Source organism: Metabacillus sp. 22489, from assembly GCF_052044855.1.
Classification (GTDB): domain Bacteria; phylum Bacillota; class Bacilli; order Bacillales; family Bacillaceae; genus Metabacillus; species Metabacillus niabensis.
Genome location: NZ_JBQENT010000018.1, coordinates 1 through 57,671, shown reverse-complemented (window position 1 = coordinate 57,671; position 57,671 = coordinate 1). Strand labels below are relative to the sequence as shown.

Here is a 57,671-nt window from a genome sequence, read left to right as displayed (position 1 = left end):
GATAATCAGCTTTTGTTTGGAAGTATAAGCTTTGACTGCATTTAACACATCCTCATTCACAAATGGAGATTGTAAAATCAGCTTTCCGAATGTATTTGGATACAGCATGCCTGTTAAGAGTGAAATCGTCGCCCCAAGTGAATCGCCAATAAGCGCGCGTCCATAACCAATTTGATGTGTCGGAAATTCCCGATCAAGAAATGGGACTAGCTCCTGAGCGAGAAAGTGGATATATTGTTTATGCTTGCTACCTTCTGGATGGTATTTAGCACGTCTATCTTGGACATCACGGTAAGGGATCCCAACAACAATAAGAGGTTCAATCTCCTCGTTAGTTAATAAAGCATCAATCTGTCTGCCGATTCTACCTAAGCGGAAATAATCCTGTCCGTCCTGTGCAATTAATAAACTGTATGTATATAAAGGTGAAAAATTAGCAGGTAAATAGATAAGCAAAGTTAATTCTTCCTGTAAAGCATCTGAAAAAAATAAATGCTCTTGTATCCTACCTGTCATTTTGCTCATAAATATCCCTCCGTATGTTAACCGTTTTATGTACTCCTAATAATCTATTCTACATTTTAACTACTCATAACAAAACCCTTGTTAATTGATTACCTTCATATAAATTGAATAATTTAGTAATAAAGTCTTAGCTTTTTGTAGTTGTTTGATGTTTTAGACCCATTTATTTCGTATGAAACCATTTGATACCATTGACGTATATGTATGTCAATAATGCTTTTACTATAAATATGCCTTGATGGAGAGGAGCGAAAAACATTGTCCTATTTATCATATTTACAAACAGAGCTTGCTGAAAAAAAGGAACAGCTTGAACGGTTGAAAAATTGTGAATCAGAGCTTGATGGGTATCAGGTGGAATTTAGTCAGAATAACTATCTTGTTAAGGACCCCGATCTTTCAGCAACTACGTGGAAAGGCAACTTAGCTGAAAAATTCACAGATATTCGTGAGGATATGGACGCTGCTTATAAAGATATCTCGGGAACTCAATTAGATACAGCGATCACCGCGATAGAAAATAAAATTGCCAATATTAAAGCAGAAATTCAATCTTTACAAAGTGCTATATCTGCTGAAATTGCACGAATTGAACGAGAAGAGAGAGAGGAAAGAGAAAGAGAAAAAGAACGTCAAAAAGAAAGGATGAAATAATGTGAGCCAGGAGATAAAAGTTCGATATGGTGATGTCGAAGAGGCAATTTCTAAAATTGATGGCGCTGCCGATTCCTTTGAAACAACTTTAGAAGAAATAACAGGCAGTAACGAGCTAAATGTGGTCGATAAGCTGAACGAATTGAGTCAATTGTTAGTGGAAGTTAGCGAGGCCTACAAGCAAGTTCTAAAAGAAAACAACCAAACAGTCCGGACAACTTTAGAAGATATGAAACAAGTTGACGAAAATCTTTCGACATCTATAAAAGCTATATAGGAGGCAAAGCAATTCATGAAGACACTTGATGCCAAAGCCTTACATACTGGAATTGATGGGATAGTAAAAAAACTTCAATCGCAAATGCAGCAAGTAAAGCAATTGGAAAATGCCGTCAGTGACTTTTCAAGCATGAGAAATTCCTTTCAAGGACAAGGTGGAACGGCAATTCGAAATTTCTATGATGAATGGCATACAACCATTTTATCTTTTTATCAGCAATTGCTAAAAGAATTTGAACGAGTGCTAGGAAATGTAAAAAAAGCATGCTCTGACTTCGAATCAGATGAAGCAGGATTCATCCGGCAAAGTTTTCTTGAAGCAGACTTAACAAATGGAGTAAACAAAGCAAAAACCTTTACAACAGACTTAGTTGACGATGTAAATTCATCATTAGACAATGTATCAGATATCATCTATGTTTCTAGACTTGATGACACACGCTTCCATACTTTTGTCCAACAAGCTACGAAAAAAATCACAGAAACGGTTGAAGATTTAGGAACCTTCGACTCATCACAAACAAGTGAATTAACCTCTGTGGAACAAGATATTCAAACATTAAAAAAATCAATAGATGAAATAAAAAGTATGTTCAAAAGTGGGGATCTCGCAATTGCTAGCTTCAATAAGTCGATCCTTAAAGGGGATACTGAGTTTTCTAATTTGAAAAAGGCGCTTGCTGGGAAAAGATTAATGGCGCTTGGTGATGCGTTGACATCTCCGTTTGACTTCGTTAACGGAAAACTTAGTACTGGCGATACTATAATAGCTGGGTATCAAGCCATAGTCTCAATGGGAACATTGAAAGCTGCAAAAAAATTAAAGATTAACTATTTAGGGGGCAAACCGACACTATGGCAAAAGCTAAAAGGTAATTATAGATTTAGTGTAGGAATGGATCCAAGTTGGACGAGTAAAAGTAAGCATAGCAACAAACTTGCAAAAAGGATTCTTAACTTTTCTAGAGCACCACAGCCTTCGAATCCTGTTATGAAGGCATTGCATTCTTTTGTAAAGTCCTATGAAAGTCCTTCGCATTTATATAAGAATGTGGTAGGCTTTCCGAAAAATGCGAATGTATTGAGTGGTAAAGACCTTATGAAATTAAATCAAGAGAGAATGTCTGCTGGGGTTAAGGAAGTAGTGGGGAAGACTGTTTCCAAAGGTGGCCTTGTAAAAGTTGGTAGACGGATTCCTGTAATAGGTACGGGTATATCAGTTGTTGCAAATAGTGCAGAAGTTTTCTCAGAAAAAAATAAGGATAAATCGCTTGCAGAAAAATTTGGGAGAGTAGCAGGCGGAATTGCAGCTGATATGGGTTCAATAGCAATTGGTGCTAAAATCGGTGCAACTATTGGTAGTGCAGGTGGGCCAGTCGGAATAGTTGTAGGTGGTGCAATAGGAGCACTTGCAGGTGGGCTAGTAAGTTCAAAAGTTGGGAATGTTGCTAAAGATATCGGAGGAAAAATAGGTAAGGGAATTAATGACTTTACCAAGAGTGTGGGTAGTAAATTAAAGAAATCTATAGGTAGTTGGTTTAATTAGTTACGAGAAAAATCTATTATGTTAATAAGGATGTTTCCTATGATTGTTGATTTTGTTTATATTTTGAATATTATTATTGGGATATTTTTAGTCACACAATGGGTATCGGTATTATTATTCTTTGTTATCGAGTGGGCAATTGTAGATTTCTATAGAATAGGTACATTTGATAATCCCGAGTCAATATTTGATAAAATAACAAATTTCTTTATGGTACTATTTTTAGGCTCAGGCTATTATTTATACAAAAAATTTAGTAAACAAAAATGGGTAGTAAGAAAAATAAATATGTTTGTTGCACTATGTTTACATGGGATTATTTCTATGATTATTTTCTATTTAATTACAATCCCATTAAATTTGCTTGTTGAAAAATTCTTTTTGTAATTTCTGGAGTAAAGAATGATAGAAGAACTAGTACATGTTTTTAAAATGTTATTTGCCTACTATCTTTCCATACAATGGGGATCAGTTCTACTATTTCTAGTTATTGAATGGGCAATGGTAGATTTTTTTGAACTAGGAACATATAAGAAGGCAAATTCAATTTTTCAAAAAATAACAAACTTTTTCATGTATGGTTTTATAGGATCTGGTTATATCCTATATAAAAAGTTCGAAAAGAATAAATGGCTAGTAAGAAAGATTTATATGTTGATAGCATTGGTTTTACATGGAATTCTCGCGATAATTATTTATTTTGTTATCACATTTCCCTTAGAATTCATTGTAGGTTTCTTTTGATTGAAAGTATAGTCTTATGTAATAGATATTATCGGTATTTGGTATAGTTTGGTCAGTATTTGATTATATTTCGCTGCTTGTAATATAGCTACTCTTTCGATTGTAATTCAACTTTCTAGGTCGGTATTTGCTATTGGTGCCGTGAAGGCCCAAGAAGTGCCGCTTCACTTTTTATTTTATAAGGACGTGACAAAATGAATCATTTACTCACTTGTACAACAGAAGAGCTTGCATTGATGGTTAGTGTTGCAGGATTTCCTAGTGTTGCAAACGGAATAGCTGAGACAGCAATTGGTAGCAGGACTGAGAATGAATGGGTTGCAATTATGGAAGCAACTTCACATCAACTTATTATGAAAAGAATGTGGGACCCCGCTCTTGAGGAGAAGGGAGAGCTGCCATTAACTCATGAAACATTAAAATTCATTGAGAAATACGTAAATTCTGGACGTATGATACGTTGTTCAAATGCGCCACAGCAATCTGTTTTAATGCTCCACCATTACGAGGATGATGAGTGGTTAATGCATCTTATTGATCGCGATATTATTCATGAATTTGCATTGATTTCTTCTTCGCAAATTCATGAGATTATCCGTGACTATTATGGCATTGAATTTCCCCAATTTGCAGGAGAACACCACTTTGCTTTAACAGATGAAGCATTTGATTTGCTAAGTAAACCTAATGAGGTTGAATCAGTGCGTAATACTTCTGGCCTTACTGAAAATGAGGATGTTGCATTTTCAATGTTTGTCGAGGACTTACAAACATTCAATTGGACGTTATTTAATATTTCAAATTTTAGTATGAGTTTGAATGAAGATGAAATGTATTTAGAAAATATCCTCTTCTTTTTACCATCAAGCCGCGGTATTTGGATTTCAGAGTATACTGAGGATGAACAGAAACCGATCCATATCCATTTAGCTGATCAACAAGAATGGCAGGAGATTCTTTCTGGAATCGGAAGCATGGTAACATTGCAAGTATAATTAAGTTGGTTTGTGTTAAGGAGTAGTACCCTCCCTAACACAGACCATGCATGTCAATCCTTTACCACCTATGAGCCTTTGCATTACTTCTCAGAATAATGGTGTTCTGGGATACTTCTGTATGCCCATTTACTTGAGATTTCGAACGCTTAGGTCTTGTCCAATTATGGTGAAACTTTTGAGAATGTGGATCTAAATGATCTCTATAGCTCACTACGTATCACCTCATAGTTAGGATTGTTTTTTTGATACGATGTGTATATTACATGGTATCTTTTTTAGTATTTGAAAAGATTAGGAAAACCATTCAGTTTTTCTTGAAATACGATGGACTAGAAATATTCTGCTTCAGCATTTTATTCCTTCTAAAAGAATAAAGTCTAAAGGGAGCTACTTTATTCATATGAGGAGGAATGGAAGTGGGGGATTATGTAAAGGTTGAGAGGGATGTTCAACTTTATGTTGAGGATCTTAACAGGAAGAGTAAAAAGCCAATATTGTTTATCCACGGGTGGCCTGCAAATCATAAGATGTTTGAATATCAGTTTAATCAGTTGCCTCGGTATGGCTATCGTTGCATTGGCATTGATTGCAGGGGCTTCGGATATTCTGATAAGCCATGGAAAGGCTACACATATAATCGTTTAGCGGATGATATTCGCATTGTAATAGATACACTTAAGCTGGAGAATGTCACACTTGTTGGCCATTCTACTGGGGGAGCAATCGCAATCCGTTATATGTCTCGCTATTATGGTGATAAGGTATCAAAGCTAGTTCTTCTTGCATCAGCAGCTCCAAGCTTAATACAACGCCCATATTTTCCATATGGTTTAAAAAAGGAAGATGTTACGGACATAATTGAAAAGACGTATAAGGATCGCCCAAAAATGCTTAGTGATTTTAAGGATATGTTTTTCTACCAAAAAATTTCTGAGCCATTTGCTGATTGGTTTTTTCAATTAGGAATTCAGGCTGCAAGCTGGTCGACTGCTGCTGTGGCCGAGACCTGGCTGAAAGAGGAGCAATTGTTTTTTGACCTTGGAACAATTGCTGTTCCGACTTTAATTTTGCATGGGATTCATGATCAGGTTTGTCACTTCCAGTTAGCAGAAGCACAAAAACAAGGAATAAAAAACTCGGTACTAATTCCGTTTGAAAATAGTGGACACGGATTGTTTTGGGAAGAACGTAATAAAGTAAATCAAGAACTAGTCCGATTTATTGGCTAGGTGTGTACTAAAGCAAACGATCATTGGAGGATGAAGAAAGTCCTTCAATGATTGAGATGATTTTTACAATTCCTTTGCTAAGATTTCCCCTGGTAACCCGTCTATTTCGCAAAGTTTTTCTGGAAAAAAAACATTATTACTCAATATTTTCTTTGATGCAGCATTGTTTGGAGCGATTATAGCAACAACACGTTCTAATCCTAATTGTTCACACCTTTCCAATAACTCCTTAGAGATTTGTCTGCAGTTCCCCTTTCCAAAATGTTCAGGCAAATGTAAATAGCCGAGTTCTGCCTCGCCTTGCTTACTAGGATTAAAATCTACTTTTCTAAGTTCTAAAAATAACTTTTCCTCTTTATAAAATCCTTCAAACTGTCAAAATCGTTTGAACGTTCATTTCTATCATGTCACTTTCGGAAATTTCACTGTGCCTCTTCAATTAGGAAAGCTCGTTCTGTCACCATTTTCATTACCTCTTATTACAATAATAGCTGAAAATAATAGGAGAAACTCTCCTCTTCAATCTTTTTAAATATAAGGAGATCTGCCATTCGTTTTCTGGATTTTGAAAAGTGTTTATTTTCATTATCAATAAATTACAGGAAAATTTAAGGAGTCCTCTCTTTATGTTTAAACGACTGAAAAATATAAACCACTTGACATTCACCCTCTATTGCATATAATAATCATATTAATCCGATGGTTTAGATGAGAATTGGAAAAGCAGGTGAGAAGATTGTTTTTAACGATAAACGAAGTTTCAAAGCAATTTAATAACCGTGAAAATAACATTGAAACTGTTTTAAATGATATAAATTTGCAGGTCAAAGAAGGCGAATTTGTTTCCATTTTAGGGCCTTCTGGTTGTGGGAAATCAACGTTGCTTTCAATTGTTGCCGGTCTTACAAAGCAGACATCAGGAGAACTTATTTTACAAGGAAAAAAAATTAATGGGCCTGGCAAGGAAAGAGGAATGGTATTCCAGCAAGCAGCTTTATTTCCATGGTTAACTGTTGAAGAAAATGTGATGTTTCCCCTCAGGAAAGAAATGTCTAAAAAAGAGGCAAAAGAAAAGGCACATAAATATTTATCATTGGTACAACTAAGCCCATATACAAAGCATTCACCTCACGAGCTTTCAGGTGGTATGCAGCAGCGTGTTTCGATTGCGAGAGCACTTGCGATGGATCCAGCGCTTTTACTAATGGATGAACCTTTCGGGGCGTTGGATGAACAAACACGTTCTAGATTACATGAAGTTCTTGAAAAGGTCTTTTTAGAAACAAAGAAAACGATTTTGTTTGTAACACATAGTATCCATGAAGCGCTTAAATTGTCTGACCGAATTGTTGTGATGGGAACTCAGCCTGGACGAATTTTAGATATTATTGAGCTTGATTTTCCGAGACCTCGCGAACAAGCACGTGAAGAGCTTTTACCATATGAAGAAAGAATCCAACAGTTATTAAAGTCGGAGATTGATAAAGTAATAGAAAAGGAGCAGCAATATGAAAACAGTCATTAAGCGAATACTGTTCTTCGGTATTCTGTTCATAGTATGGCAAGTTGCGGTAACAGTTTTAAATATTTCAGAATCATTGCTGCCTGCACCAACTGATGTGTTTACATCTCTTTATACGGGTTTTGCTGATATGACGCTAGTGTATGATTTGGCAGCAAGCTTTAAACGGTTAGCGATCGGACTAGTGATTGCCTTAACACTTGGACTTATTTTAGGTGTATTCTTAGCAAAATCAAAAACAGCGGATGAAACACTTGGTTCGTTAATTATTGCCCTTCAATCGGTACCTAGTATTGTTTGGCTGCCACTAGCAATTATGTGGTTCGGACTAAATGAAGCAGCTGTCACATTTATTATCGTCCTAGGTGCTACTCTTGTCATGACCTTAAATATGAGAACAGGCTTAAAAAATGTCCCACCTCTATATATTAAGGCAGCACAAACAATGAATTATAAAGGGTTTAGCCTTTTTTGGAAGGTTATGTTTCCAGCATCTATACCTTATGCAGTTACTGGTACAAGGCTTGCGTGGGCGTTTGCTTGGAGAGCATTGATGGCTGGTGAACTTCTAAGTACTGGACCAGGTCTAGGATATAAGCTAAAATTTGCTTCAGATTTTGGTGATATGAGCTTAGTTATTGCAATAATGCTTATGATTATGGTTATAGGGGTTATTGTTGATTTATTATTTTTCCAACGAGTTGAAAAAAGCGTCATGAAAAAGTGGGGCTTGGAACAGAATTAATTTATGGAGGGTAACATCATGAAAAAAGGATTATTACTTGCACTTATTTCGATTTTATTTATCGGTGTTTTAGCTGCATGTGGCTCTTCCTCAAGCTCAAATGGAGCAGGTGGAAGCAAGAAGGAGGTTGTGATTGGATATTTTCCAAACATTGACCACGTACCAGCAATGATTGCGAAGGAAAAGAAATATTTTGAGGAAGCTCTTGGAGATGATGTGAAAGTAACATACAAAACATTTCCAGATGGAGCTGCATTTATGACGGCATTAAAAACTGGCGATATTACAGCTGGTTTAGTTGGACCAGGACCCGTTATGAATAACTATGCTAACGGTGCTGATGTTAAGATTGTTGCAGGTGCATCTTCTGGTGGTACAGTTGTTGTTGCATCTAAGCAAAGCGGCATCCAATCTATTGATGACTTATCAGGAAAAACATTTATTACTCCTGGTGTAGGATGTACACATGATGTTCAAATGGAAACATTTTTAAAGGATTATGGAATTACATCAGCTCGTATTGGTGGAACTCTAAAACATGTTACAGGAAATCCAGCACAATATAGCGCTATGTTTGAATCAGGTAAAGTGGATGTTGCGGCTGTTCCAGAGCCATGGGCGTCACAACTAGTGAATGACGGAGCAAAGGTTATCGTTGATACAAAGGATATTGCTTATGGAACGACTCTACCAAATACCGTATTAGTCACATCAGGCAAATTAATTAAAGAAGACAAAGAGCTTGTTCAAAAGATTGTTAGTGCTCATGAAAAAGGTGTTCAATTTATTAATGACAATCCGGAAGAAGCACGTGATATTGCGATAAAAGCAATTAAAGAAATTACAGATCAAGAGCTTGACCCAGCAATAGTTGATAGTGCATGGAAACGTGTAACATATACAACAGAAGTGAATGCAGATGTCGTTCAAGATTTTGCTAATTCATCTTTTGAATTGAAATTCTTAAAAGAAAAACCTGAATTTAGTGAATTAATTGATACGCAATTTTTAACAAAGTAGGCGTTCTATATGAGAAAAATAGTATCGGTTTTTATTCTTGCTGTTCTTGGTATGGTAGGCTGCTCGCAGTCTATCAACCTTGAAGAGCATTTTTCATTAAATGGCACTGTTGGGTCACTTACTGCAATGAATCAAAATAATGAAAAGGTTGATATTCCGAAAGATTATAAGGATAAAATTTGGTTAGCAGCGTTTATCTTTACGAATTGTGATACGGTTTGTCCGCCGATGACGATGAACATGGCAACATTACAGAAACAGGCGAAGCAGGAGCATCTTGATATTGAATTTGTCTCATTTACAATTGACCCGGAAAATGATAAACCTGACGTTCTCAAAAACTTTGCGAAATCCTTTGGGGCAGATGAAAGGAATTGGAATTTCCTCACAGGGTATGACCAAGAGGTAATTGAATCATTTGCAAATACAAGCTATATTGCACCTGCTGCAAAGTTAGATGGATCTAATCAATTTGTTCATAGCTCTGCAATTTACCTTATGAAAGGTACAACGATATTAGAGCAATATGAAGTTTCAGCAGATGTACCTTATGAAAAAATTATCGAAGATATCAAACTATTACAATAATTGTATTGCAATCTATACTCGAATCATGTAAAGTTATAGAAAATAATAATTCTAAAATTTCATACATTTCTTATCAAGAGAGGCAGAGGGACTGGCCCTACGAAGCCTCAGCAACCGGTACAAAAACAAAGTAAAAGCTTATTGTGTCATGTTTGCTAAGTCTATTTATTCAGTTAGTAGTCTAAATGCAACATATCAATAAAGCTCTTTACGAGTACCAAGGTGCTAAATCCAGCAAGCCACACCAGCATTATGCTTGAGAGATAAGAAGGAGCGATCATCGTATATAAAGTCTTCTTCTTAATGAGGAAGACTTTTTTTGATCAATGAAAGTTTTTTGAATAGATAATGGGGAAAATCCTCTTAAATAATATCTAGTTTAAATGAATCACTCCAGCAAGGCTCTCCCGTTTTTTCGTAACCAAGGAGAAACAGACATAACTTATAACATTAGGATGGTGACTAGCAATGACACAACGTATTGAAACAAAATTAGCCCAAATTGGAAACCGTAGTGAAAATGTGACAGGGACGGTAAATCCTCCTGTTTATTTTTCGACTGCATATCGGCATGAGGGGATCGGGCAATCAACAGGATTTGATTATATTCGTACCGGAAATCCTACAAGAGGATTAGTAGAAAAGGCTATTGCTGATTTAGAGCACGGTGACCGTGGCTTTGCATTTAGCTCGGGTATGGCTGCGATTCAAACAATTATGGCTCTATTCCAAAGCGGTGATGAATTAATCGTATCAAGTGATTTATATGGTGGTACATATCGTTTATTTGAAAGAGAATGGCGAAAATATGGTTTGTCATTTAAATATGATGATTTTACAAACCCACAAGAAACAGAAAAACTGATTTCTGAAAAAACAAAAGCATTATTTATCGAAACACCTACAAATCCATTGATGCAGGAAACAGATATAAAAGAGCTTGCTGCGATAGCGAAAAAGCATGGCATTTTAGTTATCGTCGATAATACGTTTTATACACCTGTTATCCAAACACCAATTTTATTAGGGGCTGACATCGTTATCCATAGTGCAACAAAATATCTAGGAGGACATAATGATGTACTAGCAGGCTTAGTTGTTACGAAAGGGCAGGAGCTAAGTGATGAGTTCTTTCAACATCAAAATGCAATTGGCGCTGTTTTATCACCATTCGATTCATGGCTATTAATGCGTGGAATGAAAACATTATCTTTACGTGTGAGACAGCATGAACAAAACGCGCAAAAGGTTGCGCAATTTTTGGAGTCACATCCTGATGTACTTGATGTGTTATACCCTGGAAGAGGTGGGATGTTATCGTTCCGTCTGCAGGATGAAACATGGGTAAATCCGTTTTTAAAAGGCCTTAAAGTTATTTCTTTTGCTGAAAGCTTAGGTGGAATTGAAAGCTTCATTACGTATCCTGCAACACAGACACATATGGATATTCCTGAGGAAGTTAGAATTGCAAATGGTGTATGTAATCGATTGTTACGCTTCTCAGTAGGGGTAGAGCATGTAGAGGATATAATTGCTGACTTAGAACAAAGCTTTAAACAAATGAAGGGAGCTGAAGCATAATGAGCGAACATAATTGGACATTTCAAACGAAGCTCCTTCATAATGGGGCAAAGGTTGATCAAGGAACAGGTGCGGTAAGTGTACCAATACAACATGCATCAACCTTTCATCAATTTGATTTTGATGAATATGGAAAGTATGACTATTCCCGTTCTGGGAATCCAACCCGCGAAGCATTAGAGCAGGCAATCGCGGAATTAGAAGGTGGAACGAGAGGAATGGCGTTTGCCTCAGGAATGGCGGCAATTTCCACAGCATTCTTGCTATTATCCCAGGGAGATCACGTTGTAGTTACTGAGGATGTCTATGGGGGCACATTTAGAATTATTACTGATGTACTCACTAGATTTGGTATTGAACATACATTTGTTGATATGACTGACCTACATCAGGTCGCTTCAGCTATTCGACCAAATACGAAAGTTATTTATATGGAAACACCATCAAATCCATTATTAAAGGTTACAGATATTCGGGGCATCGTGAATCTTGCGAAGGCAAATAATTGTTTAACATTTTTAGATAACACATTCCTAACACCTGAATTGCAAAGACCGTTAGAGCTTGGTGTCGATGTCGTATTACATAGTGCGACAAAGTTTCTAGCAGGACATAGTGATGTGCTCGCAGGACTTGCTGTTGTTAAGGATGAGGAATTAGGAAATCGTTTATATAAGCTACAAAATGCATTTGGAGCAGTCCTTGGTGTACAAGATGCTTGGCTTGTTCTAAGAGGATTAAAAACATTGCATGTTCGATTAAAGCAATCTCAAGCCTCTGCACAAAAAATAGCAGAATATTTAAGCAAGCATGAAAAGGTCGAGCAAGTATACTATCCAGGATTAAGCTTCCATCCAGGATATGAAACACAGAAGTATCAAGCAGATGGACCAGGAGCAGTTCTCTCATTCAGACTGGCGGATGCAGAGGCCGTTAAAACACTTGTAAACAATGTGAAGCTCCCAGTATTTGCTGTAAGTCTTGGTGCAGTGGAATCAATTTTATCGTATCCAGCGAGAATGTCACATGCGGCAATGCCAGCAGAGGAACGAGAAAAGCGTGGTATTACAGACGGTTTATTACGACTTAGCGTTGGCTTAGAAAATGCAGATGACATTATAAAAGACTTTGAGGAAGCATTAGAGAAATTACCTGTAAAGCAAAGTACAAAATAATTAATATAATAAGAGATGACAAAATTGTTTTAGCGAAGACTTATTTTGTCATCTCTTTTTTCTGTAAAACTAAAAGGAGACATATCAAATTATTGTTACGTTTCATGCTAAACAGAGGTAGTTTGATGTATTAATATCATTTTATAATTCTTCGATAAAAAGGATAAAGCGAAAATATGCTTTTTGTCTATTTAAATTTCATTATTTTTACTCAGTACGTTTATACTTATCTATTAATGGTAGTTTTAATCAGTATATTGAAAAACCGCTTTTATTTGAGCAGTTATCGTGATTTCACCGGATTGGATTGGTGGGGCAAACGCTTCGGTGCTTACAGCGATTTGGTAAGTATCTCTACTTAATGGTTGAATTTGTTGTATAGTTTGTTCTGTTAATTTTATTGGTGTTTTTAGATAAGTTACACCTATCGTTCTAGAAATTTCCCTTGCCTTTTCCTTTGCATTTTGGATAGCCATTTTTAAAGCTTCTTGATAATGAAAGTCGGGATTAGATAGTCGAAATTGTAAATTACTAGTTCGGTTTGCCCCATTTTCAATAACAACTCGATAAATAGTGGCAATTTTTGAAAGGTCTCTTACTTTGATTTGGAATAAATGCTCCACTACATAGCCCCTAAATATCGACTGTCCCTCTACAAAATCGTATTTTGGATTAATTGAATAGACAATCGAAGTTATATCGTTTTCTTCTATTCCAATCTCTTTTAATGCTTCAAGTAGCTGATTCGATTTTTGTGTATTCTCCTCCTGTGCTGTTTGAATTTGCATATTTTCAGTTACAACTCCAACATTTAATAGTGCTTCGTCAGGCTTAACTGACACAGTTCCACTTCCGTTAACCGTCATTGTAAAATGCCCCTTATGACGGTACGAATTGGTAGCTGAACGATAATGATGACGAAAGGAAGCCGGATCCATCGTGTAAAACATTCATTTTCACGCTCCTTTTTTTAATAATGGATTTTAAAAGGGACGAACATTTTGCAGCTGCATGATTTTTACAACCATTTCCCCTATTTGTCTCCCTAACCGTAGCCCTTCATCATTATCTGCTTTAAAATGGACACCAGCATAGAGACGTGATTGAGCACTTTCCTTCATTAATGCTGATAATCTGACAGACTCTGAAGGAAAGAAGTATCCTAATAATACTTCTGAACAGCCTGCGATCGTTGCATGTGCAGAGGGGTAAGCAGGAAATCGAGGGGTGAAAACAACTGTAGCTAAGCTTTGAACAAATTGGATTGGACGGGCAACATCCCAAAGATATTTGAAATACCATGACATTACACAAGTATCATTTATCGCTGCATGATAATATCCGAGCATTCTTGCACAGCTTGGAGTGCCTAATTGGTATTTTTCTGCTAATTCGTATAAAAGTGAAGAAATTTTTGCTGTAAGCTCGCCTGTAGCCCAATATTCGGCAGATTTCCTTTGCTCAGCTGTTAATGAAAGAAGTGTTTGTTTTACGATAAATAATTCATGGTCCCAATCAATTTGATTTGGCTGCTTAATAGTCCATTTAATTGGTTGCTTCAAAACATCTAAAAATTGATGATTTGCACCTCTATATATAAAAAACATTGGCCAAAATGCAGGCTCAGAATGTCCTCTAGGTGGAGTTGCCTCGTTAGGATAAGGATGTTCTGACCATCTTCGGTACTGTGTTGGCATAATGCACTCAGCCCTTATGAAAAACGATAATTTAAAAGAAAAGTTCCTTCTATCTTATTAGAAAAGACAGAAATTATAGAACGAATAATTTAACATCTGCCGTAAAAAAGTTTTAATAAGGCAATCGAAAAGCTTTTTCTTTTTGTCATCTCATTTCTTAATTTTATGCATGTACCGAAAAGTTTCCTCATATATAAAAAAGTAAGCTATTGCTTTTTGCACAATTTAGAAAAGGGGGAGCAAAATGAAAAAATTGAAGAATAGCTTGTTATTTCCTATATTGCTTTTATGTATGATGGTGATCGCTGCATGTGGTGGAGGAACTGAATCAGGAGGTTCTGCCAATGATGAGAATGCTGATACAGATACAAAATCAGGTGAAAGCCAGGATTTAAGCTTATTAACAGGTGGTACAGGTGGTACATACTATCCACTTGGTGGACAAATTGGGAAAATCATTTCTGATAATACAAATGCAAAAATTACTCCACAAACATCTGGCGCATCAGCTGAAAATATGGAAACATTGCGAGCTGGTGAAGCGGAGCTAGCATTCTCGCAAACAGATATTACTGCATATGCCCTTGAAGGAAAAGAGATGTTTGAAGGTGATCCAATTGACAACATTCAAGCGATAGCTTCATTATATCCAGAAACAATTCAGCTAGTCACAACTAAGAAGAGTGGGATTGAGTCTGTTGAGGATTTAAAAGGAAAGGCAGTTTCGATTGGAGCTCCCGGATCAGGTGTCTATATTAATGCAGTACAAATATTAGAAATCCATGGAATGACAGTTGATGATATTAAAGCGCAAAACCTTTCGTTTGATGAATCAACAGATGGCATTCAATCAGGAACAATTGATGCAGCTTTTGTGACTGCCGGTACACCAACTGGAGCTGTTGAAGCTTTAGCTGCTCAGGAGGATGTTGTCATTGTTCCGATTGCAGATGATAAAATCAAAAGTTTAATGGAGAAATATCCTTATTATGCAGAGGATACAATTACAAGCGGAACATATAATATTGAATCTGATGTAAAAACTGTCGCAATTAAAGCAATGTTAGTAGCAACTAAAGATCTTGATGAAACACTCGTCTATGACATGACAAAAGCATTATTTGAAAATACCGATAAAATCACACATGCAAAAGGTGAATTAATCAAAGCAGAGACTGCTCTTGAAGGTTTAGGGGATTTAGAATTACACCCAGGAGCTGCTAAATATTTTGAAGAAAAAGGAATAACTAAGTAAGCGAATGTCGATAGGTTTTTCTAACCTATCGGCTTTACTATAATTTTTGTTTTTTTAAAAGGGGAGTATGATGAAGAAAACGATCATAAAAACAATAATAATTATCCTTATCCCCCTCATACTTTTCGTAATTGGTTTACTGTTTTACTATCCATCTTTTAAAGTGATTGCATTCTCATATGAGGACAGTGAACAGCTTCTAGCATATTTACCATTAAAAGAGGAAAAAACCTTTCAACTAAAATATACACATTCAATCCATTTGTCAGATGTTATTGAGACTTATGAAGCAACATCCAAGAATATTAAGTTAACAACCTTAGAATATGAGGACTTTGCAGTTGGAATGCCTTCTAATGCAGAAGGTGATGAAATATTTAAAGTCACGAATGGGAAATATCAGATAACAAATATGAAGCGAATATTCCCATATATTGATTTAAGAATCGGACAAGTGAGAGCAAATCATCAATTAATCTATTTGAATAAAACATACACTCTTTCAGATTATATAAAACCTGGAACATGGGTAAGAATTTCACTAAAACGGATTTCGCTTTGGCAACAATTGAAGGGAGTGAATCTATAATGGCTGAAATAGAAAAACAATTAACTGAAGAAGAACAACAAGAGTTAATCGCAAAATATGATCCAGAAGCGGGGACAAGGAAATTAACAGGTATCCTTGGATATATTGCATTTTTTGGTCTGCTTGCCTTTTCACTATTTCAATTATATACGGCCATCTTTGGTGTATTTACCGCACAAATTCAACGGACCGTACACTTAGGGTTTGCTTTGTCGCTAATCTTTTTGCTTTTTCCAGCCAATCGTAAAAAACAAAAAACAGGTAGATTCCAAATTACATGGTATGACGGCATATTAGCAGTTTTTAGTATAGGTGTCGGTGCTTACTGGCCATTATTTTTTGACGATCTTGTAATGAGTGTAGGCCGCTTAAGTACATTAGATTTCATTGTTGGTGCAATAGCGATTTTATTAGTTTTGGAGGCAACAAGACGAGCGGTAGGCTTACCGATTATGATTATTGCTGTTATTTTTGTTTTATACGGTTTGTTTGGTCAATACATGCCCGGCTTTCTTTCTCATCGCGGATTAACTTTAGAACGTTTGGTGCAAACGATGTTTTTTACAACTGATGGGATATTAGGAACACCATTAGCTGTTTCATCAACCTTTATATTCTTATTCCTCTTGTTTGGAGCATTTCTTATAAGAACTGGAGTTGGGCAATATTTTAATGACTTATCAATAGCAGTTGCAGGCCGCAGAATTGGTGGTCCTGCAAAGGTTGCGATATTTTCAAGCGCCCTGCAAGGAACAATTAGTGGCAGTTCAGTTGCAAATGTTGTTACATCAGGAGCATTTACAATTCCGATGATGAAAAACCTTGGCTACAAAAAGGAATTTGCTGGTGCTGTCGAGGCAGCATCGTCTACAGGCGGGCAACTTATGCCACCTATAATGGGAGCTGCAGCGTTCCTCATGGTTGAGTTTATTGGAAACGGCATTACTTATTGGGATATTGCTAAGGCAGCTGCAATTCCGGCAATTCTATACTTTGCAGGAATATGGATTATGACTCATTTTGAAGCAAAGCGAATTGGACTTAGAGGGTTAACGAAAGAAGAAATGCCTAGTCGGAAAGAAATATTTAGTAAAATCTATCTTCTTCTTCCTATACTAACAATCGTTGTTTTATTAATGGCAGGCGTAATCGTCACACATGCTGCTTTATACTCTATCTTAGTCGCAATCCTTGTAAGTTTAATTAATAAGGAAACGAGAATGGGTCCAAAGGAGTTTGTTTTTGCATTAGTAGAAGGTGCACGAACAGCTCTTGGGGTAGCAGCGGCAACAGCAGCAGCTGGTATAATTGTAGGAATTGTTACAAAAACCGGATTGGGATTAAAGCTAGCAAATGGTCTAGTTGATTTAGCAGGAGGATATTTAATTCCAACACTTATATTAACAATGATCGCTGCACTTATACTTGGAATGGGCTCACCAACAACGGCTAATTATGTTATCACATCAACGATCGCAGCACCAGCTATTATCCTATTAGGTGTACCTGATTTATCTGCACATCTATTTGTCTTCTATTTTGGAATTATTGCAGATATTACACCACCGGTTGCTCTAGCGGCCTTTGCAGCAGCAGGTGTAGCAGGAGCAGAGCCATTTAAAACAGGAGTCGATTCAGCGAAATTAGCAATCGCTGCCTTTATTATCCCATACGTCTTCGTTCTCTCACCTGAATTACTCATGATTGATACAACCTGGTATGAATTAGTGTGGGTAATCCTTACATCTGTTTTAGGAATGATCGCAATAGGAGCTGCAATTATCGGATATTGGATGAGAAAGATGCACTGGCTAGAACGAATCGTTAATATCATTTCTGGATTATTGCTCATATATCCAGAAAGAATTTCAGATATTACAGGCTTAATCCTATTTGTTGCAATGTTTGCGTTACAATATATTTGGAAACGGAACAATGATCAAAAAAATAAGCCTAACATGGCCGTGGAAAGTTAAGAATGCTAGATAACATGATGTAGTAATCTCCACTTACCTATAGGAGATTACTACATTCTACTTAATTTAGAGGTGCTTATATTTTCCGGGAAATAAGTCGAATTGTGAAATTAGATTGATATGTTAGAAAAGTATTGACTATATACCCTATAATAAATATAATAGAAAATGTAACTTATAAATACGACTTGTTAGCTCAGTGGGAGAGCACTTCCTTGACAGGGAAGGGGTCGGGGGTTCAAGTCCCTCACAGGTCATTACTTGAATAACGTTGGATAAAAGGGTTTCTCTTAATTGAGAAACCCTTTTATTTTTTATCTTATTTTTGATAAGTAAAGGAAAAGGATTTTGATACCTGGTTACCTCGCCAAAATATAGCACTTAAAAATGAAATATATGTCAGTCTCTTTTACTTATAAGACTATGTGAATTTATTATTGACTTCTTCTTTTAACTAATATAGTTTTATATGGTGATTATTAACAAAGGGGGTATATAGTATGAGTGCAGAAGTAGTAATAAATAATGATATAACTTCTCAAAGAAATGAAAAATCATACTTTGATGGAGGTTTACTTCAGTACATAGGTTGGTCTATCTTAGGAGTTCTCGTTACGGTATGTACGCTTGGAATTTGCTATCCTTGGTCTTTTACTATGATTTTTAGTTGGAAAGCTAAGCATACGGTAATTAATGGTAGACGTTTAAAATTTACTGGAACAGCGATTGGACTATTCGGTAACTGGATTAAATGGTGGTTCCTCTGTATTATTACTTTAGGAATCTATAGTTTTTGGTTATTTATTGCTCTAGAAAAATGGAAAACAAAACATACTGTATTTCAAAATTAATAAAGAAGTCCTCTGCTTATGCAGAGGTCTTTTTACTTGTTAAAATAAGCAAACTGCTTTACTTTATTCTCTTTGCTCTTAATAGAAGTAAGGTAAGTGATGTAGTTTTTGTTACGAGTAGGAAATTTTTCGCAAGTACCTTTAAAAATAAAAGAATAGAGAAGGGTTATCAATGAGGGCTAATTAAAGGCGAATAACAAAAGGCCAAAATTGCAGATTTTCATCTGTGAACGACTTTTTACTAAATGGGAATAAGACAAGAGAAGATTATCTAAACATTTTTAACGAGACAGTCGGGAATATAGATGAAGGTTTATTTATTTTAAACCAACACCAATATTCCTTTACTTAAATATTGGTAATAAGCCAAATAATGTGACACAAAAATAGTATGATAAGTTGGTCATACGAATCAGTTGTTCCCTTAAAATGTGAATTAAATAATAGATTTATTAGGATCAATAATATCACTTAAAACTAATATTTCATCATGAATTTGTTTTTTTAAGTTTGTATCGTCACATCTTTTGTAATCTTGTATTAATGAATAAAGTTCTTCAATAAATATAGTCATTTCTTCACTAGAGATCATAATTAAACTCCTTTACATAAACTAATTTAATTATGGGTATTTAGTTCTATTAATTCAATTATTTTCATTGAACTTACATTGGATAAATTTCGACATTAGAAAGGTAGAGCACCGAGGTACGCACCTTGTGTAAATTGAATAGTCCCTGTTTGCATGGACTATTTAAAACATGATTCAACTAGAGAACCATTTAATGCAATTATAAAATTTTTAAATCACAGTTGACTTATCGGAAATATCCGATTAATATATTGTTAGCTTAATAAATAATTAGTTGATTGGACCACCAAAGACTACAATTTCTCTTTTTTTCAAAGGAGATGATTGTAGTCTTTCTTTTTTAGGAGGAAAGTACATGAATAGTTATAGTTATATCTCACATTTGGAGTGCCCGAAATGCGGTGAATTATATAAGGGCAATCATATTTATCAATTATGCAAATGTGGTTCACCGTTATTAGTACGATATGACTTAGAGAAAGTGAAGGGGAATGTGTCACCTGAGGAGATTGCAAATCGCACTAATAGTTTATGGCGTTATCATGAGTTACTACCGATACAACAACAGAAAAATGTAGTAACACTTGGTGAAGGGATGACTCCTTTTGAAAAACTACCATCTCTCGGTGCTGAGTTTGGATTAAATAATTTGTACATAAAGGATGAAGGGGTCATTCCAACCGGTTCTTTTAAAACTAGGGGGGCAAGTGTAGGGATTTCAAAGGCGAAAGAACTAGGTGTTAATCATTTAGCGATGCCAACGAATGGTAATGCAGGTGCTGCTTGGGCATTATATGCCGCAAAAGCTGATATAAAAGCGACCATTGTTATGCCTTTAGATGCGCCACAAATTACGCGTAAGGAGGTTTACATTGCAGGTGGGAACTTGCACCTTATTGACGGGTTAATTAGTGATGCAGGTAAAGTAGTGAGTAGTTTAGTTCAAAACTATGGAGTATATGATGCTTCTACGCTTAAAGAGCCATATCGAATTGAGGGCAAAAAGACAATGGGATATGAGATTGTTGAACAATTTGGTTGGAAGGTCCCGGATGTTATATTGTACCCAACTGGAGGTGGAGTAGGGATCATTGGAATTTATAAAGCACTTCTTGAATTACAGCAATTAGGATGGATTGAGGATAAGAAGCTTCCACGTTTAGTAGCTGTTCAAGCTGAGGGGTGTGCTCCAATTGTTGAAGCTTGGAATAAAGGGGAAATGGAATCAAAGTTCTTTGAAAATTCAATTACATGTGCTTTTGGAATCAACGTCCCTAAAGCTATAGGAGATTTCTTAGTTCTTAAGGGAATTTATGATACAGAAGGCTGTGCGATTGCTATTTCTGAAGAGGAAATTTTGCGAACACAAAAGCTGATCGCATCGTTAGAAGGGAATTTCGTTTGTCCAGAAGGAGCAGCAACCTTTGCAGCAGCTAGGATTCTACATGAAAAGGGGTGGCTCGATGCAAATGAGCATGTCGTCTGCCTCAATACAGGTTCGGGTTTAAAATATCCTGAAACTGTTGTAATCGAAGGTGTAGAAACGATTAAACCAGGGCAGGAAATTTTGTTGAATATTTAATTGATAGTTGGTGAGGAAATTGACATTTGATTGGGAGTATATTGTGAATGTACTACCATATTATCAAACTGCACTGTGGATAACGGTGAAGCTTGCTAGTATTGGTATATTATTTGCGGTATTAGTTGGTTTGATTTGCAGTGTTATTCAGTATTTTAAGATAAAGATACTTACTAATATTGTAAAAGTATATTTAGAAATTGCACGGAACACACCACTATTAATTCAATTATTCTTTTTATACTATGGGTTACCAAAAGTAGGGATTACGTTAAGTGAGGAACTGTGTGGAATTATTGGCCTAACATTTTTAGGTGGAGGTTATATGGCTGAAGTATTCAGAGCAGGATTTGAGGCTGTCTCAAAAACTCAAATTGAAACTGGTAAAGCAATTGGTCTCAGTAACTTACAATTAATGAGGTATGTTATTATTCCGCAAGCTTTTTCTTATAGTGTTCCTGGATTTGGTGCAAATTGTATTTTTCTTATTAAAGAAACATCTATTTTTAGTGGAATAGCAATCTTAGAACTTACGAATACAACGAAAAATCTCATGGGAATATTTTATAAAACAAATGAGGCATTATTTATGCTAGTCATTGGGTATTTAATTATTCTACTTCCATTAATATTGTTTTTAACATGGCTAGAAAGGAGAGTTAGACATGCTGAATTCGGGAATTAATGTTCTTTTTGAAGGCCTAAATATGCAGCGTTTATTTGAAGGACTTCTCGTGACATTACGTGTCGCTCTCATAGCAGTCGTTATTACAATTGTAATGGGGTTCATGATCGGAATTATTCGAACATCGAAAAATAAACTAATTCAAGTTATCTTTAAAATTTATTTGGAGCTGTTTCGGATCATTCCTATTCTTGTCTGGCTGTTTGTAATCTATTATATTATTCCTGCTAATTTTAACTTTAATTTAAGTTCAGAAGCAGTAGCGCTTATTGTCTTTAGTTTATGGGGAGTAGCAGAGATGAGCGATATAGTACGGGGGGCAATTATTTCATTGCCAAGACACCAAATTGAGTCGAGTAAAGCGATTGGTTTAAGTGTTGTTCAAATGTACAGATTTGTTCTTATACCACAAGCTATAAAGCGAACAATTCCCCCGATGATAAATTTAGCAACGCGAATGATAAAAACTACTGCTCTATTAACTATGATTGGGGTTATTGAAGTAATTAAAGTTGGTCAACAAATCATCGAAGTAAATAATATTACCTATCCAATGGTTGCGTTTTGGATATACGGGTTTATCTTTTTCTTATATTTTTGTATTTGTTTCCCATTATCGTACTTTTCGAGAAAGCTAGAACAAAAATGGGCAGCATAAGGAGTTGTATACAACGTGGTTAAGCAAGTTCCTATTTTACAAGTAAAAGGTCTTATTAAAAAGTATGGTGATAAAGTTGTTTTAAATGGCATTGATTTTGAGGTTGAAAAAGGAAAGGTTATTGCGATTTTAGGACCCTCTGGTTGTGGGAAAAGTACACTTCTTCGCTGTCTTAACGGATTAGAGGAGGTACATGGAGGAGATATATTACTCGAGAATGAGAGTCTAATTAACGAATCAACGAAATGGCAAGAGGTAAGACAACGGATTGGAATGGTTTTTCAAAGCTATGATTTATTTCCTAACTTAAGTGTAATGGAAAATATCTTGTTGTCCCCATTGAAGGTTCAAAAACGCAAACGCCAAGAAGCAGAGAGACAAGCTATCGAATTACTTGAGCGTGTCGGCTTAGTGGAACGGGCAAATGATTATCCAAGGCAGTTATCCGGAGGGCAAAAGCAACGTATTGCAATTGTCAGAGCATTATGTATTAATCCGGAGATAATGTTATTTGATGAGGTGACTGCATCCCTTGATCCGGAAATGGTTCGTGAAGTATTGGAAGTGATTGCACAATTAGCAGAACAAGGGATGACAATGCTAATTGTGACACATGAAATGAATTTTGCGAAACTAGTTGCAGATGAAGTGATTTTTATGGATAAAGGAAACATAATTGAGCATGCATCTTCAGAGCAATTTTTCTTAAAACCACAAACAGAGCGCGCTCAACAGTTCCTTAATATATTACAATTTTAGGAGGAATAAAAAATGAGAAAGAAGTTTTGGGTTGTATTATTGTCAGTCATAACAATAGTTGTGATAACAGCATGTGGAAATAGTAAAACAAGTACTGGAAATACCGAAAATGGAACAGATTCATCAGGGAAAGTTACGTCAGTAATTGATGCTATTAAAGAGCGTGGCAAATTACGAGTTGCTGTATTTAGCGATAAACCCCCATTTGGTTATGTCGATGAAAAAGGGGAATATCAAGGCTATGATATTGTGTTGGCAAAACGTCTTGCCAAAGATTTATTAGGTGATGAGTCAAAGATTGAGTATGTATTAACAGAACCACAAGCAAGGGTAGACTTATTAAAATCTGATAAAGTTGATATTGTGTTAGCGAATTTTACTGTTACCCCTGAACGTCAAGAACAAGTTGATTTTGCTAATCCTTATATGAAGGTGGCAATTGGTGTCGTTTCACCAAATTCAGCAAAAATTGAATCTGTTGAACAATTAAAAGGGAAAAAATTAATCGTTCCAAAAGGTACTACTGCAGAAACATATTTTATGAAAAACCACCCAGATATTGAACTTGTAAAATATGATCAAATAACGGAAGCGTTTGAAGCATTAAAGGATGGACGTGGAGCTGCAATGGCACAAGATAATGCATTATTATTTGGCTGGGCAAATGAAAATTCTAATTTCACAGTTGGCTTACCATCTCTAGGGGAATTGGATTATATTGCACCAGCTGTGAAAAAGGGAAATACAGAGCTATTAGATTGGTTAAATAAAGAGCTTGAAACTTTAGGAAAAGAACAGTTTTTCCACAAAGCATATGATGAAACATTAAAGCCAGCTTTCGGTGATGATATTAGTGCAGATGATGTAGTTGTTGAAGGAAAAGTTGAGGAGTAATATTCTAATAGCTGGTGGAGATTATATAGGTAAAAGTAAAGGGAAAATCACTACGAAAAGATTCTGATCTAATTAAAAAAGTACAGGGTGTGGGATTAATTTTATATAAATTTGAGTTGACAGGTAGGAATAATAGGGAATATAATATCCATAAGTAATTAACCTAGCTGATCGGAACACCGAAGGCATAATCAATCATAAAATTGGTTATGCCTTTTTTGTTTAGCTAAGAGTTAGAAGCATAGGTAATAAGAAAAATAATTATGTAAGCCGACTGGAAAACTAGAGGCTCTCAAAAGAGTAATGTCTGTTACTTTTTTGAGGGCCTTTTCTCATTCAGTAATTTATGCAAAGGAAATACATCTATTTTATCACTTGAATAACAGGGGGGTTTTAGGATGAACTTGCGGATTTTATTATTCTTGACACTTAGCATCTTCTTAACGTTTGTTGCAGGATGCAGCTCACCATCTAGTGGTGAAGAGAAGGGGGGGTCAACAGAAAAAGAAGAAAAAACAATTCATATTGGTTATCAAAAATTTGGAACATTAAACATTTTAAAGGCTGATAAAAGCTTGGATGAAGCATTAGAGAAAGAGGGCTTCACAGTAAAATGGACAGAATTTCCTGCAGGTCCTCAATTACTCGAGGCGTTAAATGTAGGCAGTATTGATTTTGGTCACACTGGTGAAGCACCGCCAATTTTTGCTCAGGCTGCGGATGCGCCGCTAATCTACTTTGCTAATGAACCACCTAATCCAAAAGGAGAAGCCATTATTGTTCCAGAGGATTCTTCGATAAAAACGATTAAGGATTTAAAAGGGAAGAAAATTGGATTGAATAAAGGTTCAAATGTCCATTATTTGCTCGTAAAAGCCCTTGAAAAAGAGGGAATTAAATATGAAGAAATTGAAACTGCATTTCTTCCACCAGCTGATGCACGAGCCGCATACGAAAAAGGGGAAATTGATGCTTGGGTTATATGGGACCCGTTTTTAGCAGATACAGAGCTTTCAACTAAAAGTCGAATTATTGCCGATGCAACGGGATTGGCTGCGAATAGAGAGTTCTTTCTTGCATCACGAACATTTGCAGAGAAAAATCAAAAGGTTTTAGATATCATCTACGAGGAACTTGAAAAAACTGAAGAGTGGGTATCTAAAAATCCAAAAGAAGCTGCAGAGTATTTATCACCTCAAATTGGGATGGATGTCGAAACGTTAGAACGTACTCTAACGAGAAGAACATTTGGTTTAGAAAAGATTACGAAGGAAGTAATCGAAGACCAGCAAGGGATAGCGAACCAATTTTACGAACTAGAGTTAATACCGAAACAAATTAAAGTTGAAGAAGCTACAACAAATGAAAAATAGGAAAGGATGAGTTTGATGAATATATTCTGGTTTATTCCAACACATGGGGATTCAAGATATTTAGGAGTTACTACGGGTGGTAGAGAAGTTAATTTGTCATACCTTAGACAAGTGGCACAGGCTGTTGACTCGTTAGGATATAAGGGAGCGTTACTTCCAACAGGGCGTTCTTGTGAAGATGCATGGGTCGTAGCTTCTTCCTTAATCTCTGTTACATCACAAATGAAATTTCTTGTTGCAGTTCGACCTGGTTTAACATCCCCTTCACAAGCTGCAAGAATGGCATCGACGTTTGACCGCTTATCTAATGGGAGATTGTTGATTAATGTAGTTACAGGTGGAGATCCCGTTGAGCTAGCTGGTGACGGATTAAACCTAAATCATAGAGAAAGATATGAATTGACTGACGAATTTCTAACGATATGGCGCAAATTATTATCAAATGAAGAAGCGAATTTTGAAGGAAACTATTTAAATGTTAGCGGCGGAAAATTGCTATATCCACCCGTACAATCTCCTTATCCACCCTTATATTTTGGGGGATCTTCACAAATAGGCCATGAAGTAGCTGCTAAGCATATTGATGTATATCTAACTTGGGGTGAACCACCTGAAAAGGTTAAAGAAAAAATTTCACATGTAAGCAAGCTAGCTAAGCAGCAAGGAAGAACCGTACGTTTTGGAATTAGACTCCATGTTATTGTTAGGGAAACAGAAGAAGAAGCATGGAGGGCAGCAAATGAATTAATCAAATATGTAGACGATGATTTAATTGCTGAGTCTCAGAAAATCTTTTCTCGCTTTGATTCTGAAGGTCAAAGAAGAATGTCCCAATTACATTCTGGAAGTAAGAATAACTTAGAAGTAAGTCCGAATCTATGGGCAGGTGTAGGTTTGGTTAGAGGTGGAGCAGGTACTGCGCTAGTTGGAGATCCTAAAACAGTTGCTCAGAGAATGAGAGAATATGAGGAAATAGGAATTGAGACTTTTATTCTCTCAGGTTATCCACATTTAGAAGAGTCGTATCGTGTAGCGGAGTTGCTGTTTCCATATTTAGAAATAGAAAAACCATCTAATCATGGCAATCCAAGTATTGTTAGTCCCTTTGGGGAAATCGTAGCGAACGATCTTTACCCGAAAAAACTAAATGCAAATGGGTGATAGATATGAAGAAAGGTGTTAAACAATTTGTGCAGTGGTTGGTTCCATTGCTGTTACTTATTACATGGCAGGTACTATCTTCAGTTGGCTTTATCTCTTCTAGAATTTTACCAAATCCATTAGATATTTTTAAGGCAGCAATTGAACTTACGAAATCTGGACAATTATTTAGTGACATTAGTATTAGTACGAAGAGGGCTTTTTTCGGATTTATTATTGGAGGTGGGATAGGGTTTTTACTCGGTCTTTGGAATGGTTTGTCTAAAGTAGCGGAAACGCTATTCGACACTTCTATCCAAATGATACGGAATATACCACATCTTGCTTTAATTCCCCTCGTCATTTTATGGTTTGGAATTGAAGAGGAAGCAAAGTTATTTTTAGTAGCACTTGGAACATTTTTCCCAATCTACTTAAATACATTTCACGGTATTCGCTCAGTTGATCCTTCGTTAATTGAAATGGGAAAGGTTTATGGTCTAAGCGGATTTAGTTTATTTCGACATATCATTTTTCCAAGCGCTCTTTCCTCTATTTTAGTAGGTGTTCGTTTTGCACTAGGAATTACATGGGTGACATTGATTGTTGCTGAAACAATTGCAGCAAACTCTGGAATTGGCTATTTGGCAATGAATGCGAGAGAATTTATGCAATTAGATGTCGTCGTCTTAAGTATCATTTTATATGCAATTCTAGGAAAGCTTTCTGATTTTATCGCTAAAATCGCAGAGAGACGTTTTCTAAAATGGAATCCGAATTTTCAAAAATAGGAGGAGCATCGTGAATAGTAGAAGAGAAACCATGTTAGAGCTTGAAAGTGTTCAAAAGTCATTTGGGCGGCAAGATGTTTTAACCGGAATTGACCTTAAAGTAAATAAAGGTGAATTTATAGCGATTGTTGGGAAAAGCGGCTGTGGAAAAAGTACTTTACTGCGATTGATAGCTGGCTTGGAGCATCCAACAGGAGGAGAATTATTACTAAATGGAAAGTCAATAAATGAACAGAATTCTCCTGCTAAAATTATGTTTCAAGATGGTAGACTTCTTCCGTGGAAAACCGTAGAACAAAATGTTGGTTTAGGTTTAAAAAAGGAAAATCAAGAGAAAATTACAAAAATGCTGGAACAGGTAGGATTATCAGAGCGGGCTAAAGATTGGCCAGCTGTTTTATCTGGTGGGCAAAAACAAAGAGTCGCATTAGCAAGAGCGTTAGTACATGAACCTGAACTTCTGTTATTGGATGAACCACTAGGAGCACTTGATGCGTTAACTCGAATAGAGATGCACCAGCTAATAGAGGATTTATGGAAGCAAAAACAATTTACAGCTATTCTTGTTACACATGATGTGGAAGAAGCAGTCGCGTTAGCAAATCGAGTTATTGTCATTGATAGAGGTGTAATTACTATGGAGCAAACGGTAAATCTCTCTTACCCAAGACAGAGAGAACATCCTGTTTTTAATAAAACAGTTAGTAAGATATTAAATGTTATATTAGGGAAAGAAAACGTTATTGAGAAGAATATTCCTTTACTTACTACGTATCAGTAGAAGTTTTGCAATCATAGAAAGGTCAAAAATTAATATATTCTGATTGTATTGCCGATCGAAAAAAGAAGGCTAACCGTAATTAAGGTTAGCCTTTTAATTATAGCTAGATCATCTTTTAAAAAATTGAGAAACATAAAGGAGGTAATATGTTATGCAAAGGAGTGTTTCTAATAGGCAGGAGCAACATATAAAAACAGCCTTGCATATAACACCTTCGCTCAATCTACCTGACCTTAGTTTCTATAATATATGTAATCAACAGTATAGGATTAATCGTGGTGTTTATAATACGATTGATGATTGGTTCTTTAAGTATGGAATCATCGATGTCGTTTACAGACGTATTTATATTCTTGCCTTTTTGGATTTTGTCTCAACTAAATATAAGGATAAAGCTGGATCTAGTAAATATATAAGATTTGGGCATGGGGGACTAACGAAAGCGTTAAATACCTTTATTTCTTCTTATATAAATGAAGAAGAGGCAGTGGAAAATAATGATTTTAGGGGGAAGAGTCATGAAGGAAAAATTTCCAGTGATTGCAGGAGCGGAATCCTTTTTTCTTAAAGGAAATGATATAGGCTTGCTGCTTTCCCACGGATTTATGGGGACTCCTCAAAGCGTACAATATATAGGAGAAAAATTATTTCATTTAGGATATACGGTCTGTGCACCAAGGCTAAAGGGGCACGGTACTCATTATAAGGATTTAGAAAAATCATCCTATCAGGATTGGTTACTAGATCTTGAAATCAATTATAAATTATTAAAAGAAACATGTTCCTCTATTTTCGTTATTTGTCAATCAATGGGTGGAACATTAGCACTTTGGATGGCAAAAAAATATAAGGATATTAATGGATTAGTCCTTATTAATGCAGCATTAAATGTTCCGAATTATGAAAAATGGATTGGAAAAACAATTCCAAAGTATATTCATGAATCAGAACCAGATATTAAGCAAGAGAATGTCTATGAGATAACATATAACAAGGTTCCGATTAAATCAATAAACCAACTGCAATTGCTTATGGAAAAAACGCCAGAATTTCTACAAGCAATAACTAATCCCACAGTATGCTTTAAATCAGCTGAAGACCATGTTGTACCACCTGAAAATACGGATTTTATCTACCAACACATTAGTTCTATTCATAAAAAGGTTATTACACTCCATAATTCCTATCATGTCGCATCAATGGACAATGACAAGGACAATATTGTCAAATATACACATCAATTTATACAGAAAACCTTGGAAGAAAAAGCTGTTGAATTGTAATGATAGTTTTCATAAAGAAAACTGTAAAATCAGATTGAAAACAGGGCACTTTGATGATAATATAAAAATACCAAAAAATACCATTATTGTCCGACTAGTTCACTAGAGGCTCTTATCCTTTACATATTTAAAGGTAAGGGCCTTCTTGCTCTGACGAAATACAACAATTTTTAAGGGGGTGAATTCTCGTCATCAACGTAGATGAATAGGACTTATGCTGATCGGTAAACCGAAGGCTCTTCCGAATTAGGAGGAGTCTTTATTTGTTAATTACAATTGCTTTTATTCATTAAAAGGAGAGTGTTTGTAAAATGAGTAAATCAAATCGACAAATGAAGCTGGGGGCATTTTTTATGATTCCTGGTCATCATGTTGCAGCATGGAGACATCCAGAAAGTGCTGCAGAAGATGTGCAACAATTTCACCTGTATAAACATCTTGCAGAACAAGCGGAAAAGGGAAAGTTTGACATGATTTTCTTTGCGGATGGATATGCAATTAATGACAAGCTTGAATCAGCAATTGAACATACCGTAACTGTAAGACCTGACCCACTTATGTTATTGGCTGCAATATCAGCAGTAACGACTAAAATTGGTTTAACAGCAACGGTATCAACGACATACAATGAGCCTTATCATGTTGCGAGAAAATTTGCTTCACTTGACCATTTAAGTGGGGGACGTGCGGCATGGAATGTTGTGACATCCGGACAAAATGCTGAAGCATTAAATTTTAATCGAAAAGAGCATCTAAAACATGGATTACGATATGAACGTGCAGAAGAGTTTGTAAATGTAGTGAAAAAGCTATGGGATAGCTGGGAAGACGATGCAATAATTGTTGACAAAAAGGCTGGAAGATTTGCAGAACCATCAAAGGTCCATGAAGTGAATCACAACGGGGATTGGTTCTCAGTGAAAGGTCCATTAAATGTGTCAAGACCTGTTCAAGGTCACCCGGTAATTGTTCAGGCAGGTTCATCAGAAGCAGGAATTGAGTTAGCAGCAAAAATTGCTGAAGTTATTTTTACTGCCTGGCAAACAATCGAGGAGGCGCAAAACTTTTACAAAAATGTAAAAGGAAAACTATCTAAATATGGACGTTCCCATGATGACTTAAAAATTATGCCAGGTGTTTTTCCGATTGTCGGGAAAACGGAGGAAGAAGCACATGAAAAACAGGCTTTATTAAGAGAGCTAATACCAGAAAAGGCGGGGGTTGGATTGTTATCATCACTTATCAGCTATGATTTATCGCCATATCCTGTTGAGGGGCCATTACCAGATCTACCCCATATTTCAGAAATTAACGGAGGTAAAAGTAGGTTTAAGCTACTAAAGGATATTGCAGATAGAGAGCAGCTTACAATCCGTCAGCTATATCAACATATTGCGGGGGCAAGAGGGCATAGAGAGATTAAAGGTACACCTGTTCAAATTGCAGATCAATTACAAGAGTGGTTTGAAAATGAAGCAGCAGATGGATTCAACATTATGCCACCTTATTTACCAGGGGGACTCGATGATTTTGTTGAACTTGTCATTCCAGAATTACAAAAACGAGGACTTTTTCGAACTGAGTACGATGGGAATACATTGAGAGAGCATCTTGGACTTAAGCGTCCGTTATCGTCATTTAGTAAGGAGCATTCAATTGGATAAAAACACTATATTTTGACTTTAAACCAAGTAAACAACTAGGTTAATAGGTATATTGTGTGATAGATGGAAGGGGAAAATACGGATGAACTCGATAACAAAGGTGGTTGCAGTCAGCTTCTATGCCCTATTACTTTCAATTTTTGTAATAGGGTGCAGTAATGAAGCAAATAGCAGTGCTGTAAAAGAGCATTCTGGAGAAAACGAGCTAGAGGTTGATACATTACGTTATTCAGGATCAACAGGACAAGTGACATATTGGGAATTAGCCGAAGATTTAGGGTATCTTGAGCCATTGAAGCTTGAATGGACAGGAAATTCGACTAGTGGTCCGGAAAACATCCAAGCAACTGTAAGTAATAGTATTGATTTTGGAGGAGCCTTTAACGGTGCAATACTCAAATTGAAGGAAGCTGGTGCACCGATTACCGCAGTTATAGGATATTACGGCTCAGATGAACAAACATATAGTGGCTACTATGTTCTAGAGGATAGTCCAATTAAGGAAGCAAAAGATTTAATTGGCAAAAAAATAGGTGTTAACACATTGGGAGCTCATCATGAATTTGCCATTGTTGAATTTTTACGAAGAGAAGGGCTAACAGAGGAAGAAATTGAGCAGGTCAATTTAGTCGTCATTCCGCCTGCTAGCGGTGAACAGGCGTTACGCTCTGGGCAACTGGATGCAACAACACTGGGAGGAGTTATTCAAGATAAAGCATTAGAGAGAGGTGGAATTCGCCCGTTGTTTAAAGATACTGATTTATTCGGTTCCTTTACGGCTGGAAGTCTTGTCTTTAGAGACGATTTTATTAAGAAAAATCCCAAAACAGTTGCTAAATTTGTCGAAGGAACAGCAAAAGCAATCGAATGGGCAAAAGTAACTCCTGTTGAAGAGGTAAGAGAGAGAATGAAAAAAATTATAGAGAAGCGTAATCGGAATGAAGATACTGAATTAATTCCTTATTGGAAATCGACGGGGATTGAATCACAGGGAGGACAGATTTTAGAAAAGGAATTTCAAGTATGGATTGATTGGTTAGAAAATGATGGGTTTTTAGAAAAAGGAAAGCTATCTCCTAAAGAGGTTTATACAAATGAATTCAATCCTTATGTAAAGGAATAAAAGCGATATTCTAACAATCGTTTAAGAAAGGAGCTTAAATATGAGTATAAAAATTAAAATTGAAGATGTAACGAAATCATTTTCTGTTAAAAGGGGGAAAGGTACAGATCATCAAGTATTCTCAGCTGTTTCTAATGTGAATCTTGAAATCAAAACAGGCGAATTTATGGTACTTGTTGGTCCGAGTGGCTGCGGAAAATCAACATTGCTCGATTTATTAAGTGGGTTAACAACTCCTACAAAGGGCTCAATAAAACTCGATGGAAAACCAATAACAGGCCCTGCGTTAGATCGAGGGATTGTTTTCCAACAATATGCTCTCTTTCCATGGCTAACTGCGTTAGGAAACGTAACTTTTGGACTTGAGGAGAAGGGATATAACAAAAAGCAACAACTTGATATAGCAAAGGAATATATAGCATTAGTTGGTTTAGAAGGATTTGAAGACCGATACCCTCATGAACTTTCCGGTGGTATGAAGCAACGAATCGCAATTGCCCGCAGTCTAGCATATAATCCGAAAGTATTACTGATGGATGAGCCATTTGCAGCATTGGATGCGCAAACCCGTGAAACATTGCAATCAGAATTGTTGAGAATTTGGAAAAAGACAGGAAAAACAATTCTTTTCATTACCCATGGGATAGATGAGGCTGTTTACTTAGGGCAACGCGTTGCAGTTATGACATCAAGACCAGGCAAAATTAAAGAAGTGATTGATATCCCTTTAAATGCTTTAGAATCAAAAGAAGACATTCGCACACAACCTGATTTTGGGGCATATCGGCAACGAATTTGGTCATTATTGCACACAGAAGTAGATAAAGCTCAAGAGCTAGAGAAACAAATTATTTAAGGTTTATGAAGGGAGGCTAAAGGCAAATGGCTAATACAGAAGAAATTATTCGTTTACCAAAAAGAGTACAGCTGTTAACAGATTATCCTAAGAAAATTCTTGTACTATTTACAAATTTATTTACGAAATCGTTCTCGATTTTATTATTGTTTGTGTTATGGGAAATCATTCCGAGACTTGGACTTGTGGAGGTAGCCTTTTTTCCACCGTTATCGACGGTGATAATAGGATGGTGGGAGCTAGTAACGTCTGGTCAACTATCACAGCACATCATCGCGAGTCTGATTCGCTCAATTATTGGCTTTACTATTGCGACAATTATTGCGATTCCATTAGGGTTACTCATCGGATGGTTTAAACGTTTTTCAGATTTAGCAAATCCTGTTCTTGAAGCATTCAGAAATACAGCTGCATTAGCGATCTTACCTGTTTTTATCCTATTGCTAGGAATAGGTGAGGCATCTAAAATTGCTGTTGTTATCTATGCATGTGCCTTTCCAATTCTACTAAGCACAATTAGTGCTGTACGAAATGTTGACCCTTTATTTATTAAATCTGCAAAATCAATGGCTTTAAGTCCTATTAAACTCTTTCGAAAAGTTATTTTACCTGCTGCTGTTCCAACTATCTTTGTAGGTATAAGATTAGCAGCATCGTCATCCATATTAGTTTTAGTAGCGGCAGAAATGATAGGGGCAAAAGCAGGTCTAGGTTATCTAATTATTAGCTCACAGCAAAATTTTCAAATAGCATATATGTATTCTGGAATATTAACAATATCTGCTTTAGGAATGTTTGTTAATTTCTTACTTCTTAAATTGGAAAAGAGATTTTCAAGGTGGAAGGTTTAGTCACTATTGAACAATTTAAATTGAAAACTGTTAGATAGCAATGAGCTATTATTCTATTAAATTTGAAAAACCGAATCATGAACTGGGAAGGCATAACCTGTCTTTTCTAGAGTTACGTCTAAAATATAAAAAATGAGGAGAGAGAAAAATGGCGGATATTTCTATTATTGTAGGGGCACCAAATGATAAGTCTAGGCTTTATGGGATTTTAGAATATGCACTAACAATTCTTAAGAGACAAAATATTACGTATGAGATTATTAACATTCATACATTACCTGCAGAAGATCTAATTAAAGCAAAATTTGACAGTGCAGAAATAAACAGAGCAAATCGAATTGTAGAACAGTCAGTTGGGGTAATGATTTTAACACCGGTGTATAAAGCATCTTACTCAGGGATATTAAAATCGTACCTTGATTTATTGCCACAAAAGATATTTAAAAATAAGGTAATACTTCCACTTGTTATTGGAGGCTCCTTTGGACATCTTTTAGCGATAGAATATGCATTAAATCCAGTGCTTTCTGCTTTAGGAGCAACGAATATTCTGAATGGGGTTTATACGGTTGATAAGCAAATTGAAAGAGTCGATGATTCCTTTTCCATTCATGAGGAGGCACAACAAAGATTAAAGAACGGTCTAGATGCTCTAACAAATAGACTATTGGTTGGGAAAGTATGAGATTTTAAGTCCCTATACAGGTGATGAATGAATAAAGCTTCAATTCCTTGATATGAAAGGGGAGTGGGGCTTTTTTTATTTTCGGTATATCGCTAATTGATTTGTTTGCTTTCTTTATCAGAAATAGAAAAAGTAAATAATCACTATTTAATAGTCATAAAAATTGCAAATGAAAACCTGAGATGATTATAATGAAAATTGATAATGGGAACTAATAAAGGAGTGATTCAATGTACAGAACAGTTAATGATTTTTTATTTGATTGGTCTAACTCAGCGAGCGGCACAATTAGTGTTTTAGAGGCTTTAACTGATGAAAAATTAAATCAAGCAATCGTGGAAGGGCATAATACACTCGGCTGGTTAGGCTGGCATTTAGTGACAAGTGTTTCGTTTTTTGCCGGACAAATAGGTTTGAATGTTACCGTTCCAGGTGATGTGAAAACTGTACCTAACAAGGCAAGTGAGATTCTTGATGCGTATAAAAAGGTATCTGAAGAATTGAAAAAGGCTGTTGAAGAGGGATTAACAGATGAAAGCATCGTTGAAAAGGTTGAGGCTTTTGGACAATTAACACCTCGCGGCATGATGCTCAGTAAATGCATCGAACATCAAACACACCATCGCGGGCAAATGACAGTACTTCTACGTCAAGCCGGACTAAAAGTACCTAGTATTATGGGACCAACAAAAGAAGAGCAAATGTAAGTACATATGTAACGTTAACGCTAGAATCAGTATCACACTGTTTCTAGCGTTTTTTGCTTATAAAAGATCCGTGTATTAAATAACACCGTTGAGATGACGATACTTCTCAGGAGGAATTCCGACCATTTTTCTAAAAGTAGCGACAAAATGGCTTGTAGAACGGAAACCAACTTGCTCTGCGATTTCTCCAATCGTTGTATCATTGTTTTCTAGGAGAAGCTTTTTGGATTGCTGGATTCGTAAATTCACAAAATAGGCATAAGGAGTTACATGGAAGTTTTTTTGAAATAATGAATTCAAATGCCGTTTTGATGTGTTGATAAATAGCGCCATTTCATCTAGGCCAACGTCTGGATTCGAAAGCTGGGATTTCATCCAGTCTATAAGTGAATATAAAGTATTTAAGTTATTCGTTTCGTTTAAACTACTCTTATAGGTTTTACCGTATTTTTTTAATAGGAGGAGAAATTCATATACATGGGAAGAAGCACGAATGCTAAAGCTATCTGTTGTCTCGTCACTTTGCTTTAATATGCCCATAATGAATGTTGAAATCGGTGCCTCTTGTTCCCAATGGAAAAAGGTAGATTGATAGAGTTCAAGTGTAATTAAAATCTCTTTTACCATCATCCCACCAAATGTGATATAGAGTGTTTCCCATGGTGTGGAATCACTTTGTTCATTTCTATAAGAATGTTGCATATGAGGTAAAAGGAGGAAACCGTTATTTGCAGTAAGGTTTATTTGTTGATTTTGAAATAGGATAGAGCCTTGTCCGCTGACCGTTTGAATCCAATGGTAATATGGATAACCATTTGGCCGTGTAATCGTCTCCTGTACAGGATTGAAACCGATCGTTTCAATAAAAAGTGGCAGTTTATTTTCGTTTAAGGGAATGAGAACATGCTTTTTCATCGGTATCTATCCTTCCGAAATTCATTGTATAAAGAGTTCCTTTTTCTTATATCGCTTTCCATTATATTATATATATTCCGATTTTGTAATCGTATACAATGTAATTATAATGATATAAAGGAAAAAGGTGATGGGATATGATTAACGAAAAACTTCCAAAGATTTGGTATGGTGGGGATTATAATCCAGAGCAGTGGGAAAAAGAGGACTGGGATGAAGATGTTCGAATGTTCAAGCTTGCTGGGATCGATGTTGCGACATTAAATGTGTTTTCTTGGGCATTAAATCAGCCTAATGAAGAGACGTATGACTTTTCATGGCTTGATGAACAAATTGACAGGTTATATCAAAATGGAATATATACCTGTTTGGCAACGAGTACAGGTGCTCACCCTGCTTGGATGGCTAAAAAATATCCAGATGTTCTAAGAGTTGATTATGAAGGAAGAAAAAGAAAATTTGGCGGCAGACATAATTCATGTCCAAACAGTCCAACTTATCGAAAGTATGCTGAAAAGATAGCAGACAGATTAGGCGAAAGGTATAAAGATCATCCAGCAGTTTTAATTTGGCATGTATCTAATGAATACGGTGGCTACTGTTATTGTGACAACTGTGCTGAAGGCTTTAGAAAATGGTTGCAGGATAAATACGGAAGCTTAGAAAACTTAAATAAAGCATGGAATACACGATTTTGGGGCCATACGTTTTACGAGTGGGATGAAATTGTCCCTCCTAATGCTATAAGTGAAGAGTGGAATGGGGACTCGACAAATTTTCAAGGAATATCTTTAGACTATCGAATTTTTCAATCTGATAGCTTACTAGAGTGCTATAAACTAGAGAGGGATGCCTTAAAAAAACATAATCCGAATATCCCAGTTACGACTAATTTAATGGGAACGTATAAAGAGCTTGATTATTTTAAATGGGGCAAAGAAATGGATGTTGTTTCATGGGATAATTATCCTGCATATGACACACCAGAGAGCTTTACAGCGATGAGGCATGATTTAATGCGGGGCTTAAAAAGCGGCCAGCCGTTTATGCTTATGGAGCAGACACCAAGCCAGCAAAATTGGCAGCCATATAACTCTTTAAAGCGTCCGGGTGTAATGCGCTTATGGAGTTATCAAGCAGTAGCTAGAGGTGCGGATACCGTCATGTTTTTCCAATTAAGACGATCAGTTGGTGCTTGTGAAAAATACCATGGAGCCGTTATAGAGCATGTTGGCCATGAGAATACAAGAGTTTTCCGCGAGACAGCCACACTAGGGAAGGAGCTTGCACAGCTTTCCGATGCATTGCTCGACTCACGTGTACAAGCGAAAGTAGCCATCGTGTTTGATTGGGAAAATCGCTGGGCAACGGAATTATCAAGCGGACCATCAAAGGCATTGGATTATGTAAATGAAGTTCATAAATATTATGCAGCCCTTTATGAGGAAAATATAGCTGTTGACATGATCGGTGTTGAGGAGGATTTAAGCAAGTATGAAATCGTCTTTGCACCTGTATTATATATGGTGAAAACAGGATATGCCGATAAGGTGAAAGAGTTTGTGAAAAATGGAGGAACGTTTGTAACGACGTTCTTTAGTGGCATTGTGAATGAACATGACCTTGTTACTCTTGGCGGTTATCCAGGAGAATTACGAGATCTTCTCGGTATTTGGGTAGAAGAAATCGATGCACTGCCACCTGAAGTAACAAATCAAATTGTTATGAAAAAGGAAACTGGCAGTCTATCAGGTAGCTATGAGTGTAGCTTATTGTTTGATATCATCCATTCAGAAGGTGCCCAAGTTCTTGCTGAATACGGATCAGATTTCTATGCAGGTACACCTGTCATTACATGTAACACATTTGAAAAAGGAAAGGCATATTACGTAGGCACATGCCCAGACCCGTCATTTTTGTCGGACTTCGTCAAAACAGTGTGTGAGGAAAAGGAAATCAAACCTTTGCTTGATGCACCAAAAGGGGTAGAGGTCACAGAAAGAACGAAAGACGGTCACTCATACTTATTTGTTCTCAACCACAATGCAACAAAAGTTGAAGTAGAGATTAGTGAAGGAAAAGATTTATTAACAGGTGAGGAATTAAATGGGAAGACATCATTAGATGGATATGGAGTTATGATTGTAAAGCGACAAAAAAGAAGCGAGTGTAAATTATAGATTGTTTTTAGTGAAAGATTATCTTTTGAATGGCAGAGGAATTTTGTTTTTTAAACTAATACTCAAAAATGCAGAAATAAAAGGGGTTTCTCAATATGAGGAATCCTTTTAATTTTTAGTTTCTTTCAGTAAAATAACTTATTTTCTAACCTCGAAAAATATATTACCAAGGCTTGAATTTATCCTCTTATATCGATTTTGTATAATTCTGATTGCATTAGTGGGTATAACAGTTTCTTATAGCCTATAAAATTATTCAAATATACAATTCTCCATTCCTTTGATAGCCTTAAAGCATAAGGGAAAGGAGAATGATGATGGAACTTACTACAGGTTTATTACTGCTAGCAGTCGGTATAATAGCAGGGAGCTATGGAACAATTGTTGGAGCTGGAGGCGGCTTTATATTCGTACCAGCACTTCTACTATTGTTTCATATGGATCCTAAGGTAGCAGCTGGTTCCGGAATTGTTATCGTATTAATTAACTCCTTATCTGGTGTCATTGGTTATGCCAAACAAAAGCGCATCGATTATCATACAGGTTTAACACTAAGTATTGGCGCTCTTCCTGGTTCCTTATTAGGTGTATGGCTACTACAAATCTATTCATCAAGCTATTTCTACGTCATTTTTGCAACGATTTTAGTTGCATTAGGAATTTTCTTATTTGCGAATAATTCACCTTTAGCAATTTTAAAAAAGAAAAAGGTTCATTTAATGAATAAAGAAGGAAGTTATGATGAGGTTGCAGCAGCATCAGCTGTTTCAGTATCACTTACAGATAAGAAGGGTCACCTTCCAATAACATTTATTCTTCCAATCGGATTTCTAATGGGGGTTTTATCTAGCTATTTGGGAATCGGAGGCGGTTGGCTGCTTGTTCCCATTTTAATTTATGGATTTAAAGTACCAACACATGTAGCAACCGCAACATCTATTTTTTCTCTAACTCTTTACTCTTTGGTTGGAGTCATCTCCCAAATGTTTTATAACAGTATTGACTGGATGACTGTATTTTGGGGTGGTTTAGGAGTGATTATTGGTTCACAAATTGGTGTTCTTCTCTCGAAAAAAATTCCTGGAAAAGTAATACTCCAAATGCTATCTGTTTTATTAATTGTAATTGGTTTTCGGATGTATCTAAACTAGTGTTTTATGTTATCTTCTAACAGATATACACATAGGTCAACAAAGTTAAATTTAATATATGTGGAAAAGTGTTTTATAGCAAGCGTGTAAGGTAATTTTACAGAGGTAACCTACTATCTTCGCTATCGCTACTTCAAAAGTGTTGATTCAATATTTTATAAAGTCACTTGAATCGACCATCTCTCCAAACTATGTCTTTTCATGACTTTTCAGGATACTTATCATCCATGGGATGCTGCTGAGAAAAGCTACTTTTATTGTGTAAATATAAAGATTAATTAATGAAGATTTTGAGCTATAATTTAGATAATGGGGGTAAATATTTCTTTACCTCCTATTTAGTAATTTTTAAATTATGATTGTATTAATAAAAGTAATAATAGAAAGAAGATATGCTATTTTATCCAAAGTAGTTTGAATAATTAAGGAAATTATTGCTTTTTAAGGATTCCTTAAATCGAAGAAAACATAATGAAAATATAGAAAAAGGTGGTGAAGCAGAGATGAATATTGAAAGCTTAAAAATGTTTTGCCATGTTGTGGATGAAGGTAGTATTACGAAGGCGGCAAAGTTAGGATTTGTTTCTCAACCGGCGGTAACGAGACAAATTCATCAGCTTGAGGAATTATATGGTGCTCTCTTATTTGATCGAGTGGATGGAAAACTAAAGCTATCTGAGGCTGGGAAGGTACTCTATCCATATGCAAAGGAAATTATTGATTATACAGAAAGATCGTTTGCTGCTGTTCATGAGCTTACTGGTCGGGCTGAGACGGTTCTAAATGTTGGCACTAGCTTAACGATTGGTGAATATCTATTGCCAGATATACTGGGAAGCTTTAGCAAAATTTATCCGAATATTAAGTTCAGTATAACGGTTAGAAACACACCAACTATACTAACTAAATTAGAGCATAACGATGTTGATGTTGCGTTAGTTGAAGGTGCAGTTGGCAATAAAGAACTAATCACTGAAAAATTTGCAGACGATGAATTGGTCTTAATCGTTCCAGCTAATCATCGGTGGACAAAGAAAGAGAGCATAAGCATAATTGAACTACCAGAGGAGAAAATGCTGTGGCGTGAGACTGACTCAGGAACACGTCAGATCGTTGAAGATGCTTTAAGTAGATTAGAAATTCTTGAACAAATTAGAAATTCGATGGAATTAGGGAGTACACAGTCGATTAAAAGTGCGGTTGAAGCTGGGCTTGGAATAAGTATTCTCCCAAAGTTGACCGTACTTAGAGAGTTGAAATACGGGGTATTACGAGAGGTAAAGATTGAAGGATTACAGCTTGTAAGAGATTTATGGTTGGTGCAAAAGAATCATCGATTTCCTAAGACTGGTTTAAATTATTTTATAGAATATATTCGGGGTTTATAAAAAGTCAGTTGTTCTTATCTAAAAAAGATTTTATAATTACGGTCATTATTTGAAATAAATGGCTATAGAGAAAAAGCTCGATAGCAAAATTGCTATGAGCTTTTTATAATAACCTCCTTTGTGACCACAAGTTTTATAATAAAATTTCAGACAAATATTTTTTTAAGTAACTTTTTCCACCAATGAGTTTGAATAAAGTATTCAACTCCTCCGTTTAGTAAGCTTTAAACATTGTTTTTTAAAAGCTCCAACAACTTATAACTTGTGCATTCATTTAACCTAAAAGCTACTCCATTACAATAAAAATATCGCACTTTAAGGATATTTAGAAATACTTTAAGAGACTCTAGCATAGTTTGTTACAGGTAATTACAGCTTGAAATTAGTTAGTGGAGGAAAATAAATTAGAAAGTATGAGATATGGGGGCTATCACTGGCTATCACTATTTCATTATTTGACGTACCTTCTTTTTAATCCTGTTTAAGATTACAATTAAATAATTAGTAATTTCAACATGTTTGGCACACCCTTAAAGTGTTTTTAAATGTCGTGACTAATCTCTTGGAAAGATGTTATATTATTATTGCTATATTTTTAGAATATTATGAAATATCGGAACGCTTATTGAATCATTAATATAGGGGGGAGGATTATAATATGAAATTTAGTTTGCAGTTATCTGACTATTCATTAAGAACTAGGCTAATTCTAGTCATTCTTGCAATCCTTGTATGGCTTGCAGCTATTAACTGTGTCCAGATCTATCTTTTCTTAGGGTATGTTAAGCAATATAACGCAATGTTGGAAACGGTTACAATGACTAACTCAATAAATGGTGTGTTAAAGCAACAATTAAATGACGAAATTAGGGATATTGCTTATGGTAAAGTTCCATTTGAAAGTGGAAGTCAATATGATCATCTAAAAGATATGTACCGAAATTTAGAAAAAATTGAAATGAATGATAAAAGCGAATTATTTACAGAAGAAATTATTGCAGTTCGTGAAATATTAAATACCACTACTCAATATATTGATAGACTTGGTGAGCAAATTCAATCTGGGGTTTCTGCAGATAAACGAAATATTACATATGAATACATTACAATCCTATCAACCTTAATTGATGAGAAAGTTCAGCTACTTTTACAATCAACGCTTGTTATAATTGGACAATCCAAGAATGATATTTCATTAAATTTACAGAGAGACCTAACTATATATCTATGTTTATTTATCGTGGTCATTCTCGCCTCTTTGTTATTTGCCTGGTATATATCGGGGAATTTTGTTAAACCGATTCGGAAGTTGGGGCAAAAAACGAATGAAATTGCTGAAGGAAACTTAACGATTGGCGAAATATCGATCCCTTCCAAAAATGAAATTGGAGATTTATGTCGAGCATATAATCGGATGTTTCATAACTTAAAGGACATAATTATGAGTGTTAGAAAAACAAATGACCTTGTGGCGGTAACGTCAAAGGACATCCATCAAAGTATTCTTGAAAATAGGCTTGCTGGTGAAGAAGTAGCAGAAGCAACTCAAACCATTTCGATTAACCTTCATAAACAAGATGAACTCATTCATAAATCAGTAGCAACCGTACAAAACCTATTTCACAAATACAATGAAGTATTGATTAAATCAAACAAAATTAATTTACATTCTAGTGAAACGACAAAATTAACGGATGAAATCAATGATTCTATAGATAACTTTATAGAAAAGATTGAAATGATTTACCACAATATTCAGATACAAAACAACGATACGAGAAAGCTTCAAAAAAATTCTAGAGAGATTTATGACCATATAAAATTTATGAAGCTTATCTTATTTGAATTGAATATTGTATGTCAGTCATTAGGTAATGAGCTTCCGAAAAACTTCATCAACAATAAAGTTGAAGGTGCAATCAAACGTATTAAAGAACTATCAGAGGAATCTACAAAGCTTTCTCTAAATATTGAAAATGAAGTGATTCAATTACAGGATGTTTTTGTTACGATGCAATCTTGCCTTGAACAAAATTTAGAAAATATTCGTACTTCAAATATAAAATCAACTCAAATAAAGAGTCGTTACGAGAAGGTTCTTTCAATTAGAAATGAGCAACAAGAGGAAATTGAAAGTATTAAACAGGATATTCAAGTAGCTTTTGAGCAAATGGTTACTGTTCGCCAAACGATTGCGGAAATTGAACATAGTTCGCGAATTAGCAAAGAACAAGTTGTTGGAATTGCTGCCATGGGAGAAGAACAGCTAACGACCCTTGAAGAAGTTTCTGATGCATCATATAAACTTGTTGAGCGAATACAAGAAATGAAAAGTAACATAAAACAGTTTAAACTCTAATCATTTGAATTGTATGGGTCTTCCCTATTAAAAGCTTGCATTACTATTAAATAAGACTGGTAGGTAATGTATGAAATTGATAAGAAGAATAAATTCAAGTTTTCGTTTAAAGCTAATGGTGATGTTTATATTATTAACAGTTATACCGTTAATTGTAGTAGGAGTTGTTTCTTATATAAAATCATACAACATTGTTTCTGAAAATTCATATGCGTTGGCACAACAAAAAGTTGACCAATTAACTAGAGAATTTGATGTCATTATTCAGGATATCAAGCTATTCAATGAGATTGGTAAAAAGGAAAGCACTGTTCAATTTTTGATTGATTCCAAAAATACAGCTAATGAAGCAAAAGATATACTTACAATGATAAACTTTTATAAAGAAAACTATCAGTACAGTGATTCGATAATGAATATTAGAATTATCGATCTCGAAGGAAAAGCGATTAGTGAAGACCGTGGTGTATATCTATTAGATAAGGTATCGCTTAATCAATTAAAGAATTCTAATGACCTTGAAGACAATATGAACACAGTGATTCAGCCGATTTATAAAAATAGCACCCCCGCACTTTCGATGACAAGTGCTATTGTTTCAGATGATTCTAAAAAAGTTCTCGGATTCATAACTATCATAATAAAAGCTTCTACTTTCAAGAACATTCTTCATGAAACTGCTTCAAAAATTTCCGGAACGATTCATATTGAAGATCAGGATGGAAACACGTTATTTGTTTCACCAGAATTAGCAAGCGCCCCCCAAATAGAAAACAGAGACTTCATCGAAGAAAACCGTTATGGTTACCTTACTGAACGTTCAAAATTAATTGTTTTTCAAACTTCTGATATTACAGGTTGGAAGATTGTTCGAGTATCCCCTTTATCAGAAATTGTAAAGTCAACAGAAAACATTAAAAGTCTTATTATTATCACAGTGGGCTCTAGTATTATTTTTATCATTGGCCTTTATTATTTTATTACTTCAAGATTAATTCTGCCGCTTCGAGTTTTAAAGAAGAAGATGAAACAAGCTTCACTAGGAGATTTAAATGTGATGGTAACGAATCATAGGACAGATGAAATTGCTGACTTAGGTGAAAATTTTAATAGCATGATGATGAAAATCAATACCCTTGTAAAAAAAAGCGTGGATGAACAAAAACAATTAAAAATTGCTGAGCTACGTACCCTGCAGGCACAAATCAATCCACATTTTTTATATAACACACTTGAAACGATTATTTGGATGGCAGAAGCAAAAAAGGGAGAACAAGTAGTGGAGATCACAAAGGCCTTGTCCCATTTTTTCAGAATCTCCTTAAGCAAAGGAAAAGATTGTATCCTATTAGAAGATGAAATAGAACATATTCGGAATTATCTATTGATACAGAAAATACGATACCAAGACATTTTAGACGTAACATTTCATCTAAATGAAGACATTTTAAAATATGAAATTATAAAATTATCACTTCAACCACTTGTTGAAAATGCCATTTATCACGGTATAAAAAATAAGCGTGGCAAGGGCTTCGTCCGAATTAAAGGTGATTTTAACCCAGAAGGACATATTTGTATTGATGTCATCGATAATGGGATTGGGATTAAAGAAGATGAACTAATGAAAATAAAAAAGCAAATGTCTCAAGGCGTTCCATTTGAAAAAGACCGTGGAGGGTTTGGTATGGTGAATGTTCATCAACGGCTTGTTCTATTTTATGGTGAACCATTTGGACTAAAAATTAATAGTTGGTATGGTTCAGGAACACGTGTAAGGATCATAATTCCAGCAAAGAGGTGATAATATGAAAAAAGTTTTCTTAGTGGATGATGAGATAGCAATTAGAGAAGGAATTGCGAAAAGTATTAATTGGGAAAATGAAGGCTTTGTTTTTTGTGGTGATGCTTCAGATGGTGAAGTTGCGCTTCCTTTAATCGAGAGGCACCAACCCGATATTGTTATCACTGATATTAAAATGCCGTTTATGGATGGTCTTGAATTAAGTCGAATGATTCGAGAAAAAATGCCTTCAACCAAAATCATTATATTAAGTGGACATGATGAATTTGAATATGCGAGAGAAGCAATGCGAATTCAAGTGACTGAATATTGTCTGAAACCAGTAAGTTCAAAAGATTTGCTTCATATACTAATGAAAGTTTCAGCTCAGATTGAGAAGGAGGAGCTTAACAAAAAACGACTTCTTGATTTAAAAAATCAAGCCATGCAAAGTAAAACCGTTGCTCGAGATAAATTTCTATATGAACTTTGTGAAGGGTTATATAGTTTTTCAGATGCTGTTAAAGAAGCATCAAGACTTAATATTCATCTTATTTCAAGCTACTATTATGTCGTCATGGTTGAAAGTAAAAGCGATTCTCATGAGTTTGACTGGATTGAAAAAGACTACTTATGTTTGCGTTTTCATAGGAAGGTAAGAGAATCTGTTTTTATTATGTTAGGAGAGTCAAAGCAGCAGCTTGAACATGAATCTGAAATGATTAGACAACGTTTGCATAAATATGAAGAACATTCACCTGATAATTCAATTCTCTTTGGTATAGGGAGAGTTGAAAGTCGTATAAAAGGTATTTCACAATCTTTTTCAGAAGCAGATGAAGAAAAAAATTATTCGAAAATCATAAGGAAATATAGTTCAAAGGAAACAGAAAGAGATATTGAATCGAAAAAAGAGTTACATCATTTAAAACGAAGAGATTTGATCGAGTTTCTTAAAGTGGGGAAAGAATGTGATATTGAAAGCTTTTCCCGTTCTTATTCGTCATATCTTCAAACAGGGAATGTTCGCTCACAATTTACCATTTATTATTTTCTAATGGATTTTACTATAACGATTACACATTATTTAAAGGAATTGGAAACTAAAACTGACAACTCTGAAGTTATGAAGGAAATAAGTCAATTAGAAATGAATGCAAGCTGGATTAGATATTATGATGAGGTTATTTCCTATATGGAAAAAATGTTAAAACTGGTTTTATCGACAAGAAGCGGAGCTACTATTCATTATTCCCAATCAGTACAAATGGCAGTGAATTTTATTCATCAAAGGTTTGATGACTCACAATTATCATTGCAAACAGTTGCAGATGCTGTAAATGTAAGCGCATCATATCTAAGCCATCTATTCAGTCAAGAAACAGGTACAACATTAATTGAATATTTAACGAATATTCGAATTGAAAAGGCAAAAGAGCTTTTAAAGACAACACAAAATAAAACATATGAAATTGCGAATCAAGTTGGTTACAGTGATTCACATTATTTTTGTAGAACTTTTAAAAAAATAACTGGTATGACAACAAGGCAATTTAAAAACCAAATGCAATTAGCGGGAAGCTAGTAAATGGAAAAAAATTTTGTCTGGCAATGCTTGCTGATTCCATGAAGCTTATGTAAAACTAGCTAATCCATTTTATCAACATAATCATATACTGATGACATTCGGCCTTCTTGGATAATCAAAAGGGTTTTCCTTTTTGAAAAATAGTGCAACTTTTCTAAAAATATTTAAACTTTAGTTGCTTTGCTCTATAGATGGCATAAATAAATACAATTAATTCAAAAGTTATTCTATTCAAACACAATTGTAAACGCTTTAAGATAAACTTATACCAATTCAGCAATGTAAAAAAACAAAGAATTGGAATGAAAGGGAGGTTCATTTTATGAAAAAAATGGGTAAAGGCAAAGCATTTATTTTAATAGTAATGGCTTTAATGCTCTTTTTAGCAGCATGTAGCTCATCAGGCACTGGAGGAAATACAGATAATAAGGACGCGGGTTCAGGAGGTACTAAATCTGGGGATAAGTTAGTCATAGGCTTTTCACAAGTTGGTGCAGAGAGTGAGTGGAGAACAGCGAATACAAAGTCTATGCAGGACGCAATTAAAGATGCAGGACATGAATTGAAATTCTCTGATGCACAGCAAAAGCAAGAAAATCAAATAAAAGCGATTCGTTCGTTTATCGCACAAAAAGTAGATGCCATCGTCTTTTCGCCAGTAGTTGAAACAGGGTTTGAAACTGTGTTACAGGAAGCCAAGGATGCAGGGATACCAGTATTTCTCGCAGACCGTGCAGTTGATATTGAAGATGACTCCCTTTGGGTCACATTTTTAGGATCGGATTTCGTTGAAGAAGGGAAAAAAGCGGCGAACTGGTTGGTGGAAGAAACAAAGGATGTAAAAGGTGATGTGAATATCGTTGAGCTACAAGGTACAGTAGGTTCAGCACCAGCAATTGACCGTAAAGAAGGATTTGAAGAAGTCATCAAAGAACACCCAAACCTTAAAATTATTAAATCACAAACAGGTGACTTCACACGTGCAAAAGGAAAAGAAGTAATGGAAGCATTCCTAAAGTCAGAAGGTGACAAAATTGATGTGTTATACGCACATAATGACGACATGGCGATAGGAGCAATTCAAGCGATTGAAGAATATGGCTTAAAACCAGGTGAAGACATTAAGATAATCGGTGTCGACGCAGTAAAAGGTGCATTCGAGGCAATGGCAGCAGGTAAGATGAACGTCACAGTAGAGTGTAACCCATTATTTGGCCCACAAATGGTTGACTTGATTGAAGCTCACTTAGCTGGAGAGAAAATTGAAAAGCGTGTCGCAGTAGAAGAAAGCATGTATACAATGGACCAAGCGGAAGAGCTTCTTCCAACTCGCCAGTATTAATACAACTGGAAAGTCACTAGTAATCAATTCGGTATTGTAAACTAGTGACTTTCTATTAGGTATTATAAAAATCAACAAAATATTAAGTGAGCTTGATAGGAGGGGACTCTATGAAAACAGCAACTCCAGTACTCGTCATGGATGGAATTACAAAAGAATTCCCAGGAGTTAAAGCTTTGTCAAATGTTCATCTGAAATTATATCCTGGAGAAGTTCACGCACTAATGGGGGAGAATGGTGCAGGCAAGTCAACCTTAATTAAAGTTTTGACAGGTGTGTATTCGATAGATAAAGGAAACGTTATGCTAGAAGGAAAACCAATTCATGTCACAAACCCACTAGAAGCACAAAATTTAGGGATCAGTACGGTTTATCAAGAAGTTAATTTATGCACTAATTTATCTGTAGTTGAAAATATATTTATTGGACGAGAAATTGTTAAGCGAGGACGCATTGATTGGAAAGAGATGAACAGACAAGCTAAAGATTTATTAAAGTCAAGGTTAAACCTTGATATTGATGTAACAAAACTATTGTCATCTTATTCAGTTGCTATTCAGCAAATGGTGGCAATCGCAAGGGCATTAAATGTTTCTGCGAAAATATTGATTTTAGATGAACCTACATCTAGTCTTGACCAAAATGAGGTTAATCAGCTGTTTGGTGTTATAAGGAAGCTTAAAAAGGATGGATTAGCAATCGTTTTTGTTAGTCATTTTCTCGATCAGATTTATGAAATAACAGATCGATTAACGGTCTTACGTAACGGTATGTGGATTGGAGAATATTTGACAAAGGAAATTGATAGACTTGAACTCGTCTCAAAAATGATCGGGAAAGATTTAAATGAAATCAATGAGAACAATAGAAATGTAGATTCTAATGACAAGGTAATGGAGCCTTTTTTGCAAGGGGAAAATCTCTCGAAAAAGGGGAACATCGAGCCATTTGATCTCAATATTCATAAGGGAGAAATAGTAGGTCTTGCTGGACTACTCGGTTCAGGCAGAACTGAATTAGCAAGATTATTATTTGGTGCAGATAAAGCAGATACAGGCGAAATCACGTTAGACGGGAAACAGATAAATCTTCATTCTCCAAAACAAGCTATTGCAAATAAAATAGCTTTTTGCTCAGAAAACAGGAAAACAGAAGGAATTATTGCAGACTTAACTATTCGTGAAAATATGATACTAGCCATTCAAGGAACACAAGGCTGGTTCAAGTATATTCCTAAGAAAAAGCAAATAGAAATTGTAGATGAGTATATTAAACTTCTAAACATCAATCCTCCTAATCCAGAACAATTAATTAAAAATTTAAGTGGTGGAAATCAGCAAAAGGTATTGTTAGCAAGATGGTTAATTACAAACCCAGACCTTCTTATCTTAGACGAACCAACTAGAGGTATTGATATTGGAGCAAAGACAGAAATTCAGAAGCTAATGCTCTCCTTAAGTAAAGATGGAATGTCTATATTATTCGTCTCATCTGAATTAGAAGAAGTGTTAAGAACTTGTCGAAAAATAGCTATCTTACGAGACCATAAAAAAGTTGGCGAAATAGATAATAACGAACAACTATCACAACAAGACATAATGAAAGTTATGGCTGGAGGAAATATATCATGATGAAATCAAAGTTATTTTGGCCAATTGTCGTATTGTTACTGATTTTATTTATAAATCTACTCTTTGATAAGAGCTTTTTTTCCATTGAAGTCAAAAACGGTTATTTAACTGGAAGTCTCATCGATATCTTGAATAGAGGTGCACCATTGCTACTCGTTTCGATTGGGATGACACTTGTTATTGCTACAAAAGGAGTAGACCTAGGAGTTGGTTCAGTCATTGCGATGGCTGGTGCTGTAGGAGCGATGGCTGTAAGTGGTGCTTCAGGAGATAATTTAACCCCATTATTTCTCGCTATTGGGTTAGTTATTGCGATTTCACTGTTGACTGGTGTGTGGAATGGCTTGCTTGTTTCACGGATTGGTGTACAGCCAATAGTAGCTACATTAATTTTAATGGTTGCGGGGCGTGGTATTGCCCAGTTAATTACAGATGGTCAAATTATGACTGTATATTATGATCCTTATACGTTTATTGGTGGCGGTCACCTGCTAATGATTCCTTTTTCGATTTTTATCGTTGCAGCAGTTCTCGCTATTGCTGCTTTCTTAACAAGAAAAACCGCATTAGGATTATTCATTGAGTCTGTAGGTACAAATCCTGAAGCAAGTCGTTTAGCGGGTTTGAATTCAAAAAACATTTTATTAATGGTCTATATCTTTTCCGGCTTATGTGCTGGAATCGGGGGACTCATTTTGAGCTCCAATGTTGCGAGTGCAGATGGTAATAATGCTGGTTTATGGTATGAACTTGATGCGATTTTAGCAGTGGTTATAGGGGGAACTTCGTTAAATGGAGGAAGATTTTCATTAGGTGGAACAGTGATCGGTGCACTTATTATTCAAAGCTTGACAACAACTATTTATTCCATTGGTATTGCTCCAGAAATAAACCTAGTTGTTAAAGCAATAGTTGTACTAATCGTATGTCTTTTACAATCTCCAGAGTTTAGAAAGAAACTATTTGGTCATATGGCAATGAGAAAAGTTGAGAAGAAGGATGAGGGGGTGACTTTATCATGAGAAAGTTACAGATTGATGCCAAACATCTCCCACTTTTTGCAACCATTGCGTTATTTGTTGTCATGTACATTTTTGGTTCAGTCAGATATACAGGCTTTTTTTCGTCTCAAGTATTCTTAAATCTATTTATTGATAATGCGTTTTTAATTGTCGTTGCAGTAGGAATGACATTTGTGATTCTATCGGGAGGTATCGACCTTTCTGTAGGTTCGGTAATTGCTTTAACAAGTATGGTTGCTGCAAGTCTTACGATGAACGCTCAACTATCTCCTTGGATTGTCGTACCAATTAGCTTAATGGTCGGAACAATTCTTGGTTTTGGCATGGGGTGTCTTATTCACTATTTTAACTTACAACCATTTATTGTTACTCTTGCTGGAATGTTTCTCGCTAGAGGATTGAGCTATTTAATTAGCGTTGAGACGATTTCAATTGATCATAAATTTTTCAATTTTATGGCTAGTACACGAATACCGATTGGTGGAGGTAATTTTATATCAATTAGTGTAATTGTAGCACTTGTTGTCGTGATTACAGCTGTTTTTATCGCACACTACACCAAATTTGGTAGAAATGTTTATGCTTTAGGTGGAAGTGAACAATCTGCACTATTGATGGGATTACCTGTTGGAAAAACAAAAATTATGATATACACATTAAGTGGATTCTGCGCTTCTCTAGCGGGTTTAATTTTTACCTTTTATATGTTGTCAGGATATGGACTTCATGCAAATGGGCTAGAGTTAGATACGATTGCAGCAGTAGTTATCGGTGGAACTCTACTTACTGGAGGAGCAGGTTATGTTGCCGGTAGTGTTGTTGGAGTATTAATATTAGGTATTATTCAAACAGTCATCGTGTTTGAAGGAACATTAAGCTCGTGGTGGACGAAAATTGCAATTGGTGCATTACTATTGTTATTTATTGTCCTTCAACGAGTGATTGTTTCTCGAAGTAAGGTAAATCAAGCATCGATATCACATTAATGGTGAAGGGTGAGATAGAACCCCTTCCATATATGTTTATAAGGATGTCCTAAAAAGTTAAGTTTTTAGTGACATCCTTTTTTACTAAAATTCCTATTTAAAAGGTTATTAAACCGTCAAGCTAAAAAAAATACAATTTTCTCTAAAGAAAATACATAAAGGAAAGGTAATTATTTTTTAGAGCTAAAAAAATGAAAGTATGTTCAAATTTTTATCTATTAAATCTAAAATGAAAGCGTTTTATAATTGAGTGGATGAAAAACATGCTAAGGAGGGGAACGTAAATGGCAATAAAGAAACCGACAACAATACTCGTTTTAACCCTATTAATCTTCAATACTATATCGGGGATAATTCCACAAAGATTATTTGCAGAAGAGCAGTTAACGAAGATACCTGAATTGATCCTTCATTATGACATGAAATCAAATGTTAAGAATGAGAATCAGATTACAATCAAGGACATTTCAGGTAATAATCAAACATTTGATGGTGTATTCAAGAATCCGGAAAATGGGCACATAGTTTACAATGATGAAGTTGGGTATGTTTCGTTTAATGGTGGAAGTTCAACATCGAGAAGCGGGTATATTGAAATACCTAAAAGTAAGGATGGGGCTGATCTATTAGATGGAAAACAGGATGTAACGGTCTCTACTCTTGTAAATTGGGAAAACGATGGGGCGAATCGTTGGATTTTTGGGTTAGGAACACCAACAGATGATGCAGAGAATGGGAATAAATACTTTTTCGTAACACCACTACATGGTTCTGGGAATGTTGCAGCTACAGGTATTTCTAAAGCTGGTTGGAGAAATGAGTCACTTATTAAAAGCTCATCACAAATGCAAGAAGGAAAATGGGAAGTAGCAACTGTTGTTTTCTCAGGAACTTCTAACACGATTTCTTTATATGTAAATGGGATGAAGATAGCTACAGGATCAGCAAATGACATAAAATTATCTGATATTATCGATCCTTCAGCAAGCTTCTCTGGTTTTATCGGAAAATCAATCTTTAAAAGTGATTCTTTTTTTAAAGGAATGATTGGAGATTTTCGGGTATACGATGGTGCAATGTCCGATGGTGAAGTTTCTGCTTTATATACAGAGACTGTAGCTAAAATTGATAACTTAAATCAACTTGTTATGAAGGAAGCGATAGATTCATTGGATATCACTCACTATTTAAACAAAAAAGATAAAAGTAAAGATGAGATTACTAGTCATCTTTCTCTTCCTAAGAAAGGTAGGAATGGTGTAGACATCACGTGGAGTTCAAGTAATACAAAGGTTATAACAAATGACGGACAAGTTATTCGTCCTGAAATGAATGAATCAGACGCAGAAGTCGAATTAACTGCAAATTTAAGTTATGAAGGGTTAACTGGCAAAAAAACTTTTACAGTCAAAGTGCTAAAGGCGTATAACGACCAAAATAAGGTTGAACTAGATGCCTCTAATGTAACTGTGGAAAATAGTCATAATGTAAGAGGGAATCTTAGTCTAGCAGTGAAGGGAGAACATGGAAGTACGATTACTTGGGAATCTTCGAATCCGGAAATTATTAAAGGTTCAGCCCAAGCAACTGAAGATGTAAAGCAACTTGGTTGGGTTACTAGGCCAAAAAAAGATACAAATGTCACATTAACAGCGACTATAACGAACGGTGAGGTAGAGGTAAAAAAGAAATTTAACGTGAATGTTATAAAAGACCCGGGTGAACTGAAATATGATGCTTATTTCTTTTCCTATTTTACAGGGGAATACGAGGGTGGAGAAGAAATTTTCTTTGCTACCGCTGAAGACCCGTTAAAGTGGAGAGCATTGAATAATGGCCAATCCGTTCTTCAATCAAACTTAGGAGAAAAGGGATTAAGAGATCCATTTATCATTCGGTCCCCTGAAGGTGACAAATTTTATATGTTGGCTACTGACTTAAAAATGGGGGAAAGCACCAACTTTGACCAGGCACAAATTACAGGCAGTCATTCACTTATGGTTTGGGAATCAGACGACCTAGTCAATTGGAGCGAACAACGAATGGTAGAAGTTGCTCCTAAAACAGGTGGCAATACGTGGGCACCTGAAGCAATTTATAACGAAAAGACAGGCGAGTATGTTGTATTCTGGGCATCTTCAATGAAAAATGAAGAAACATATGGTGATTACCCAAATGGACGACCAGCAGGACAGTATAATGTGATGTATTATGCAACAACAAGGGATTTCCATACGTTTTCTGAGCCAAAAGTGTTTATTGATGAAGGCTTCCCGACAATCGACACAAGCTTTGTTCAAAATAATGGCACATTTTATCGCTTTACGAAATCAGAAGTCAACTACAGAGTATATTACGAAAAAGCAACTGATATATTCCAAGATAAAGATGGAATTAAGGAGAATGGCTTTCAATATGACGTAATTCCGGGTACAAAAGATGGAAACAAAGGGCTAATTGGTCATCAAGGAAACAATGAAGGTCAAACGATCTTTAAAGATATTCATGAGGATAAATGGTATATGTTCCTAGATTCATGGCCGTATCATGTACGCTGGTCGACAAATTTGGAGGATGGCTCACAATTTGTGAATAACTTACTTCCAGAATCTGAATATGCTCTTCCACCAGGACCGCGACATGGAACCGTTATTCCAATAACACGTGCGGAATATAATGCTCTTCAAGAAAAATATGGTATGCCTTCACAAGAGCAATTAGAAGAACCAGTCCTACATTATACCTTTGACAAAGATGACATGGATGGGAAAACAGTAAAAGATGTTTCTAATAATGGTTTTGATGCAAAATTAATAGGTGAATCTAAGATTGATTCTAGTGATACGGTTGGTCAATCAAGCGGCTCTTTATACCTAGATGGAAATTCGGGATATGTTGAACTACCGAAAAATATCATAAAAGACCTCGATTTAGAAAGTATGACAATATCTACATGGGTTAAAGTAGATGGGAATCGGGCAAATCAACGGATTTTTGATTTCTCTTCTAATACAGGAAGAGTTGCAAATCGCAATACAATGTATTTAAGTACACAAGGTGATACGGGGAATCTTGAATTTGCAATTGTAACGCCTTTTACCGAGAAATTTGCAAATCAAAACTCACCATTAGGCAGCAATTATAAATATGCCCTAAGAGCTCCTAAGCTTTCAACAGAAAACTGGCATCATGTAGCGATGACAATTGAAGGATTTGATGCTGTATTATATGTTGATGGAAAAGAAGTATCGAGAAGCTCAACATATAATGTTGAGCCGAGAATGCTTTTAGAAACTACGATGAACTACTTAGGCAAATCTAGCAATGAGAATCACAGTTTATTTAAAGGGAAATTTGATGATTTTAGAATTTACAACCGTGCTTTAAATAATAAAGAAATTGCTAATTTAGCAGATGAACAAGTTTCTAAACCTCCAATCGAAGATCCGAAGGAAGCAAAATTAATTCTTGATTATGATATGAAAAATATTGATGGAACAAACGTTAAGGATAATGCTGGGAATTTCGAAGGGAAGCTTGTAAATCCTGAAAATGCACAATTAATTAAAGGAGAAGAAGTAGGTGTTATCAACTTTAAAGGTGGATCAACAAGCTCTTATATTGAAATGCCAAAAGGAGTTTTAGATAACTTGGAAAGTATAACCATTTCATCTCTGGTGAATTGGAATGGAGCAAATGAGGCTGAATGGATTTTTGCATTAGGTCAGGATAGTAACAAATATCTTTTTACAACACCAAGTCGTAATTCAGGTGATCGTTCTGCCCGTGTAGGACTCGGAATGACAAGCTGGAATAATGAAGCAGGTGCGAATGCAACAACTGGTCCATTAAAATCGAAGGAGTGGAAGTTAGTCACAGCTGTTATGTCTGGTGAAGATCAAACATTGAAGCTTTACATTGATGGTAAAGAGGTCGGAAGTGCATCAACAAATGGTTATACATTAGACCAGATTAACAATCTAAATGGACCAAGTGGTTTTATCGGAAAATCATTCTATTCAGCTGATCCATACTTTGGTGGTATGATTGCAGATTTTGAAATTTATGATGGGGCATTATCAGACTCAGAAGTAAGCGAACTAAAAGAAAGAGCGGATGAAAAAATAGCTGAAATGGATGGTCTATTACTAGAAAATGCAGTTAAGCAACTAGATTATGAACTGTTTATTAATGGAAATGAAAGGAAGGACGAAATCGTGACTGATTTGGCGTTTCCAAAAAATGGACCGTTTGGAACAGTCATTTCTTGGGAATCACAAAACAAAGAAATCATTACAAATGAAGGACATGTAAAAAGACCTTCTTATGAAGATGGGGATCAAAAAGTAACAATAACAGCCTCAGTTTCAGATGGGATAAATAGTATGAAAAAAGATTTCACTGTTACTGTTTTAAAGAAGCCACATGATTTAGCGGCAGTTAAAGCAGACGCAGAGGCTTTAAACGTTTATAACATAAATGATGTACGTGGAAACTTAACATTGCCGACAAATGGTGAAAATGGTTCAACGATTACGTGGAAATCCAGTGACCCTTCCATTATTACAACAACTGGTGAGGTGACTCGTCCTATACATGGGCAAGGAGGCGTAACAGTTAAATTGACGGCAACTATTGTATTAAATAATGAAAAAGTAACAAAACCGTTCCTTGCCGTTGTCAAAGAATTACCAAAGAAGGAAAGCTATGAAGGATACGTATTTAGTTATTTTACTGGTGAAGCTACTTCAAATGGTGAACAAATATACTTTGCCTTAAGTGAAGCAAATAATCCACTAAAGTGGCAAGAATTAAACAATGGCGAACCAGCGATTACTTCTGATTTAGGTGAAAAAGGACTTAGAGATCCATTTATCATTCGTTCACCTGAAGGAGATAAATTTTATCTAATTGCAACAGACCTAAAAATTAATGGTAATGGAAATTGGGATAGAGCACAAAGACATGGCAGCAGATCGATAATGGTTTGGGAATCGAATGATCTCATTAATTGGTCAGAACAAAGAATGGTAGAAGTTGCTCCTCAAGAGGCAGGAAATACGTGGGCACCTGAAATCTTCTACGATGAGACGACTGGTGAATATATTGTTTTCTGGGCTTCTAAATTATATGAGAATGCGGAACATACTGGTTCAACATATAACAAAATGATGTACAGCAAAACAAGAGATTTCTACACATTTACTGAGCCAGAAGTTTATATAGATAATGGATACTCTGTAATTGATACGACGATGATTGAGCATGATGGTAAAATTTATCGCTTTTCAAAGGATGAAAGAAATAATACTACTGAATCACCAAATGGTAAATTTATATTCCAAGAGGCAGGAGATTCTGTTCTTGACCCTAGCTTTGAGTTAATTAAGGAAGGTATTGGAAAGGGTTCAATTGGTGCAGGTGAAGGCCCAACAATCTTTAAGTCGAATACTGAAGAAAAATGGTACCTATTTTTAGACGAATTTGGTGGCAGAGGCTATGTTCCATTTGAAACGACCAATTTGGACTCTGGTGAGTGGAAAATGTCTGAAGACTTTGATTTACCGGCCTCCCCTCGCCATGGAACCGTTATTCCTGTGACAAAAGCTGAACATGAAGCACTACTTAAAAATGTTCCAAAAGTTGATGTGCCAAGTGCAGGAAAGCGAGTAACGAGCGTTTCTCTCAATAAAGCAGAATTAGAACTAGTTGTAGGAAATGAAGTACACCTTAAGGCAACAATTACACCAGAAGATGCAGTAAATCAAGATGTCCTTTGGTCAAGTAGTAGTGAAGATATCGCTAAAGTAGACGAAAATGGAAATGTAATAGCTTTAAAGGAAGGAAGAGTAATAATTAGCGTTGCTACAGTAGATGGGGGGCTCATGGACTTTACTGAGGTTATTGTTAAAGCAAAACCGGGTGAAG

At 35.7% G+C, this 57,671-nt stretch carries 51 protein-coding genes, 1 tRNA gene, 1 pseudogene and 1 riboswitch (1 of these 54 running past the window's edge); of the genes and pseudogenes, 46 read left to right on the top strand and 7 right to left on the bottom strand.

Translation table 11 applies throughout. The annotated features are described in order from the left end of the window. Positions 1-525, bottom strand: the 5' portion of a protein-coding gene (locus tag ACTJJ9_RS12465) for an alpha/beta hydrolase (RefSeq protein ID WP_145580681.1). The gene continues 201 nt to the left of window position 1, outside the view; 525 of the gene's 726 nt are visible here — the first part of the coding sequence; the start codon lies at positions 523-525; its stop codon lies off the left edge, out of view. 258 nt (positions 526-783) lie between these two features. On the opposite strand from ACTJJ9_RS12465, the gene ACTJJ9_RS12460 reads away from it, so the two are divergent. The 6 genes from ACTJJ9_RS12460 to ACTJJ9_RS12435 all read left to right on the top strand — a co-directional run bounded on the left by ACTJJ9_RS12460 (position 784) and on the right by ACTJJ9_RS12435 (position 4,743). Beyond that, a complete protein-coding gene (locus tag ACTJJ9_RS12460) occupies positions 784-1,179 on the top strand; it encodes a YwqH-like family protein (RefSeq protein WP_170944247.1) in 396 nt (131 codons plus the stop codon). Position 1,180: 1 nt separating this feature from the next. Further along, positions 1,181-1,456, top strand: a complete 276-nt coding sequence (locus ACTJJ9_RS12455; RefSeq protein WP_145580680.1) for a DUF5344 family protein — start codon at positions 1,181-1,183, stop codon at positions 1,454-1,456. A gap of 15 nt (positions 1,457-1,471) precedes the next feature. Beyond that, positions 1,472-3,004 carry an LXG domain-containing protein gene (locus tag ACTJJ9_RS12450; protein ID WP_145580679.1) on the top strand — a complete coding sequence of 511 codons (1,533 nt, stop codon included), beginning with the start codon at positions 1,472-1,474 and terminating at the stop codon, positions 3,002-3,004. A gap of 39 nt (positions 3,005-3,043) precedes the next feature. After that, positions 3,044-3,391 carry a hypothetical protein gene (locus tag ACTJJ9_RS12445; RefSeq protein WP_145580678.1) on the top strand — a complete coding sequence of 116 codons (348 nt, stop codon included), beginning with the start codon at positions 3,044-3,046 and terminating at the stop codon, positions 3,389-3,391. Positions 3,392-3,406: 15 nt separating this feature from the next. Continuing rightward, complete coding sequence (locus ACTJJ9_RS12440; protein WP_145580677.1) at positions 3,407-3,748, top strand: hypothetical protein; 342 nt, start codon at positions 3,407-3,409, stop codon at positions 3,746-3,748. Positions 3,749-3,942: 194 nt separating this feature from the next. Next, the gene (locus ACTJJ9_RS12435) at positions 3,943-4,743 is read left to right on the top strand and encodes a hypothetical protein (protein WP_145580676.1); all 801 of its coding nucleotides are present in this window, start codon (positions 3,943-3,945) and stop codon (positions 4,741-4,743) included. A gap of 61 nt (positions 4,744-4,804) precedes the next feature. Here ACTJJ9_RS12435 and ACTJJ9_RS12430 read toward each other — a convergent pair whose 3' ends face one another. Further along, positions 4,805-4,957 (bottom strand): YpzG family protein, encoded by a 153-nt coding sequence (locus tag ACTJJ9_RS12430; protein ID WP_095298340.1) that lies wholly within the window; start codon positions 4,955-4,957, stop codon positions 4,805-4,807. 205 nt (positions 4,958-5,162) lie between these two features. Here ACTJJ9_RS12430 and ACTJJ9_RS12425 point away from each other — a divergent pair, with 205 nt between their 5' ends. Next, entirely contained in the window at positions 5,163-5,975 is an 813-nt protein-coding gene (locus ACTJJ9_RS12425) for an alpha/beta fold hydrolase (RefSeq protein ID WP_145580675.1), read from the top strand. Between the two features lie 63 nt (positions 5,976-6,038). Here the strand turns inward: ACTJJ9_RS12425 and ACTJJ9_RS12420 are convergent. Continuing rightward, a pseudogene (locus ACTJJ9_RS12420) lies at positions 6,039-6,269 on the bottom strand (GNAT family N-acetyltransferase); the annotation flags it as partial. A gap of 442 nt (positions 6,270-6,711) precedes the next feature. Here ACTJJ9_RS12420 and ACTJJ9_RS12415 point away from each other — a divergent pair. From ACTJJ9_RS12415 to metC, 6 genes are all read left to right on the top strand, one after another. Next, positions 6,712-7,500 carry an ABC transporter ATP-binding protein gene (locus ACTJJ9_RS12415; protein ID WP_095298345.1) on the top strand — a complete coding sequence of 263 codons (789 nt, stop codon included), beginning with the start codon at positions 6,712-6,714 and terminating at the stop codon, positions 7,498-7,500. Beyond that, a complete protein-coding gene (locus tag ACTJJ9_RS12410; protein ID WP_095298347.1) occupies positions 7,484-8,242 on the top strand; it encodes an ABC transporter permease in 759 nt (252 codons plus the stop codon). The genes ACTJJ9_RS12415 and ACTJJ9_RS12410 overlap by 17 nt, the downstream gene beginning before the upstream one ends. A gap of 18 nt (positions 8,243-8,260) precedes the next feature. Continuing rightward, positions 8,261-9,262 carry an aliphatic sulfonate ABC transporter substrate-binding protein gene (locus ACTJJ9_RS12405; RefSeq protein WP_095298348.1) on the top strand — a complete coding sequence of 334 codons (1,002 nt, stop codon included), beginning with the start codon at positions 8,261-8,263 and terminating at the stop codon, positions 9,260-9,262. A 9-nt stretch (positions 9,263-9,271) separates the two neighbouring features. After that, positions 9,272-9,850 (top strand): SCO family protein, encoded by a 579-nt coding sequence (locus ACTJJ9_RS12400; protein ID WP_145580673.1) that lies wholly within the window; start codon positions 9,272-9,274, stop codon positions 9,848-9,850. 67 nt (positions 9,851-9,917) lie between these two features. Next, positions 9,918-10,120, top strand: a riboswitch (SAM riboswitch). A gap of 198 nt (positions 10,121-10,318) precedes the next feature. Continuing rightward, on the top strand, positions 10,319-11,431 hold the full coding sequence (locus tag ACTJJ9_RS12395; protein ID WP_145580672.1) for a methionine biosynthesis PLP-dependent protein: 1,113 nt from the start codon (positions 10,319-10,321) through the stop codon (positions 11,429-11,431). Further along, positions 11,431-12,606 carry a cystathionine beta-lyase gene (metC, locus tag ACTJJ9_RS12390; protein ID WP_095298353.1) on the top strand — a complete coding sequence of 392 codons (1,176 nt, stop codon included), beginning with the start codon at positions 11,431-11,433 and terminating at the stop codon, positions 12,604-12,606. The genes ACTJJ9_RS12395 and metC overlap by 1 nt, the downstream gene beginning before the upstream one ends. Positions 12,607-12,851: 245 nt before the next feature. Here the strand turns inward: metC and ACTJJ9_RS12385 are convergent, their stop codons facing one another. Beyond that, positions 12,852-13,556: an SIMPL domain-containing protein gene (locus ACTJJ9_RS12385; protein WP_145580671.1), complete on the bottom strand. Its 705-nt coding sequence runs from the start codon at positions 13,554-13,556 to the stop codon at positions 12,852-12,854. Between the two features lie 33 nt (positions 13,557-13,589). Then, positions 13,590-14,303, bottom strand: coding sequence for a vanadium-dependent haloperoxidase (locus tag ACTJJ9_RS12380; RefSeq protein ID WP_145580670.1), 714 nt, complete (start codon positions 14,301-14,303; stop codon positions 13,590-13,592). A gap of 244 nt (positions 14,304-14,547) precedes the next feature. On the opposite strand from ACTJJ9_RS12380, the gene ACTJJ9_RS12375 reads away from it, so the two are divergent. The 5 genes from ACTJJ9_RS12375 (at position 14,548) to ACTJJ9_RS12355 (ending at position 18,974) form a co-directional block, all read left to right on the top strand. Then, positions 14,548-15,558 (top strand): TAXI family TRAP transporter solute-binding subunit, encoded by a 1,011-nt coding sequence (locus ACTJJ9_RS12375; RefSeq protein ID WP_095298357.1) that lies wholly within the window; start codon positions 14,548-14,550, stop codon positions 15,556-15,558. Between the two features lie 70 nt (positions 15,559-15,628). Continuing rightward, a complete protein-coding gene (locus tag ACTJJ9_RS12370; RefSeq protein WP_145580669.1) occupies positions 15,629-16,147 on the top strand; it encodes a DUF1850 domain-containing protein in 519 nt (172 codons plus the stop codon). Then, on the top strand, positions 16,147-18,123 hold the full coding sequence (locus ACTJJ9_RS12365; RefSeq protein ID WP_145580668.1) for a TRAP transporter permease: 1,977 nt from the start codon (positions 16,147-16,149) through the stop codon (positions 18,121-18,123). Before ACTJJ9_RS12370 ends, ACTJJ9_RS12365 begins: the two co-directional genes overlap by 1 nt. A gap of 185 nt (positions 18,124-18,308) precedes the next feature. Next, positions 18,309-18,380, top strand: a tRNA-Val gene (locus tag ACTJJ9_RS12360). A gap of 243 nt (positions 18,381-18,623) precedes the next feature. Continuing rightward, the gene (locus ACTJJ9_RS12355) at positions 18,624-18,974 is read left to right on the top strand and encodes a DUF898 family protein (protein ID WP_145580667.1); all 351 of its coding nucleotides are present in this window, start codon (positions 18,624-18,626) and stop codon (positions 18,972-18,974) included. 436 nt (positions 18,975-19,410) lie between these two features. Here ACTJJ9_RS12355 and ACTJJ9_RS12350 read toward each other — a convergent pair whose 3' ends face one another. Continuing rightward, positions 19,411-19,566 carry a hypothetical protein gene (locus ACTJJ9_RS12350; protein ID WP_186324107.1) on the bottom strand — a complete coding sequence of 52 codons (156 nt, stop codon included), beginning with the start codon at positions 19,564-19,566 and terminating at the stop codon, positions 19,411-19,413. 355 nt (positions 19,567-19,921) lie between these two features. On the opposite strand from ACTJJ9_RS12350, the gene ACTJJ9_RS12345 reads away from it, so the two are divergent. From ACTJJ9_RS12345 to ACTJJ9_RS12265, 17 genes are all read left to right on the top strand, one after another. After that, positions 19,922-21,148 carry a threonine synthase gene (locus tag ACTJJ9_RS12345; RefSeq protein WP_145580666.1) on the top strand — a complete coding sequence of 409 codons (1,227 nt, stop codon included), beginning with the start codon at positions 19,922-19,924 and terminating at the stop codon, positions 21,146-21,148. A gap of 43 nt (positions 21,149-21,191) precedes the next feature. Then, positions 21,192-21,833 carry an amino acid ABC transporter permease gene (locus ACTJJ9_RS12340; protein WP_440768675.1) on the top strand — a complete coding sequence of 214 codons (642 nt, stop codon included), beginning with the start codon at positions 21,192-21,194 and terminating at the stop codon, positions 21,831-21,833. Next, entirely contained in the window at positions 21,814-22,491 is a 678-nt protein-coding gene (locus tag ACTJJ9_RS12335) for an amino acid ABC transporter permease (RefSeq protein WP_095298378.1), read from the top strand. Before ACTJJ9_RS12340 ends, ACTJJ9_RS12335 begins: the two co-directional genes overlap by 20 nt. A gap of 15 nt (positions 22,492-22,506) precedes the next feature. After that, positions 22,507-23,250 carry an amino acid ABC transporter ATP-binding protein gene (locus ACTJJ9_RS12330; protein WP_145580664.1) on the top strand — a complete coding sequence of 248 codons (744 nt, stop codon included), beginning with the start codon at positions 22,507-22,509 and terminating at the stop codon, positions 23,248-23,250. A 12-nt stretch (positions 23,251-23,262) separates the two neighbouring features. Beyond that, entirely contained in the window at positions 23,263-24,144 is an 882-nt protein-coding gene (locus tag ACTJJ9_RS12325; protein ID WP_145580663.1) for a cysteine ABC transporter substrate-binding protein, read from the top strand. 398 nt (positions 24,145-24,542) lie between these two features. Further along, a complete protein-coding gene (locus ACTJJ9_RS12320; RefSeq protein ID WP_145580662.1) occupies positions 24,543-25,517 on the top strand; it encodes a sulfonate ABC transporter substrate-binding protein in 975 nt (324 codons plus the stop codon). 15 nt (positions 25,518-25,532) lie between these two features. Further along, the gene (ssuD, locus tag ACTJJ9_RS12315) at positions 25,533-26,678 is read left to right on the top strand and encodes an FMNH2-dependent alkanesulfonate monooxygenase (protein WP_145580661.1); all 1,146 of its coding nucleotides are present in this window, start codon (positions 25,533-25,535) and stop codon (positions 26,676-26,678) included. Positions 26,679-26,683: 5 nt separating this feature from the next. Next, positions 26,684-27,448, top strand: coding sequence for an aliphatic sulfonate ABC transporter permease SsuC (ssuC, locus tag ACTJJ9_RS12310; protein ID WP_145580660.1), 765 nt, complete (start codon positions 26,684-26,686; stop codon positions 27,446-27,448). Between the two features lie 10 nt (positions 27,449-27,458). After that, positions 27,459-28,229 carry an ABC transporter ATP-binding protein gene (locus ACTJJ9_RS12305; RefSeq protein ID WP_440768674.1) on the top strand — a complete coding sequence of 257 codons (771 nt, stop codon included), beginning with the start codon at positions 27,459-27,461 and terminating at the stop codon, positions 28,227-28,229. Between the two features lie 151 nt (positions 28,230-28,380). Further along, positions 28,381-28,797, top strand: coding sequence for a hypothetical protein (locus ACTJJ9_RS12300; protein WP_186324106.1), 417 nt, complete (start codon positions 28,381-28,383; stop codon positions 28,795-28,797). Next, on the top strand, positions 28,748-29,512 hold the full coding sequence (locus ACTJJ9_RS12295) for an alpha/beta hydrolase (RefSeq protein ID WP_440768673.1): 765 nt from the start codon (positions 28,748-28,750) through the stop codon (positions 29,510-29,512). Before ACTJJ9_RS12300 ends, ACTJJ9_RS12295 begins: the two co-directional genes overlap by 50 nt. 311 nt (positions 29,513-29,823) lie before the next feature. After that, entirely contained in the window at positions 29,824-31,176 is a 1,353-nt protein-coding gene (locus ACTJJ9_RS12290) for an LLM class flavin-dependent oxidoreductase (protein ID WP_145580659.1), read from the top strand. Between the two features lie 82 nt (positions 31,177-31,258). After that, complete coding sequence (locus ACTJJ9_RS12285) at positions 31,259-32,299, top strand: ABC transporter substrate-binding protein (RefSeq protein WP_145580658.1); 1,041 nt, start codon at positions 31,259-31,261, stop codon at positions 32,297-32,299. 40 nt (positions 32,300-32,339) lie between these two features. Beyond that, entirely contained in the window at positions 32,340-33,155 is an 816-nt protein-coding gene (locus ACTJJ9_RS12280; RefSeq protein WP_145580657.1) for an ABC transporter ATP-binding protein, read from the top strand. Between the two features lie 26 nt (positions 33,156-33,181). Then, entirely contained in the window at positions 33,182-34,006 is an 825-nt protein-coding gene (locus tag ACTJJ9_RS12275; RefSeq protein ID WP_145580656.1) for an ABC transporter permease, read from the top strand. Between the two features lie 148 nt (positions 34,007-34,154). Continuing rightward, complete coding sequence (gene ssuE / locus ACTJJ9_RS12270) at positions 34,155-34,691, top strand: NADPH-dependent FMN reductase (protein ID WP_095298399.1); 537 nt, start codon at positions 34,155-34,157, stop codon at positions 34,689-34,691. Between the two features lie 230 nt (positions 34,692-34,921). Beyond that, positions 34,922-35,398, top strand: a complete 477-nt coding sequence (locus tag ACTJJ9_RS12265) for a DinB family protein (RefSeq protein WP_145580655.1) — start codon at positions 34,922-34,924, stop codon at positions 35,396-35,398. A 75-nt stretch (positions 35,399-35,473) separates the two neighbouring features. Here the strand turns inward: ACTJJ9_RS12265 and ACTJJ9_RS12260 are convergent, their stop codons facing one another. Further along, a complete protein-coding gene (locus tag ACTJJ9_RS12260; RefSeq protein WP_145580654.1) occupies positions 35,474-36,313 on the bottom strand; it encodes an AraC family transcriptional regulator in 840 nt (279 codons plus the stop codon). A gap of 137 nt (positions 36,314-36,450) precedes the next feature. Here ACTJJ9_RS12260 and ACTJJ9_RS12255 point away from each other — a divergent pair, with 137 nt between their 5' ends. The 11 genes from ACTJJ9_RS12255 to ACTJJ9_RS12205 all read left to right on the top strand — a co-directional run. Beyond that, a complete protein-coding gene (locus ACTJJ9_RS12255) occupies positions 36,451-38,493 on the top strand; it encodes a beta-galactosidase (RefSeq protein ID WP_145580653.1) in 2,043 nt (680 codons plus the stop codon). Positions 38,494-38,810: 317 nt separating this feature from the next. Further along, positions 38,811-39,644 (top strand): sulfite exporter TauE/SafE family protein, encoded by an 834-nt coding sequence (locus tag ACTJJ9_RS12250; RefSeq protein ID WP_145580652.1) that lies wholly within the window; start codon positions 38,811-38,813, stop codon positions 39,642-39,644. 503 nt (positions 39,645-40,147) lie between these two features. Further along, complete coding sequence (locus tag ACTJJ9_RS12245) at positions 40,148-41,032, top strand: LysR family transcriptional regulator (protein WP_145580651.1); 885 nt, start codon at positions 40,148-40,150, stop codon at positions 41,030-41,032. Positions 41,033-41,690: 658 nt separating this feature from the next. After that, on the top strand, positions 41,691-43,391 hold the full coding sequence (locus ACTJJ9_RS12240; RefSeq protein WP_095298406.1) for a methyl-accepting chemotaxis protein: 1,701 nt from the start codon (positions 41,691-41,693) through the stop codon (positions 43,389-43,391). Between the two features lie 70 nt (positions 43,392-43,461). Beyond that, positions 43,462-45,195, top strand: coding sequence for a cache domain-containing sensor histidine kinase (locus ACTJJ9_RS12235; RefSeq protein ID WP_145580650.1), 1,734 nt, complete (start codon positions 43,462-43,464; stop codon positions 45,193-45,195). Positions 45,196-45,199: 4 nt separating this feature from the next. Further along, positions 45,200-46,759, top strand: coding sequence for a response regulator (locus tag ACTJJ9_RS12230; RefSeq protein WP_145580649.1), 1,560 nt, complete (start codon positions 45,200-45,202; stop codon positions 46,757-46,759). Between the two features lie 325 nt (positions 46,760-47,084). Next, positions 47,085-48,104, top strand: coding sequence for an ABC transporter substrate-binding protein (locus tag ACTJJ9_RS12225; protein ID WP_145580648.1), 1,020 nt, complete (start codon positions 47,085-47,087; stop codon positions 48,102-48,104). 110 nt (positions 48,105-48,214) lie between these two features. After that, a complete protein-coding gene (locus ACTJJ9_RS12220; protein ID WP_145580647.1) occupies positions 48,215-49,735 on the top strand; it encodes a sugar ABC transporter ATP-binding protein in 1,521 nt (506 codons plus the stop codon). Further along, on the top strand, positions 49,732-50,757 hold the full coding sequence (locus ACTJJ9_RS12215; RefSeq protein ID WP_145580646.1) for an ABC transporter permease: 1,026 nt from the start codon (positions 49,732-49,734) through the stop codon (positions 50,755-50,757). Before ACTJJ9_RS12220 ends, ACTJJ9_RS12215 begins: the two co-directional genes overlap by 4 nt. Then, complete coding sequence (gene yjfF / locus ACTJJ9_RS12210; protein WP_145580645.1) at positions 50,754-51,743, top strand: galactofuranose ABC transporter, permease protein YjfF; 990 nt, start codon at positions 50,754-50,756, stop codon at positions 51,741-51,743. Before ACTJJ9_RS12215 ends, yjfF begins: the two co-directional genes overlap by 4 nt. Before the next feature lie 284 nt (positions 51,744-52,027). Further along, the coding region (locus ACTJJ9_RS12205; protein ID WP_440768672.1) for an immunoglobulin-like domain-containing protein at positions 52,028-57,671 on the top strand (5,644 nt) is incomplete at its 3' end.

Coding starts and splice junctions, on each gene's coding strand:
- ACTJJ9_RS12345 (WP_145580666.1), top strand. CDS start 19,922: ATGAATAGTTATAGTTATATCTCACATTTGGAGTGCCCGAAATGCGGT.
- ACTJJ9_RS12290 (WP_145580659.1), top strand. CDS start 29,824: ATGAGTAAATCAAATCGACAAATGAAGCTGGGGGCATTTTTTATGATT.
- ACTJJ9_RS12370 (WP_145580669.1), top strand. CDS start 15,629: ATGAAGAAAACGATCATAAAAACAATAATAATTATCCTTATCCCCCTC.
- ACTJJ9_RS12375 (WP_095298357.1), top strand. CDS start 14,548: ATGAAAAAATTGAAGAATAGCTTGTTATTTCCTATATTGCTTTTATGT.
- ACTJJ9_RS12280 (WP_145580657.1), top strand. CDS start 32,340: ATGAGTATAAAAATTAAAATTGAAGATGTAACGAAATCATTTTCTGTT.
- ACTJJ9_RS12300 (WP_186324106.1), top strand. CDS start 28,381: ATGCAAAGGAGTGTTTCTAATAGGCAGGAGCAACATATAAAAACAGCC.
- ACTJJ9_RS12395 (WP_145580672.1), top strand. CDS start 10,319: ATGACACAACGTATTGAAACAAAATTAGCCCAAATTGGAAACCGTAGT.
- ACTJJ9_RS12265 (WP_145580655.1), top strand. CDS start 34,922: ATGTACAGAACAGTTAATGATTTTTTATTTGATTGGTCTAACTCAGCG.
- ACTJJ9_RS12445 (WP_145580678.1), top strand. CDS start 3,044: ATGATTGTTGATTTTGTTTATATTTTGAATATTATTATTGGGATATTT.
- ACTJJ9_RS12365 (WP_145580668.1), top strand. CDS start 16,147: ATGGCTGAAATAGAAAAACAATTAACTGAAGAAGAACAACAAGAGTTA.
- ssuD (WP_145580661.1), top strand. CDS start 25,533: ATGAATATATTCTGGTTTATTCCAACACATGGGGATTCAAGATATTTA.
- ssuC (WP_145580660.1), top strand. CDS start 26,684: ATGAAGAAAGGTGTTAAACAATTTGTGCAGTGGTTGGTTCCATTGCTG.
- ACTJJ9_RS12285 (WP_145580658.1), top strand. CDS start 31,259: ATGAACTCGATAACAAAGGTGGTTGCAGTCAGCTTCTATGCCCTATTA.
- ACTJJ9_RS12325 (WP_145580663.1), top strand. CDS start 23,263: ATGAGAAAGAAGTTTTGGGTTGTATTATTGTCAGTCATAACAATAGTT.
- ACTJJ9_RS12380 (WP_145580670.1), bottom strand. CDS start 14,303: ATGCCAACACAGTACCGAAGATGGTCAGAACATCCTTATCCTAACGAG.
- ACTJJ9_RS12450 (WP_145580679.1), top strand. CDS start 1,472: ATGAAGACACTTGATGCCAAAGCCTTACATACTGGAATTGATGGGATA.
- ACTJJ9_RS12435 (WP_145580676.1), top strand. CDS start 3,943: ATGAATCATTTACTCACTTGTACAACAGAAGAGCTTGCATTGATGGTT.
- ACTJJ9_RS12230 (WP_145580649.1), top strand. CDS start 45,200: ATGAAAAAAGTTTTCTTAGTGGATGATGAGATAGCAATTAGAGAAGGA.
- ACTJJ9_RS12355 (WP_145580667.1), top strand. CDS start 18,624: ATGAGTGCAGAAGTAGTAATAAATAATGATATAACTTCTCAAAGAAAT.
- ACTJJ9_RS12295 (WP_440768673.1), top strand. CDS start 28,748: ATGAAGGAAAAATTTCCAGTGATTGCAGGAGCGGAATCCTTTTTTCTT.
- ACTJJ9_RS12440 (WP_145580677.1), top strand. CDS start 3,407: ATGATAGAAGAACTAGTACATGTTTTTAAAATGTTATTTGCCTACTAT.
- ACTJJ9_RS12235 (WP_145580650.1), top strand. CDS start 43,462: ATGAAATTGATAAGAAGAATAAATTCAAGTTTTCGTTTAAAGCTAATG.
- ACTJJ9_RS12240 (WP_095298406.1), top strand. CDS start 41,691: ATGAAATTTAGTTTGCAGTTATCTGACTATTCATTAAGAACTAGGCTA.
- yjfF (WP_145580645.1), top strand. CDS start 50,754: ATGAGAAAGTTACAGATTGATGCCAAACATCTCCCACTTTTTGCAACC.
- ssuE (WP_095298399.1), top strand. CDS start 34,155: ATGGCGGATATTTCTATTATTGTAGGGGCACCAAATGATAAGTCTAGG.
- ACTJJ9_RS12410 (WP_095298347.1), top strand. CDS start 7,484: ATGAAAACAGTCATTAAGCGAATACTGTTCTTCGGTATTCTGTTCATA.
- ACTJJ9_RS12250 (WP_145580652.1), top strand. CDS start 38,811: ATGGAACTTACTACAGGTTTATTACTGCTAGCAGTCGGTATAATAGCA.
- ACTJJ9_RS12320 (WP_145580662.1), top strand. CDS start 24,543: ATGAACTTGCGGATTTTATTATTCTTGACACTTAGCATCTTCTTAACG.
- ACTJJ9_RS12275 (WP_145580656.1), top strand. CDS start 33,182: ATGGCTAATACAGAAGAAATTATTCGTTTACCAAAAAGAGTACAGCTG.
- ACTJJ9_RS12400 (WP_145580673.1), top strand. CDS start 9,272: ATGAGAAAAATAGTATCGGTTTTTATTCTTGCTGTTCTTGGTATGGTA.
- ACTJJ9_RS12255 (WP_145580653.1), top strand. CDS start 36,451: ATGATTAACGAAAAACTTCCAAAGATTTGGTATGGTGGGGATTATAAT.
- ACTJJ9_RS12405 (WP_095298348.1), top strand. CDS start 8,261: ATGAAAAAAGGATTATTACTTGCACTTATTTCGATTTTATTTATCGGT.
- metC (WP_095298353.1), top strand. CDS start 11,431: ATGAGCGAACATAATTGGACATTTCAAACGAAGCTCCTTCATAATGGG.
- ACTJJ9_RS12245 (WP_145580651.1), top strand. CDS start 40,148: ATGAATATTGAAAGCTTAAAAATGTTTTGCCATGTTGTGGATGAAGGT.
- ACTJJ9_RS12385 (WP_145580671.1), bottom strand. CDS start 13,556: ATGTTTTACACGATGGATCCGGCTTCCTTTCGTCATCATTATCGTTCA.
- ACTJJ9_RS12350 (WP_186324107.1), bottom strand. CDS start 19,566: ATGATCTCTAGTGAAGAAATGACTATATTTATTGAAGAACTTTATTCA.
- ACTJJ9_RS12260 (WP_145580654.1), bottom strand. CDS start 36,313: ATGAAAAAGCATGTTCTCATTCCCTTAAACGAAAATAAACTGCCACTT.
- ACTJJ9_RS12220 (WP_145580647.1), top strand. CDS start 48,215: ATGAAAACAGCAACTCCAGTACTCGTCATGGATGGAATTACAAAAGAA.
- ACTJJ9_RS12225 (WP_145580648.1), top strand. CDS start 47,085: ATGAAAAAAATGGGTAAAGGCAAAGCATTTATTTTAATAGTAATGGCT.
- ACTJJ9_RS12215 (WP_145580646.1), top strand. CDS start 49,732: ATGATGAAATCAAAGTTATTTTGGCCAATTGTCGTATTGTTACTGATT.
- ACTJJ9_RS12335 (WP_095298378.1), top strand. CDS start 21,814: ATGCTGAATTCGGGAATTAATGTTCTTTTTGAAGGCCTAAATATGCAG.